Below are 55,886 nucleotides of genomic sequence, written 5' to 3'. Positions count from 1 at the left end.
CGACCACGCCATCGCGGCGAAGCCCCTCGGCCCCTACGCCGACCGCTGGACACGCCACCTGGACGAAGGCGGCCCGGTGGCGGTCATCGGCGGCGGCGTCGCGGGCGTCGAACTTGCGCTCGCCATGCATCATGCGCTTTCGGGACGCGGTGCGGTGACGGTGATCGAGGCGGACAGGGCCTTGAGAGATGTCTCCGACCCTGCGCGGGAGCGGCTCCTGTCCGAACTGGCGGCAGCGCGCATCGACCTGATCGAGAACGTCCGCGTGGAGCGCATCGAGGCGGAGAGCGTCACCCTCTCGGATGGCCGAACCGTGGCGGCGGCGCTGACCGTCGGCGCGGCGGGGGCGAGGCCGCATGACTGGCTGTCGACGACTGGTCTCGACCTGACGAAGGGATACGTCACTGTCGACGCGACCCTGCGGTCGGTCACCGATCCCGCCGTCTTTGCCGTGGGCGATTGCGCCCACCTCTCGCAAAGCCCCCGCCCAAAGGCCGGCGTCTATGCCGTGCGTGCCGCGCCCGTCCTGACGCGAAACATCCGCGCGGCGCTGACCGGCGAGGCGCTGGAGCCCTTCCGGCCGCAGAAGCACTATCTGAAGCTCGTCTCTCTCGGACGGAAGGCAGCGGTCGCCGACAAGTGGAACCGGGCGATCTCGGGCGACTGGGCTTGGACATTGAAAGACCGCATCGACCGCGCCTTCATGGAAAAGCTCGGTGACCTGACGCCGATGGCTCCGCCTCCCCTGCCGGAGGAAGTTGCCAACGGCGTGGCCGAGGCGCTTGGCCCGAAGCCGCTCTGTGGCGGCTGCGGCGCGAAGGTCGGGCCCGGCGCGCTCGACCGGGCGCTGGCCGCCCTTCCCGACCTCGCGCGCGACGACATCGAGACCGGCGCTGGCGACGACGCTGCAGTCCTTCGGATCGGCGGTGTACGCCAGGTGCTGACGACGGATCACCTGCGCGCGGTCTGGGAGGATCCTTACGTCATGGCGCGCATCGTAGCACTTCATGCGCTCGGCGATGTCTGGGCCATGGGCGCGTCCCCGCAGGCGGCGCTGGCGCAGATCACCCTGCCCCGGATGGCCGAGAGGATGCAGGAAGGCTGGCTGGCCGAGATCATGTCCGCCGCGGGCGAGGTCTTCGCACAGGCAGGCGCGGCCATCGCGGGCGGGCACACGACGCTCGGACCCGAACTGTCCATCGGGTTTACGGTGACGGGCCTGCTCGACCGCTCGGCCCTGACCATTTCCGGCGCGCGCGAGGGCGACGCGCTGATCCTGTCCCGGCCCATAGGCTCGGGGACGATCCTCGCTGCCGAGATGGAACTGAAGGCCCACGGCCGAGACGTGAAGGCGGCACTCGACATCCTCTGCCGGACGCAGGGCGACGCGGCTTCGCGGCTCGCGACGGTCGCGCATGCGATGACGGACGTGACCGGCTTCGGGCTGGCTGGACATCTTTCCCGGATGGCGCGGGCCTCCGGGCTTTCGGCCGAGATCGACCTTGCCGCTGTCCCTTTCCTTCCCGGCGCGACGGCGCTGGCCGAGGCGGGCGTCCGGTCGTCGATCTGGGCCGCGAACCGTGCGGCGGTCGAGGCGACGGTCCCGTCAACGGCGCGCGGCGCGCTTCTCTTCGATCCGCAGACGGCGGGCGGCTTCCTCGCCGCCGTCCCGGAGGCGGCGGCGGAAAGCGCTGTCGCAGACCTGCGCGCCATGGGCCACGACGCGGCACGGATCGGGCGCATGACCGCGAAGGGCCACGTCACCCTCGCCGGGCGCTAGGCCTTCGCGATCCTTGCCACCTCGTCGGCGATGGCGTCGATGCCTGCCTCGTCGAGCGTCTCGGCCCTGATGACTTCGAGGACTTCCCCTTCGATCCGCTCGCGCACCTTGCGGTAGCGCGGGTCGTAGTGCAGGTCGATCAACTCGGCCGCCAGCGCCTCGTGCCCTCCCTCGCGGGCCAGGGTCTTCCAGCCTTCCACCCGCTCGCGACCCTGGAGCCTGACGAGAAGGTCCAGCCTGTCGTCCAGCGCACCTCCGTCCGCGACGAGATCGCCATAGGCGCGCGTCAGGTATTCGGCGCGCGCGGTGACGGGCGCCGAGATCTCGATCCGCGGCGCCGCCTTCATCGCCGCGAAGAGGCGCGGCGGCATGTTCAGGCGACCGACCTTGCTGCTCTCGGCCTCGATCACCACCGGACGCGCGGGGTCCAGCGCCTCGATTGCGGAGGCCAGGCGGCTTTCGAACATCTTCTGCCCCGGCTGCCCGCCCCGCTCGCCAAGGGCAGAGCCCCGATGGTTCGCAAGCCCCTCGAGGTCGATGGACTGGACGCCGCGCGAGGCGAGGCGGGTCAGCACTTCTGTCTTCGCCGTGCCCGTGTTGCCGTCGAGAAGGATCACGGGCGACGGCAGCGGATCGTCGTAGAGCCGCCGCGCGACAAGGCGTCGGTAGGTCTGGTAGCCGCCCTTGACGACGTCCGACCGCCAGCCGATCTGCGCGAGGATCGACGCGAAGGAACCCGACCTCTGCCCGCCGCGCCAGCAGTAGACCAAGGGCTGCCAGCCGCCGTCGAACCCCGAAAGTGGCCCTTCGATATGCGCAGCCGCGTTTCGAGCCACCAGCGCCGCGCCGATCTTGCGCGCCTTGAAGGGACTGTCCTGCACGTAGATTGTCCCGACCCGCGCGCGCTCTTCGTCCGACAGGACCGGCAGGCTGATCGCGCCGGGCAGGTGATCCTCGGCGAACTCGGACGGCGAGCGCACGTCGATGATCGTGTCGAAGGGTGCCGAGGCGAGGTCGGACAGGCGGGTGAGATCGAACATGACCCTTGGGGTAGACCGGATCGGCGGCGGGAGGAAGACACGCCGTGCGACGGGCGGCTGAGCGGAAATGACATGAAATGAAACCACCCGTGCAAGCCGCCTTGACGGACGCGCGGCGGCGCGGACAGAAGGGCGCGACCATCCCGACCGGGATGCCGCTTTTCAGGGAGGATTTCATGAGCGTTCGTTTCGCCATTCTCGGTGCCGGCAGGATCGGACAGGTCCACGCCCGCGCCATCTCCGAGACGCCCGGCGCCGAGCTCGTCGCCATCTACGACCCCGTCAAGAAGGCGGCAAAGTCGGTGCGCGACACCTACGGCTGCGAAATCCGCTCGGTCGAGGACTGCGTCCAGGCGAAGGACATCGACGCCGTGGCGATCTGTACGCCGACCGACCTCCACGCCGACCAGATCGAGATGTTCGCCCGCGCCGGCAAGGCCGTGTTCTGCGAAAAGCCGATCGACCTCTCGGTCGAGCGCGTGCGCTCCTGCCTCAAGGTCGTCGAGGAGACGGGCGCCACCCTGATGATCGGCTTCAACCGCCGCTTCGACCCCGACTTCCGCGCGCTTCACGACACCATCGAGGCGGGCGAGATCGGCAAGGTCGAGATGGTCACCGTCGTCTCGCGCGATCCCGGCGCCCCGCCGATCGACTACATCAAGCGGTCGGGCGGCATCTTCCGCGACATGACGATCCACGATTTCGACATCGCCCGCTGGATGCTGGGCGACGAGGTCGAGAGCGTCATCGCGCAGGCCAGTGTCCTCGTCGACAAGGAGATCGGCAAGGCCGGAGACTACGACAGCGTCAACGTGGTCCTGAAGACGAAGAAGGGCCGCCAGTGCGTCATCACGAACTCGCGCCGCGCGACCTACGGCTATGACCAGCGGATCGAGGTGCTGGGCTCCAAGGGCATGGCCTCGGCCGAGAACATCCACGAGAACCGCGTCCAGGTCGCGAACGGCAAGGGCTTCGCCCGCCGCCCTCTCGTGAACTTCTTCCTCGAGCGCTATATGCCCGCCTACAAGGCCGAGATCGCGGCCTTCGTGACGGCCGTCAACGACAAGACGACGCCGCCGACGACGGGCCACGACGGGCTGATGGCCCTTGTCCTGGCCGAGGCCGCGAACATCTCGGTCGCCGAAGGCCGCGCGGTCAAGGTGTCTGAAATCGCCTGACCCGCGACGACGGGGTGACGGCGGACATGGCCTTCGATAGCATGCCCGCCGAACCTTCGACCGTCCGCGAAAGGACCGCCCGCCGATGGATTTGCGCAACGCTTTCGAGGTCCGCCATCCCTTCTTCCGCCCGCTCTGGCGGAGGATCGTCGTGACGGTCCTGTGCGCTGTCTGGGCCGGGGTCGAATACCAGGGCGGCAACGCCACGTGGGCCGTCCTCTTCGCGGCCTGCGCGATCTACCTGGGCTACCGTTTCTTCGTGAGCTTCGATCCGGCGGACTACGAGCCGCCCGCAGCCGCTCCCCAACCCGAAAGGTCCGACAGTTGAGCCAGAAGCGTCTCGACCGCAAGCTCGCCGCGATCCGCGCCGGCGACTACACCCCCGCCGACTTCATCATTGCCGACGCCAAGGACGGCGACATGGCTTTCGGGATGCAGACCCCCGGCAAGGCGGACGACGGGCGCTGGAAGCCGCTTTCGGCCTATCGCGAGGACATGGTCAAGGTCACTCGCTCGGATCTCGTCGACATCATGCTGATGTCGCTGTCGAGCGCCGAGGCGCTGACCAACGACGGCGTCTTCGCCCGCAGCCAGGTGACGCCCGCGGTGCGCCTGAACGATGCGAGCGACATCTGGTCCGCGCGCGGCGGCCGCTACCAGGCCGAGCCCGCGCTGCCCTTCTCGACCGCGCGTCTCAGCCGGGTGCGCCCGGTGGCCGACCTCGGCCTTTACGCCATCACCTTCTACAACGACCTCGCCCGCGACGCGGCGACGCTCGAAGCCTACAACCGCTTCGTGATCGAAGCCGAGGGCGCGGGCGTCCGCCACTTCCTCGAGGTCTTCAACCCGCAGACGGACGTGAAGACGAAGGACTTCTGGGCCTTCAACAACGACGCCATCGCGCGCGCGCTGGCCGGCATGTCGCACCAGGATCGGCCGATCTTCCTCAAGGCCGCCTACAACGGTCCGCGTGCGACCGAGGAGATCGCCTCCTACGACCCCGAGAACCTGATCTTTGGCATCCTCGGCGGCGGCGCAGGCACAACCCGCGACTGCCTCGAACTGATCCGGCAGGCCGAGACCTATGGCGCGCGCGTCGCGCTCTTCGGGCGCAAGATCTATTACGCTGACGATTCCGTCCTGATGGTCCAGGCCATGCGCCGGACGCTGGAAGAGCGGCTGTCCTCCGAGGAAGGCACGAAGGCCTATCACGACGATCTCGCGAAGGCCGGGATCACGCCCAAGCGCGACCTGAAGGACGACCTCGAGGTCACCGAGACGCTTCTCAAGGACAACATGTAGGCGAGGCCGGGACCATGCGGCGACGGGGTGTCCTGACCGCGGGAACGTGGTGCCTCGACCGGAACCTGACCGTCGACCGCTGGCCGCGCGAGGATTCGGTGGCGACTGTCACGGGCCTCGAACTCTCGGGCGGCGGCAATGGCTGCAACTTCGCCTGCGACCTGCGGCGGCTCGATCCTTCCGTCCCGGTCTGGACGCGCGGCGTGGTCGGCGACGACCGCGAGGGCGACTACCTGCGTCAGGTCGCGGCGGAGCATGGGATCGGCGACGGCCTCGTCACCCTGCCAGGCATTCAGACCCAGGTGACGGACGCCTACCAGTCCCAGGCCTCGGGCCAGCGCACCCACATCCTGATCCCGGGAGCCGCCTCGCACCTCTCGCCCGACCACATCGCGGTCGAGGACTGCCCGGCACGGTTCTTCCACCTGGGGCTGCCCGGCATCCATCCCGTGATGGACGCGCCCTGGCAGGATGAGCCGAACGGCTGGGTCGCCACCCTGAAGCGCGCCCGCGCAGTCGGGATGGAGACGAACATGGAACTCGTCACCGTCGCCCCCGAGCGGCTGCGCGAGATCGTCATCCCCTGCCTGCCGCATCTCTCGACGCTCGTTGTGAACGACTTCGAGATCGGGGCGATCACCGGGATCGACACCCTGCGCGACGGCGAGACCGACCGCGCAGCCTGCGAAAAGGCGGCGCACGTCGCCTGCGGCATGGGCGCGATGGACCTCGTCGTCGTCCACTTCACACGCGGGGCGGTGCTGGTGCAGCGGAACGTCGACCGGGCGCTCTTCGTGCCATCGGTGCAGGTGCCGGAGGACGCGATCCGGGGGGCCAACGGGGCGGGCGACGCCTTCGCCGCGGGAGTCTTCCTGGGCCTCCACCGCGACGCGCCCCATGCCGACTGCCTCCGTCTCGGACACGCGGCGGCGGCCACGAGCCTGACGGGGCTCGGGACCTATTCGGCGGTCGAGGAAGCCGAGGCCTGCCTGGCCCGCGCCGATGCCTGGGGCTGGCGCGAGGCGTGAGGCGGCGAGCCGGGGCGCCGCCGTCGCCATTGTCGCTCGGACCAATGGCGCTCCAAAGGCGACCCCCGGAGTATTTTCAGGACAGAAGAAGCCTTAGCCCGCGATCTTGACCAGAGCGTGCCGCTTCTTGCCGGCCGAAAGCTTGACCGGAGATGACAGCGCGGCAGCGTCGAACATCCGCCCCGCGTCGGTCAGCGGCTCGTCGTCCACGCGCGCGCCGTTCTCGGCGATCAGGCGCTTCGCTTCCTTGCCGGAGGCCGCGAGCCCCGAGCGCACGATGAGCTGCGCGGCCGAGATGCCCTCGCCGATCTCGGCGGCGGTCAACTCCAGCGTCGGCAGGTCGTCACCGACGCCGCCCCGCTCGAAGACCTCGCGCGCGGTCGCCTCGGCGGCGGCGGCGGCCTCGGACCCGTGCAGGAGCGCCGTCACCTCGTTGGCGAGCCGGATCTTCGCCTCGTTGATCTCGGAGCCTTCGAGCGCACCCAGACGGTCGCATTCCTCGACCGGAAGCTCGGTGTAGAGCTTCAGGAACCGCCCCACATCGGCGTCGGTCGTGTTGCGCCAGAACTGCCAGAACTCGTAGGGGCTGAGCATCTCCGCCGACAGCCACACCGCGCCGCCCTGGCTCTTGCCCATCTTGCGGCCGTCCGAGGTCGTCAGAAGCGGGGTCGTAAGCCCGAAGATCTCGTGGTCGAGCACCCGGCGCGTCAGGTCGACGCCGTTCAGGATGTTGCCCCACTGGTCCGACCCGCCCATCTGCAGAAGGCAGCCGTAGCGGCGGTTCAGCTCCAGGAAGTCGTAGGCCTGGAGGATCATGTAGTTGAATTCGAGGAACGACAGCGACTGCTCGCGGTCGAGCCGGGACTTCACGCTTTCGAACGACAGCATCCGGTTCACGCTGAAGTGCCGCCCGATGTCGCGCAGGAAATCGAGGTAGTTGAGCCCGTCGAGCCACTCGGCGTTGTTCAGCATCAGCGCGCCGTTCGCCGCCTCGCCATAGTCAAGGTAGCGCGCGAAGACGGTCTGCATCGCCGCGATGTTCTCGTCGATGGCTTGCGGGGTCAGAAGCGGACGCTCCTCGGACCGGAAGGACGGATCGCCCACCTTGGTCGTGCCGCCGCCCATGAGCGTGATCGGCTTGTGCCCGGCCTTCTGGAACCACCGCAGAAGCATGATGTTCAGCAGGTGGCCGACGTGCAGCGACTTCGCCGTCGCATCATAGCCGATATAGGCCGGCACGACCCCCGCGATCAGAGCCTCGTCGAGCGACTGGATGTCCGAGCAATCGGCCAGGAAGCCGCGCTCGACGATCGTCGCCAGGAAGTCGGATTTGGGGTGATAGGTCATGTCGTTCCGTCTATATTCGGCCACGGGGGCGCGCCATCTATACTGGCGCTTCGGTGGAAGGGAAAGCCATGTGCGGGGACGGCCCGATCTGGGCATTGGGCGCCATGTCGGGGACCTCGCTCGATGGGGTCGACTGTGCGCTGGTTCGAACCGACGGGCACAAGGTCGCGGAGTTCGGCGAGAGCGGCTATCGGCCCTATACCGAGGCCGAGCGTGCCGTGCTGCGCCGGGCGCTCGGGCAGGCTGACGGCCCCGACGTCGAGGCGGCGGCGGAAGTGGTCGAACTGGCCCATGCCGAGCTTTTGACAGGTTTTCCGCAGGCCGAGCTTATCGGCTTCCACGGCCAGACCACCCTGCACCAGCCCGATCGGGCGCTGACGGTCCAGATCGGCAACGGCGCGCTTCTGGCCGAGACGCTGGAGCGGCCCGTCGTCTGGGACTTCCGCAGCGCCGACGTGCATCTGGGCGGCCAGGGCGCGCCGCTCGCGCCGTTCTACCACTTCGCGCTGGCGAAGCGGGCTGGTTTCCGGCGTCCTGTCGCCTTCCTCAACATCGGCGGTGTGGCCAACATCACCTGGGTCGATCCGCGCCGCGACCGGCCCGAGGCGGACGGCGCGCTTCTCGCCTTCGATACGGGGCCGGGCAACGCGCTGATCGACGACCTGTGCATGACACGGCTTGGCCGACCGATGGATGCGGACGGTGTGCTGACGCGGGCAGGACAGGTCGACGAGGATGTGCTGGCCGAACTGCTTTCGGGCGAGGCATTCTTCTCAAGAATGCCGCCCAAGTCGCTGGACCGAAACGACTTCAAGGGTTGGGACACGGCTGTGTCCGGCCTGTCGGACGCCGACGCCGTGGCCACGCTCGCTGCCGGAACGGCGGGCGCGGTGGCCTTGGCGCTCCAGCATTGCCCCGAACCGCCCGAGCGTCTGCTCGTCACGGGCGGAGGTCGCCGCAATCCGGGCCTGATGGAACTGATCCGCGGCCTCGCCGCCTGCACGGTGGTCCCGGTCGAGGCCCACGGCTTCGACGGCGACATGCTCGAGGCGCAGGCCTTCGCCTTCCTCGCCGTGCGGGTGAAGCGCGGGCTGCCGACCTCCTGCGCCGGCACGACGGGCGTGGCGGCCCCTGTGGGAGGCGGCCGGGTGAGCAAGCCGGGGCGTCTTCTCCGCCGCGCGGAAGGCTGAGTCCGGAACGCAACTGGGGACGAGCCCGCGCGTGTTCTGCACGAATGCACACTTTCCTTGCGCCTCTCAGACATGGGAATCTGTGCGCACCAGTCAAATGGCCCGAGCAGAGGAGAAAGAGCCATCATGGACGCTTCGACACGACACCGCCCGACGCCGCGCTTCCGCGCGCGGACGAACACGCCGCCCAGCATATCGGCAAGGCGGCACCGCCCGAGTTTCCCGGCGTTCCGGACGGCATCCCGACCGTTCCGGCCGAGGGCTTCGCCGGCCGTCTTCCCGAGGACATGCAGGACGAGGCAGCCGATCACCTGCCAGACTTTTTGAGCCTTCTCTGACGGTCTGAGCGAGACACGAAAAAAGGCGCCCGAGGGGCGCCTTTTCCTTGTCGCTTGTGCCGGTCAGTGCGCCGTGGCGCCAGGACTCTGGCTGGCTTGCGAGGCCAGCCGGGCCGCCGCTGCCGCCTCTTCCGCCGCCTCGTCCCACTCGATGGGTTCGGGCTGGCGCACGAGGGCAAGCTTCAGCACTTCCGAGACGTGCGTGACGGGGATGATCTTGAGCCCCTGCTTCACGTTGTCCGGGATTTCGGCCAGGTCCTTCTCGTTCTCCTCGGGGATCAGCACCGTCTTGATGCCGCCCCTCAGGGCCGCGAGAAGTTTCTCCTTCAGACCACCAATCGGCATGGCGTTGCCGCGCAGCGAGACCTCGCCCGTCATGGCGATGTCCTTGCGGACCGGGATCTGCGTCAGCACCGAGACGATGGACGTCACCATCGCCAGACCGGCCGAGGGCCCGTCCTTCGGCGTCGCCCCGTCGGGCACGTGGACGTGGATATCCATCGTGTCGAACCTGGGCGGCTTGACCCCGATCTTGGGCGCGATCGACCGGACATAGGACGCGGCCGCGTCGATCGACTCCTTCATCACGTCGCCAAGCTTGCCGGTCGTCTTCATCCGGCCCTTGCCGGGAAGACGCAGCGCTTCAATCTGGAGAAGGTCGCCGCCGACGCTGGTCCAGGCAAGGCCCGTCACGACGCCGATCTGGTCCTCTTTCTCGGCCAGACCGTAGCGGTACTTCTTCACGCCGAGGAATTCCTCGAGCCTGTCGGGCGTGACCGTGACCTTGTCGACTTCCTTCCGGACGATCTGCGTCACCGCCTTCCGCGCGATCTTGGCGATCTCGCGTTCCAGGTTCCGCACACCCGCCTCGCGGGTATAGGTCCGGATCATCTCGGCCAGCGCCTCGTCCGTCAGCTCGAATTCCTTCTCGCGCAGGCCGTGGTTCTTGCGCTGCTTGGCCAGAAGGTGCTGCTTCGCGATCTCGCGCTTCTCGTCCTCGGTGTAGCCGGCAAGCGGGATGATCTCCATCCGGTCCAGAAGCGGCGACGGCATGTTGTAGGAGTTCGCCGTCGTCAGGAACATGACGTCCGAAAGGTCATATTCGACCTCGAGATAGTGGTCGATGAAGGTCGCGTTCTGCTCGGGGTCGAGAACCTCGAGCATCGCCGACGCCGGGTCGCCCCGGAAGTCCTGGCCCATCTTGTCGATCTCGTCGAGCAGGATGAGCGGGTTCGTCGTCTTGGCCTTCTTCAACGCCTGGATGATCTTGCCGGGCATCGAGCCGATGTAGGTCCGCCGGTGACCCCGGATCTCGGATTCGTCGCGCACGCCGCCGAGCGAGATGCGGATGAACTCGCGTCCCGTGGCCTTGGCGACCGACTTCCCAAGGGAGGTCTTGCCGACGCCCGGAGGTCCGACGAGGCAAAGGATCGGCCCCTTCAGCTTCTTCGAGCGTTGCTGGACCGCGAGGTATTCGACGATCCGTTCCTTGACCTTCTCGAGACCGTAATGGTCATCGTCCAGCACCTTCTGGGCGCGGGTCAGGTCCTTCTTGACGCGGCTCTTCGTGCCCCACGGCAACGCCAGGAGCCAGTCGAGGTAGTTGCGAACGACCGTGGCCTCGGCGGACATCGGCGACATGGTCTTGAGCTTCTTCAGCTCGGCGTCGGCCTTCTCGCGCGCTTCCTTCGAGAACTTCGTCTTCTCGATCCGCTCTTCCAGCTCGGCGATCTCGTTCGAGCCGTCCTCGCCGTCACCCAGCTCCTTCTGGATCGCCTTCATCTGTTCGTTGAGGTAGTACTCGCGCTGCGTCCGCTCCATCTGGGACTTCACGCGGGTCTTGATCTTCTTCTCGACCTGTAGGACCGACATCTCGCCCTGCATCATGCCATAGACGGCCTCGAGCCGCTCGGCGACCGAGAGCGTCTCGAGAAGGCCCTGCTTCTTGTCCACGTCGATGCCGAGGTGGCCCGACACCAGGTCGGCCAGCTTGGACGCTTCGTGGGTTTCCGAAACCTGGGTCAGCGCTTCTTCGGGGACGTTCTTCTTGACCTTGGCATAACGCTCGAACTCCTCGACCACCGAGCGCAGAAGCGCCTCGACGGTGGATTCGTCGCCGGTTTCCTCGGTCAGGGGCTCGGCATTCGCCTCGAAAAAGGACTCGTTCTCGACGAAGTCGGTGATCCGCACGCGGCCGCGGCCCTCGACCAGCACCTTCACGGTGCCGTCGGGCAGCTTGAGAAGCTGCAGCACGTTGGCGAGGACACCCACCGAATAGATGCCGTCGGCGCTCGGCTCGTCGACGGACGGGTCCTTCTGGCTCGACAACAGAATCTGCTTGTCGTCCTTCATCACCTCTTCCAACGCGCGCACCGATTTCTCGCGCCCCACGAAGAGCGGCACGATCATGTGCGGGAAGACGACGATGTCCCTCAGGGGAAGGACGGGGAACGACGATGTGAAAGGTTCGTTCATACGATTTCCTTGCTTTGCAAGAGGGTCCGGTCCCAAGTTCGGCGACCTCCGCCCTCTCCTGCTTTCGGCCTCTATATGTGGTGACGGCTTCCCCGCCTTCAACCACCTGCTCATTGGCCCGCAGAATGCCCCCCGCAGGCCCGAGGAGCAAGCGCGCTCTCCCCTGAGCGTCCACAGAGCGGACGGTTTGTCGCTCTACGGGAACGAATGCCGTCTGCGGCCCGTTTTGTTCAGGTGAAGGAAAAATTAACGAATACGCCCCAATTTGGTCAGGTTTCGCCTCTAGCAGTGAACCCCGGTTGGAAACCCGCCTTGCGGAGAGACGCATGACACGACGCCTGCTGCACCGCGTCCATAGCGAAAGACGGCGTCTCGCCTTCGTCGTGGCTCTGGCGTTCCTCGCAGGCTTCCTGTTCTACGCCCGTGCCAACATCTACATCCACGGCATCCACGTCTCGCTCATCATCGGCGCCGTCTACGCAATCGTGATCGGAACCGCGGCGCTCGCCGTTTGCCTGGTGATGCCGTCGATGCGCTTCATGGTCGAAGCCGCGGCGGTCTCGCGGCTCTCGCTCGCCGTCTTCGTGCTGGCGGTGCCCGACCTGGGCTATCCCATCCTCGCCAACCCGATGATGACGGCTCTAGTCGTTGTCACCGGCGCCGTGTTCGTCAGCCGCCTGATGCACGGCCGCATCCTGCGGGATCGGTCGGGCTGGCGCGGCTTCGTCCTGCCGCGTGTCGCCCGCGTCCCCGTGCGGGTCGCGGCGACGCCGCTCCAGACGCGGTGGGTCAGCTGGGTCGACGACGGACGCCCGCGCGTCGTCTGAGCCGGTTTCACAGGGGCGGTATGTCGCCCTCGGCCCTGTCGGCGTGGAACGTCGTCTCGAACTCCGCAAAGGTCCCGGCCGCAATGGCCGCACGCATCGCCGCCATCAGATCCTGATAGTAGCGCAGGTTGTGCCAGGTCAGCAGCATCCCCGAGATCATCTCGCCCGCCCGGAAAACGTGGTGCAGGTAGGCCCGCGAATAGCCCTGGCAGGCGGGGCAGCCGCAGGCCTCGTCGAGCGGCCGGGGATCGTCGGCGTGGCGCGCGTTCTTGATGTTGACCACCCCGCGACGCGTGAAGGCCTGTCCCGTGCGGCCCGAGCGCGACGGCAGCACGCAGTCCATCATGTCGATGCCGCGCTTGACCGCGCCCACGATGTCGTCCGGCTTCCCCACGCCCATCAGATAGCGCGGACGGTCCTCGGGCAGCATGTCGGGCGCATAGTCGAGGACGCCGAACATCGCCTCCTGTCCCTCGCCCACGGCAAGGCCGCCGACCGCGTAGCCGTCGAAGCCGATGGCCTTCAGCGCCTCGGCGCTTTCCGCGCGCAACTCGCGCGTGACGCCGCCCTGCTGGATCCCTAAGAGCGCGTGGCCCGGCCGGTCCCCGAAGGCGATCTTCGAGCGCTCGGCCCATCTCATCGACAACTGCATCGAGGCCTCGACGGCGGCGGCGTCCGCCGGCAGGGCCGGGCATTCGTCGAAGCACATCACGATATCCGACCCCAGAAGCCGCTGGATCTCCATCGACCGCTCGGGCGTCAGCTCGTGCTTCGAGCCGTCGATGTGGCTGGTGAAGGTCACGCCTTCTTCGGTCAGCTTCCGGAGGCCCGCAAGGCTCATCACCTGGAAGCCGCCCGAGTCGGTCAGGATTGGCCGGTCCCAGTTCATGAAGCGATGCAGCCCCCCCAGCCGCGCGACCCGCTCGGCGCCCGGCCGCAGCATCAGGTGGTATGTGTTGCCGAGGAGGATGTCCGCCCCTGTCGCCGCCACGCTTTCGGGCAGCATCGCCTTGACCGTCGCCGCCGTCCCCACGGGCATGAAGGCGGGCGTGCGGATCTCGCCTCGCGGCGTGCGGATCGTACCCGTGCGGGCCTTGCCGTCTGTTGCAGCGAGGGAGAAGGAGAAACGCTCAGTCATCGTCCTTTCGACTAAGCCCGACGCGCCCGAAAGGCCAGAGGCTCAGGCGACGCGGCTGTCGTCGAAATCGGCGAACTGCGCCTGAAGGGCGCGGTCGAACGCCGGACGCGCGAGGCAGCGCGCCAGATAGGCCGAGACACCCGCGTGACGCCGCAGGACCGCCGTCTCGCCGATCTCGCGCAAGACGGTCGCCATGGCGATGTCGGCGACGCTGAAGCGCTCCACCAGCCACTCCCTGTCGCCCAGCGCCGCCTCCAGCGCCTCGAGCCGCCGCGACACCGCCTCGACCGCGCCCGGAAGGCCGTCGGTCAGCCGCGAGGTGTGCGTCTCGAAGGTGTTCAGCGCGGCGAAGACCCAGGAAGCTATGGTCGCCTCTTCGGCGTCGTCCCATCCCCGCAGGCGGTCGGACAGGGCGCCGATGCGCAAGAGGATCGCGCCCGATTCGAACAGGCGCACCCGACCGTCATCGTAGGCGGGCACCATCCCGAACGGCTGCCAGGCGCGGTAGCCGTCCGAACCGCCCTCACCCGGTCCGAGACGTGTCGTGCGGTAGGCGAAGCCCGCCTCCTCGAAGGCCCACCTGGGCCGGAGGCACTTGACCCACCCGCGCGAGGTCTCGGGGACCCAGGCGAAGGCCGAAACGTGGAAATCGAAGTCAGGCACGTACGTTCACGAGTTCCTCGAACCCGCCCCACATCATCCGCATTCCTTCGAAGGGCATCTCCATCTCGGCCGCCGCACTGTGGTCTTCCATCATCTTCCGGGTCGCGGCGTCGCAGGTGGCGCGGTCAGGCCAGACGATCCACGAGAAGATCACCGTCTCGTCGTCCGTCTTCTTCGTCGCCATCGGGAAGGACGTGACCTTTCCGTCGGGGACGTCGACGCCCCAGGTCTCGACCATCTGGACGGCGCCCAATCCCTTGAACAACTCCCAGGCTTTCGTCGCTTCCTCGCGGTAGCGCTCCTTGTTGGCTTCGGGTACTGCGGCAAGAAAGCCCTGGTAATACGGCATCGCCCTATCCTTTCGCTCAGATTCGGCCGTCACCTTGACAGGCGTTTATGTTGGTATCAACTTATTAATCATGGAGAGCGAAATCCTGCCTTACGCGACCACGATGGAGGTGCGCGACCGTTGCCTCTGCCTGCATCTCCAGCGGGCGGCGCGCGTCATTGCGCGCCATTTCGACGAGGCGCTGCGCCCGTTCGGCCTGACGAATGGCCAGTTCTCGCTGCTGATGGGGCTGAACCGTCCCAAGCCGCCGCGCCTCACGGACCTCGTTCCCCTGCTCGGCATGGACCGCACCACGCTGACGGCGGCGTTGAAGCCGCTGGAGCGCAAGGGCCTTGTCGACGTCGCGGCGGACGAGTCCGACCGCCGCGCGCGCCGGCTTGTGCTGACCCTAGCCGGCAAGGAAGTCCTGGCGGCCGCGACGCCGGTCTGGCGCGAAACGCACGACGCCCTCGACGGGCGGCTGTCCAGCCTGTCGCCACAGGCGTTGTGCGACGGTCTGACCGAGATTCTCTGAGATCCCGCGTCGGCCTTTACCCGGGCTTTGGTAAATCCTATATATTCGGTCAACAAATATCGGGACCCGACATGACCGCCGAACTGACCGACAGGCTGGAAGGGACGCCGCTGATCAAGCCGTCCACGACCGATCACCCGCTGTACGACCAGGTGGTCGACGCCTGCCGTACGGTCTACGACCCCGAGATCCCCGTGAACATCTACGATCTGGGTCTCGTGTACACGATCGAGATCGCGCAGGACGGGGCCGTCAACGTCCTTATGACGCTGACCGCACCGGGGTGTCCCGTGGCCGGCGAGATGCCCGGATGGGTGGCCGAGGCCATCGAGCCCCTGCCAGGCGTCAAGCAGGTCGACGTCGACCTGACCTGGGATCCGCCCTGGGGCATGGAGATGATGTCCGACGAGGCGCGGCTGGAACTCGGCTTCATGTAGGCAAGCCCTTTGGCTTGCATTCTCGATTAGCAAGCAAATTGACTTGCATTTTCGGATTGCAAGCTTTAAAGCTTGCTCATGGAAGCCTTCGCGGTTCTCACAGGTGATATCGTCGCTTCTCGCTCCGCCTCGTCCGACAGCGTCGAGGCCGCGATGGACGTGCTCCGCCGCGCGGCGAAGGATTTCGGTTCGACCTGGTCAGAGGACCTGCGCTTCACCCGTCATCGCGGCGACGGCTGGCAGGTCGTGGTGTCGGACCCCCACCGCGTCCTCCACGCAATGCTCTTCCTTCGCGCTCGCCTCATCGCCGCCGGACTGGGCCTCGATACGCGCATCTCGGCCGGGATCGGCAGCGTCGAAAGCCTCGGAAGCACCGACCTTGCGGATGCGACGGGACGCGCCTTCTTCGTGTCCGGCGACCATCTCGACCAGGCGGGCAAGCGGCTCATGCTGATCGCGGGCGATGGCATCGGGGTCTGGCAGAACGCCGTGCTCAGGCTCGCCGAACAGGTCATGCGCCGATGGTCCCCCGCCCAGGCCGAGGCAGCCGCGCTGAGCCTTCTCGGCGAGACGACGCAGGAAGAGATCGCAAGCCACCTCGGCATCACGCGGCAAGCGGTCCAGCTTCGCCTCGCGGCCTCGGGCGTCGCCTCACTGGACGAGGCGCTTCACGCCTTCGCCACGCATGACTTCACAGAGGCTGCGCCGAGATGATCGAGACCTTCGCCGCGCTCCTCCTCGCTCATGCCGTCGCCGATTTCCTGCTCCAGACCTCGGGCATGGTCGCCACCAAGCGCAGCGCCCGGACGCTTTTCCTTCACTTCGCCATCGTCCTCGTCACCGCGCAGGCCGCCCTCGGCCGCGTCGATGCTTGGGAGCCTCTGGCGCTCGCCGCCGTCCACATCGCGATCGACATCGTCAAGGCCTATACCCTGCCGAACCGCCTCGCCTCGTTCCTCGCCGACCAGGGCGCGCATCTTCTGACCCTCGCTGCCGTCGCCCTTCTGTCGCCCGGTCTTTTCGCGGGTGGCGCCTGGGCCGCAATCCCCTGGCTTCCCGGCCTCATGGCCGCCGCCGCCGGCCTGGTCTTCGCCACCGCCGCCGGCGGACACGTCGTCGCCCTCCTCGTCAGCCCCTGGGACCGCAGCGTCCTGCCGGAAGGCCTGCCGAACGGGGGACGGCTGATCGGGCTTCTCGAGCGCGGGATCATCTTCCTTCTGATCCTCGTCGAGCAGCCGGCGGGCATCGGCTTTCTCATCGCGGCCAAGTCGGTCCTCCGCTTCGAGACCACGTCGAAGGATACGCGCGCGGGTGAATACGTCATCATCGGCACGCTGGCCTCGTTCGGCTGGGCCATGGTCGTGGGCTATGGCACGATGACCCTGATCGAGGCGCTTCTTCCGCCAACCCCTTGAGACGACCGCCCGGACCGACTAGATTCGAAAGAAGCCCAAGGAGACGCCCCATGTTCGCCATTCCCGGAAAGCAGGCGGTCACACTGACCCCGGCCGCGGTCCGCCAGATCGCGCGGCTGATGGAGAAGGACGGCCGCTCGGGACTGCGCATCGGCCTGAAGAAGGGCGGATGCGCCGGGATGGAATACACCATGCAGTTCGCCGACACCGTCGATCCCACGGACGAGGTGGTCGAACAGGACGGCGCGCGGGTGATGATCGCGCCCATGGCGCAGATGTTCCTTTTCGGGACCGAGATCGATTACGAGACCTCGCTCCTCGAATCGGCGTTCCGGTTCCGCAACCCGAACGTGACCGACGCCTGCGGATGCGGCGAGTCGATCAAGTTCAAGGACGTCGATACGCTGGCGGCCGAACGCGAGGCGACGTCGGGCTGAGACGACGGGGGCTCCGCCCCCGCTCGCTGGCGCTCGCACCCCCGGAGTATTTCAGGACAGAAGAAGCCGCGCGGCTTGACCTTCGCGTCTGGCCGCGCATTGTCGCGCCCGCAGCCCGTGAGGAGGACGCCCCATGCAGAAGCTTGCCGCCGGAAACTGGAAGATGAACGGCCTCGCCGCCAGCCTCGCCGAGATCGAGGCGCTGGCGACGGCTCACCCGACGCCCGGCTGCGACATCCTGATCTGTCCGCCCGCCACGCTTCTTTCGCGCGTCTCGGACGCGGCGCTCGGCACGTCCGTCCAGACCGGCGCCCAGGATTGTCACCCGAAGGACTCGGGCGCACATACCGGCGACATCTCGGCGGCGATGGTCCGGGACGCGGGCGGGGCCTTTGTGATCGTGGGACACTCCGAACGCCGGGCCGACCACGGCGAGGACGACGCGCTCGTCCGCGCCAAGGCCGAGGCCGCGCATGACGCCGGTCTCATCGCCATCGTCTGCGTCGGCGAGACGCTCGAGCAACGCGAGGCGGGCCGCACCCTCGAGGTCGTCGGCGGTCAGGTCGCCGGGTCGCTCCCCGACGACGCGACGGCCGAGGATACCGTCATCGCCTACGAACCCGTCTGGGCCATCGGCACCGGCAAGGTTCCCACGACCGACGAGATCGCCCTCGTCCACGCCGACATCCGCGCACGCCTCACCGCGCGCTTCGGTGCCGACGGCGAAGGAATGCGCATCATCTACGGAGGATCGGTGAAGGCGTCGAACGCCGCCGAGATCTTCGCCGTGCCGAATGTCGACGGCGCCCTTGTTGGTGGCGCGTCCCTGAAGGCGGCGGATTTCGGGGGGATCGTGGACGCGCTCGGCGCCGCCTGATCTCAGACGAACAGACGGCCCTTCACGGCCTCGACCAGTTGCTTCGGATGCGTCATCGGAAGCATGTGCCCGGCGCCCTCGATAGTCGCCCAGTCGGCGTCCTTGATGCGGTCGCCGAGCGACTGGATGATTTCGGCCATCACGGGATGGCTTGCGCTGCCATCGACGAAGGTCACCGGTATCTCGAGCTCTTCGAGCCGCCCCTCGCCCAGGATGTCGCGCCGGTCGTCGCGCAGAAGGCTGTTGCCCTGAGGCACGAGCGCGATCCGCTCCATCATGTAGGCGCGCGCCTCGGCGGGCAAATCCTTCCAGGCCGTCCCGTCGCCCCAGAGCGCGTGGAACTCCTTCACCGCCGTCGCATAGGACGCGGCCTTGACGTTCTTGTCGAAGGGCGCGAGGTCGCGCATCGCCTTGTCATGGGCCCACCTGTCCTTCGCGGCGGCGAAGAACACCGGCTCGACGAGGACGAGCGAGCTGACGCGGTAGGGTCTCTCGACCGCGATGCGCAGGGCCAGCACCGCACCATAGGAGTGGCCGACCAGCGGCACGGGGTCGGACGGCAACTCGTCCAGCGCCATCTCGATCGCCTGGTCCGAATAGTCCCGGCTTTCGTCCCATTTGGCGGCCAGCCCGTGGCCCGGAAGCTCGATCAGAAGCGGCGACGGGCTTCCGCCGAGCGCGTTCAGAAACGGCCGCCAGTTCGAGGCGCGGCCGAGCATGCAGTGAATGAGGGCAAGCGGTTTCTTCGCCGCCATGGTCAGAGCCGCCCTCCGAGATGCGCGTCGAGATGGTCGATCCGGTCCTGGCCCCAGAACGGCGCGCCGTCGTCGGTGATGAAGAACGGCAGTCCGAAGACGCCGCGGTTCACCGCCTCCTCGAGGTTCGTCCCATAGGTCTCGGCCCCTGCGAGAAGCCCGCGGTCGGCGAGCGCCGGATCGAAGCCCGCCGCCTCGAGGCAGCCCTTGATGACGCTGTCTTCGGCGACGTCCTTTTCTTCGGCCCAGCAGGCGCGCGACAGGCCCGCGACGAGCGCTGCTAGGTCACCGCCGCCGGCATTCTGCGCGGCGATGATGGCATAGCCCGCCGGGGCCGGATTGGTCGGGAAGTGCGCCGGCTTCACGGTGATCGGCATGCCCAGCATCTTCGCCTGGCGGGGAATTTCGGCGAGCCGGTAGGCCTGGCGCGACGGATGGCGCTGTGCAAGCGGAACACCGCCTGTACGTCCGAAGAGGGCGACGGCATCCACCGGCTTGTAAGTGATCGTGGCCCCATGCTTCGCCGCGACCTCGGCAGGACGTGTGCCGGCGAGGTAGCAGAATGGAGAGACAACAGTGAGATAATAGTCGATGTGAGGCATGTGGCCCCGCCTCCCGGTTTCGATTGTTTGCGTGACCCTAGGCACATGCTAAGCGGTGTCAACATTGCGAATCCGCCGCGCTCCGCGGTCCAGGGAGGTCCGCGCGTCAATGCCCCAGCTCGAAGAACCGAAGATCATCGCCGGCAACGCCAACAAGGGGCTGGCGAAGGCCGTCGCGCGCCGGATGTCGATGCACAGGGGCATGAACGTCGGCCTCGTCGACGCCCGGGTCGAGCGCTTCAACGACGGCGAGATCTTCGTCGAGGTCTTCGAGAACGTCCGCGGCGAGGACATGTTCATCCTGCAGTCGACGTCGAACCCGGCGAACGACAACCTGATGGAGCTCCTCATCATGGCCGATGCGCTGCGCCGGTCGTCGGCTGCGCGGATCACCGCCGTGATCCCCTATTTCGGCTACGCTCGTCAGGATCGCCGCACCAAGGCGCGCACGCCCATCACCGCGAAGCTTGTCGCCAACATGATGGTCTCGGCCGGCATCGAGCGTATCCTGACGATGGATCTCCACGCCGCCCAGATCCAGGGGTTCTTCGACATTCCGGTCGACAACCTCTACGCCGCACCCATCTTCGCGCTCGATATCAAGCACGCTTTCCGCAAGACGATGGACGAGGTCACCGTGGTGTCCCCCGACGTCGGCGGCGTGGCGCGTGCCCGCGAACTGGCGCAGCGCATCAATGCGCCCCTCTCCATCGTCGACAAGCGCCGTGAGAAGCCGGGCGAGATCGCCGAGATGACCGTGATCGGCGACGTGAAGGACCGCGTCTGCATCATCGTCGACGATATCGTCGACACCGCCGGCACCCTCTGCAAGGGCGCCGAGACGCTGATGGAGGCCGGCGCGAAGGAGGTCCACGCCTATATCTCGCACGGCGTGCTGTCCGGTCCCGCCATCGAGCGCGTCACGGCCTCGGCCATGAAAAGCCTCGTCGTCTCCGACACCATCGAGCCGTCCGAGGCCACGAAGGCCGCGACGAACATCCGCATCGTGCCGACGGCGCCGATGCTGGCACAGGCGATCATGAATATCTGGCACGGGACGTCGGTCTCGAGCCTCTTCGACCAGGAGACGCTCGAGCCGATCTACGACGGGATGTACTCGTTAGGCTGACCCGCGGAGGCGCGCGCCTCAGATCATCCGCACGAAGACCGCCGCCATCAGCCCCACCACCGCGGTAAGGGCGAGGATATAGTCTCCGGGCACCGCCTCGGGTGCCCCGAGCAGCAAATCGCGCAGGCGTTTCGGCATGAACTCAGCCCCCCAGCTTGAACATGTCCGACCGACAGTATCGACGCGGCTGCCGCATTCCACCGGTTTTTCGCGAAACATTCCGTTCAGACCCCGCCTCCGACCATAAGAGGGGTTGATTTTCTGCACCTGCGAAGTAATTAAGTTTCACAGCAGAAGCCATTTGGGTTCGTTTGTTGCGGAGAGAATCGTGATGCTCGACAACCAGCCGCGCGGCACCATCGTGATCGAGGATCTCGAGGTGGGCATGGTGCGCTCGCTGAGGAAGGAGATCACGGATGAAGACATCGAGCTCTTCGCCCGCGTCTCGACCGATCGAAACCCGGTCCACCTCGACGACGCCTACGCGCAGGACACCATATTTGAGGGCCGGATCGCCCACGGGATGCTGACGGCGGGCCTCGTCTCGGCCGTGATCGGCGAGCAGCTTCCCGGCCACGGGACGGTCTACCTCGGCCAGACGCTCCGCTTCCTCGCCCCCGTCCGCCCGGGCGACATGGTCCTGGCCGAGGTCGAGGTGCTGGAGATCGACTACGCCAAGCGCCGCGTGAAGCTCGACACGCGCTGCCTCGTCAACGGCAAGAAGGTCCTCGTCGGCGAGGCGACGGTGCTCGCGCCGTCCGCGAAGTTCGACTGACCCCCCCGGCGCCCCGTCACGCGGGCTCGCCGCCCAGCACCTCCCAGAAATCGGCCCTCAGGTTGTGATGCGGAAACGGCTCGTCCGGCACGTCCTTCCCGAGGAAGGCGCAGAGCGGCGCCCACCCCTCGGCCGGATCGAAGATCAGCAGACGGTCGGCAGGCAGCGCCGCGCGAACGTCGTCGGTCCTCTTCCTGAAGGCGGCCAGCCCGACTTCCTTGTCGTCAAGTTTGCCGCCGAACGTCCCTTTCCCCGCCAGATCATTCCACGCTTCAAGGATGTCGTGGATGTGCGGCGGCAAGGGAATATCGCGATAGCGCGCCATCAGCTTGCCGATGGTCTTCTGGAAACTGGCCCACCACTTTTCCTCGGGCCGCACCGTGTGCACCACCTTGGCGTCCGGAAAGGCCTCGGCCAGTTCGCGCCAGACATGTGCCCCCGGCCAGTCCACCTGCGAGTTGTATCCGGCGAAGACCTCGTGCCAGTCGACGTCCCCTCCCGCTGCCAGCTTCTGCCAATGCGCCACCTGCTCCGGATTCTCGACGATCTCGTGCATGTGATGACAAGGGCCATACCCCAGCCGTTCCAGCGCCGCCTTCAGCGATTTCGTTCCCGTCCGTCCGAATCCCGATCCGATCACCTGAAGTGTCATGTTTCACCCCCCCGAGTGTGGCGAGACTATCTGCCTCGGCAAGCATTCTGTCCAATGTCATGTTGAAAGCGGCTCGCAGCGCGTTCCGGCCGTCCATATCCCCCTTGTCCGCCCCTCTGGCCCACGTTACCCCCGCCCCATGCGCATCCACCGCGACCCCATCTACCTGACCGACGCCGACAAGGGCGCGACGGTGGCGATCGGCAACTTCGATGGCGTTCACCTGGGCCACCAGGCGGTGCTGAGGATCGCGCAGGAGGCCGCCGCCGCGCCCTTGGGCGTCGTCACCTTCGAGCCGCATCCGCGCGAGTACTTCGCCCCCGACGCGCCCCCCTTCCGCCTGATGAATGCCGAAGCCCGCGTCCACCGGCTGGAAGCGCTTGGCGTGGCGCATCTCTATGAGTTGCCCTTCACCGCGCGCCTCGCCGGCCTGACCGCCGAGGAATTCGCCCGGGATGTCCTCGCCGGGCAACTGGGCCTCGCCCATGTGACCGTCGGCGCCGACTTCTGCTTCGGCAAGGGCCGCCAGGGCACGACCGACATGCTGACGGATTTCGGCCGCGGCTTCGGCTTCGGCGTCACCGTCACGCCTCTCGTCGGCGACGGCTCGGCCGTGTCCTCGACCCGCATCCGCGAGGCGCTGACCGAGGGCCGGCCCGAGGAGGCCGCGCGGATGCTCGGCCACCTTCACCGCATCGAGGGCGCAGTCCTACGCGGCGACCAGCGCGGCCGCGAGCTGGGCTACCCGACCGCGAACCTGTCCATCGAGGGCCTTCATCCGCCGAAATTCGGCGTCTACGCGGTCCGCGTCCGCGTGCTCTCGGGAGACCACGCCGGCGAATACGACGGCGTCGCCTCGATCGGCGTGCGGCCCATGTTCGGCGAGAACCGCCCGAACTGCGAAGCCCACCTCTTCGACTTCCGCGGCGACCTCTACGGCACCCACCTCTCGGTCGCCCTCGTTACCTACCTCCGCCCCGAGGAGCGCTTCGACAGCCTCGACGCGCTGGTGGCGCAGATGGACGCCGACAGCGCGCAGGCGAGGGAGATACTTTCCCCATGACTCCTTCATCTTGCGCCAAATACGCATGACACGCTCTGGGCCAGAACCGCGACCGGGCAGCGACCCCATCAACCGCGAAGGTCTCCGAGACCGCTACTGGGAGCGCGTGCCGCTGCGCAACCTCACTGCGCGCGAGTGGGAGGCGCTTTGCGACGGCTGCGGCAAGTGCTGTCTCAACAAGCTCGAGGATGCCGACACGGGCGAGGTCGCCTTCACCCGCGTCGCCTGCCGCCTCCTCGACGGCGAGAGCTGCCGCTGCGCGCAGTACCCGATCCGCAGGCAGTTTGTCCCCGACTGCGTCGTGCTGACCCCCTCCACCCTGCCCAAGGTCGCCTACTGGCTGCCGACCACCTGCGCCTACCGGCTCCTCCACGAGGGCAAGCGCCTCTACGACTGGCACCCGCTCATCTCGGGCGATTCCGAGACGGTCCACGCCGAGGGGCAGTCGGTGCGGGGCTGGACGGTGCCCGAGTTCGAGGTGCCGGAAGAAGAGTGGGAAGACCACATCGTCGAGGATCTCTGACATGCGTTTTGCGTCCGACAACTCCGGTCCTGTCCACCCCAAGGTGATGGAGGCGCTGGCCATCGCCAACGAAGGCTGGGCCCTGCCCTACGGCAACGACGACCTGACCCGCCGCGCCGCCGACCGCGTGCGCGACGTCTTCGAAGCCCCGGAGGCCGCCGTCCTCTTCGTCGCCACGGGGACCGGCGCCAACGCGCTGCTCCTCGCCACCCTGACGCGACCCTACGAGACGGTATTCTGCACGCCCGAGGCGCATATCCACCAGGACGAGTGCAGCGCGCCCGAGTTCTTCACCGGCGGCGCGAAGCTGACCCTCGTCGAGAGCCGCGACGCGATGATGGAGCCCGACGCGCTGGCCCGCGACATCGAGGTGCTGAAGTCTGGCGGCGTCCATTCGCCCCAGCCGGGCAGCGTCTCGATCACCAGCGTCAGCGAGCGCGGCACGGTCTATCCGCTCGAGCGCATCCGGGCCATCGCGCAGGTCGCCCGCACGCATGGCCTGCCCCTCCACCTCGACGGCGCGCGCTTCGCCAATGCCTGCGCCGCCCTCGGCTGCACACCGGCCGAGATGACCTGGAAGGCCGGCGTCGACGCCGTCAGCTTCGGCGGCACCAAGAACGGGCTCATGGGCGTCGAGGCCTGCGTGATCTTCGACACCGCGAAGGCACGGGAGTTCGAGCTCAGGCGCAAGCGGGGCGGACACCTCTTCTCGAAGAACCGCTTCCTTGCCGCGCAGATGGACGCCTACCTGACCGACGACCTGTGGCTGACGACCGCGCGTGCCGCGAACGATGTCGGCCAGCGGCTGGCCCGCGCGCTGAAGCAGACGCCCGGCGTATCCTTCCTGCACGAACCGCAGGCCAACATGCTCTTCCCGCGCTTTTCCCGCGCTGCGCACCGCCGCCTGCACGAGGCCGGGGCGAAATACTACCTCTGGGAGGGCACGCTCGACGGCGACGACGACGCGATTCTGCCCGCCCGCCTCGTCTGCGACTGGTCCTGTCCCGCAGAGAACATCAGGCACTTCGTGGAACTCGTCCGAGGCTGACGGCGCTGTCATGGCATAACATGCGCATTCGTCGCAGGATCGCCGACATGAGACCGCTCCGATTCCTTCTCCCCGCTGTACTGCTTCTGCCGCTCCTGTCGGCCTGTGCCTCCCTCTCCGAGGACCAGTGCCGCGCCGGCGACTGGGAGACGGTCGGCCTGCGAGACGGCGCCGAAGGGCGGACGCCCGACTACCTCCGCATCCATGCGCGCGCCTGCAACGAGTACGGCATAGCCCCTGTCAGGTCGGAGTGGGAAAAGGGTCGCCAGGTCGGTCTCAAGACCTACTGCACGCCGCGCCGCGCGTGGGAGGAAGGCGCCGACGGCCACCGCCTGTCGCCCGTATGCCCGGCCGAGATCGAGCCGGAACTGAGGCGCGCCAATGCGCGGGGGCTCGACCTCTACGACGTCGAACAGGACATCGACCGGGCCGAAAGCGATGTGTCGGACCTGCGCAGTGCTCTCGCCTCCCTGCCCGCGGACGATCCGCGCCGCGCCTCGATCCAGGCCGAGATCGGCACGCTCCAGCTCCGCGTTCTGCGGCTCAGGGCTGAACGGGCGCGTCTGCGCTTCTACTGAGGCTGGTACGGGCGGCCGGACTCGAACCGGCACGGGCTTTCGCCCCAGAGATTTTAAGTCTCATGCGTCTACCATTCCGCCACGCCCGCGCGGCCTCGACGTGCCTAGACCGCGAGGGACCGCCGGGCAAGGGCTAGAGGTCCTTCCCCCCCGCCTCTTTCAGAAGGTGCCGCTCGGGCAGCCAGGGGTTCAGCTTCAGGGCCTGCCGCAGCACGATCTGCGCCTCGTCCTCGCGCCCGAGGCCGATCAGCGTCAGCGCCTTGCCCGAGAGCGCCGCCACATGGTCGGGCCGCAAGGCGAGCGCCGCTTCCAGATCGGGAAGCGCCGCCTCGAAATCCTCGCGCAGGAAGTTGACGAAGGCGCGCTGGTTGAAGCCCTCGGCATACTCCGGGCAGTACTCCGTCAGCCGGTCGAGGGCGTCGAGAGCCGCGATGAAATCATAGGAATTCCGCGCCTCCATCCCCCGGTCCAGAAGCTCCTGCGCGGGTTCGTCGGGCGCCTGCGTCCAAAGCTCCCACACCCCGTTGAAAAGGGCGCGCGCCTCCATCTCGGTCGTCGCGGCCCGCACCTGGTCGAGGATCGCGGTCTGCGCCTCGGACACATCGGGCGCAGGCGGACAGTCCGCAAAGGCGGGGAGCGGGGCCAGGATCAGGGCGAAAAGCGCGTGTCTCATGCGTCCGGATTTTGAAGCCCGCCCCGTCCTTCCGTCAAGTCACATCGCCGTCACGCGGGCCGAGGATGCTTGACCTTCGACGCGCCTCCCTGTCGGGTGAGACCCATGTTCCCGATCCGCGACCACAACCCCTCCGAGCGCACGCCTTATGTCACCTGGGTGCTCATCGCGATCAACGTCGCGGTCTTCCTGTCCTACTGGAGCCTCTTGTCCAATGACCGGGCGACGCAGGACTTCTTCATGACCTGGGGCCTCGTGCCGGCGTGGTCCGCGCCCGAGACCTTCCTGACCTCGATGTTCCTTCACGGCGGCATCCTGCACCTTGCCGGCAACATGCTGTTCCTGTGGGTCTTCGGCGACAACATGGAGGACCAGATGGGGCACCTGGGCTTCCTCCTGTTCTACCTCGCAGGAGGCCTCGCTGCGGCGGCGGCTCAGGTCATGGCGGACCCCGGGTCCTTCATCCCGATGGTCGGCGCGTCCGGCGCGATAGCAGGCGTGATGGGCGGATACCTTCTGATGTTCCCCAAGGCGCGCGTCGACGTGGTCGTGATCCTCGTCATCATCTTCAAGGTCTTTCCGCTGCCCGCCTGGACCGTCCTCGGCTTCTGGTTCCTCGTCCAGTTCGTGCAAGGGTCGATGACGCCGACGGAGCAGGGCGGCGTCGCCTACTGGGCGCACGCGGGCGGCTTCGCGGCCGGGGTCGTCCTGACCTTTCCGCTCTGGCAGAAGCGCGGCGGCGCCGCCTTCTGGAGGCGCACCCACGGCCACCCGCCGCATCCCGACGCGATATATCGCGAGGGGCGCACGATGGTCCCGAAGGTGCGGCGCGACAAGGACCGCGCACGTTCTCCCTGGGATCGCTGACGCCCTAACGGCTGGCGAACAGAAGGCCCAGGCGGCGGCGAAACTCGCTTGGCTCCAGCCGGCCCTCGGCGACGCGCAAGGGATCGGCGGTGGCGCGCGACAGGATGCCGCCCGCCTGCCAGCCCTCGATCAGCGCCGCGCGCGCCAGACCCGGCAGGGCTCGCCGCAGGGCGGCGCGGGACGGCATCGCGTTCCTCGTCTCGCGGGCCAGCCGCGCCACCGCCTCCGACCGTCCGTCCACCAGAGGGATGCGTCCCCGCGCCTCGAGGTCAGGCACTGCCGTGAGGTAACGGGCCAGAGCCGCAGCCCTTCCGAAACGCCTGACGGTATCCTCGGTCGCCTCCCCTGCGCCCAAAGCGGCGGCGGCGGTCCACATCAGCGTCGCGCCGGTGACGTCGAGATAGGCCAGCAACGCCGCCTCGTCCGCGAAGGGCTCGGCATAAAGATCCCACCTCCGCACCTCGATCAGCGCGTCCAGCCCTTCCGCCAGTTCGGGCGTCAGGACCTCGGCCAGAGGCGTCGCGACCTCGTGCCGCCGCACCGGCACGCCTGAGGCGATCTCGGCCAGGGCGTCGCGCCACCATTGCAGACGCATCTCGCCGATCATCGGCTCGGAGGCCACCCAAGGCGCACGCGCGACTTCGAGATTGAAGGCATAGAGCGGAAAGAGCACCTTCCGTGCCTCGACGGGCGCGGCCATCGCGGCGGCGAAACGATCGGGATCGCCCTTCGCGACGAGATCGGCGCAGGCCTGCAACTCCATCATCGGTCCCCAAATATCCCGGGGGAGACGGCCGAAGGCCGTCGGGGGCAGAGCCCCCAGCCCGCTCCCGGTCTCACTCCGCCGCCTTGGACACCGCCGTGTCCCGCACGAGCTTCCACTCGATCGCGTCCACCAGCGCCTGGAACGAGGCGTCGACGATGTTGGCCGACACGCCGACCGTGGCCCAGGCCCGGCCCTCGTCGTCGGCGAAGTCGATGACCACCTGCGTCACGGCCTCGGTGCCGCCTTGCGTGATCCGCACCTTGAAGTCGGTCAGCCGCATGTCGTCGATCCGCGCCTGCCAGGGTCCCAGGTCCGACTTCAGCGCCTGCCACAGCGCGTTCACCGGGCCGTCGTCCTGCATCTCCTGCGGATGCTCGTTCTTGAAGTAGCTCGTGACCGGACCGTCGCGGGTCGAGATAGTCACGACCGCCTCGGATTCGACCACGATCTCGCCCTTGGCGTTGCGCCGGCGCTCCGAGATGACGCGATAGCGCTCGACGTCGAAGAAGTCCTGCGCGAGGCCGAGCCCCTTTCGCGCCAACAATTCGAAGCTGGCCTGCGCGCTGTCGTAGGCGAAGCCCTGCGCCTCGCGCTCCTTCACCGTGTCGAGGATGCGGCCCAGGGCAGGGTCGCCCTTCTCGGCCTCGATCCCCATTTCGGACAGGCGCCGCAAGAGGTTCGACTGCCCGGCCTGGTTCGACATCGGCACGATGCGCGCATTGCCCACGATTTCCGGCGCCACATGCTCGTAGGTCGTCGGGTCCTTGACGATGGCGCTCGCGTGAAGCCCGGCCTTGTGAGCGAAGGCCGAAGCGCCGACGTAAGGCGCGCTGCGCAGCGGAATGCGGTTCAGGATGTCGTCGAGCATCCGGCTCGTCCGTGTCAGGCGCGCCAGCGCGTCGGGCGTCACCCCGGTCTCGAACCGGCTGGCGTAGGGCTCCTTCAGCAGAAGCGTTGGGATCAGCGTGGTGAGGTTCGCGTTGCCGCAGCGCTCGCCCAGGCCGTTCAGCGTGCCCTGGATCTGCCGCGCGCCGGCGTCGACGGCGGCGAGGCTCGCCGCCACGGCGTTGCCGGTGTCGTCGTGGGTGTGGATGCCCAGGCGCTCGCCGGGGATGTCCGCCGCGATCACCTCGGCCGTGATGCGTCCTACGTCGGCGGGCAGTGTGCCGCCGTTGGTGTCGCACAGGACGATCCACCGCGCGCCCGCGTCCCGTGCCGCGATCAGGCAGTCGAGCGCATAGGCGCGGTTGGCCGACCATCCGTCGAAGAAATGCTCGGCGTCGAACAGCGCCTCTCTCCCTTGGGCGACGAGATGGGCGATGCTCTCGCGGATATTCGCGAGATTCTCCTCCAGCGTGATCCCCAGCGCGGTGTCGACGTGGAAATCGTAGGTCTTGCCGACGAGGCACACGGCGGGGGTGTTGGCGTTCAGGACGGCGGCGAGGACGTCGTCGTTCGCCGCCGACCGGCCCGCACGCTTGGTCATGCCGAAGGCCGTAAAGGTTGCGCGCGTCTGCGGCCTCTGGTCGAAGAAGGCGCTGTCGGTCGGGTTCGCCCCCGGCCAGCCGCCCTCGATGTAGTCGACACCGAGCGCGTCCAGCGCCTGCGCGATCTGGGTCTTCTCGTTGGCCGAGAACTGGACGCCCTGCGTCTGCTGCCCGTCCCGGAGCGTGGTGTCGAAGAGGGAGAGGCGCTCTGGCGTCATTCCACGCCCTCCAGCCGGCCCGCGTCGAACTCCGGCAGGATCTCGGCACTGGCTTCGCCGTCCTTCGCCGACAGCTTCAGCCCGGCGCCCTCCAACTGAGCCTTCAACGCATCCGCCGCCGCGAAATCCCGCGCCTCGCGCAGCGCCTGCCAGCGGCGGAGGAGCGGCACCAGCAGATCGGCATGAGGCCCTTCGCCCGTCGCCGTGCTGACGAATTCGGGCTCGAGAGCGCGGAACCAGTCGACGTCCTCGGCTTCAGGAAATCCAAGGAGTTGCATCGCGGCCTTGAGGTAGGGGGCCGAGAAGGAATTCATCTCGACCATCGCGAGGTGCGTGTTCAGGTCGTCCGCCAGCGCCGTCACGACGCTTGTCGGCACGACCTTCGCCGGCTCGACGCCATCCGTCTTGCGGAACCACGCCGCCAGACGGTTCGTCGCCTCCACCCGCTTCTTTTCGGTCCAGTCCATCGGCTTGCGGTAGTGCGTCGACAGGAACACGAAGCGGATCACCTCGCCCGGGATACCCTGGTCCAGCAGGTCGCGCACCGTGAAGAAGTTGCCGAGCGACTTCGACATCTTCTTGCCCTCGACCTGAAGCATCTCGTTGTGCAGCCAGATCCGCGCGAAGGCGTGACCGCTGCATTTCGACTGCGCGATCTCGTTTTCGTGGTGCGGGAAGATCAGGTCGTTTCCGCCGCCGTGGATATCGAAGCTCTCGCCCAGAAGTCCCTGCGCCATCGCCGAGCACTCGATGTGCCAGCCGGGCCGCCCCCGGCCCCAGGGGCTCTCCCAGCCCGGAAGGTCGTCGGTCGAAGGCTTCCAGAGGACGAAGTCCATCGGGTCTTCCTTGTAAGGCGCCACCTCGACGCGGGCGCCCGCGATCATGTCGTCGACGGATCGGCCGGACAGCTTGCCGTAGTCGTCGTAGGACCGAACGCGAAACAGGACATGCCCCTCGGCCTCGTAGGCGTGGCCGCTCGCGATCAGCCCCTCGATCATCGCGACCATCTGGGCGATCCACTCGGTCGCCCGCGGCATCGCCGTGGGCTCCAGCGCGCCCACAGCCGCCATGTCCTCCAGATACCAGGCCGCGGTCTCGTCCGTGATCTCGCGGATGGTCCGGCCGCTCTCAGTGGCGCGCGCGTTGATCTTGTCGTCCACGTCGGTGACGTTGCGGACGTAGGTCACGTTCTCCGCGCCGTAGACGTGGCGCAGAAGCCGGAACAGCACGTCGAAGACGATGACGGGCCGCGCGTTCCCGATATGCGCGCGGTCATAGACCGTGGGTCCGCAGACATACATCGACGGCTTGCCCTCAACGACGAGAGGCTCCAGCGGGTCCTTCCGGCGGGTCGCGGTGTTGGTCAGTCTGATCTCGGTCATGCTCGATCCTCGGGAGGGCGTCCCGCGCGGGCTTTACCAAGGTCGATGGAGAGTGGAAAGGACCGGCCCGCGCGACTGTTGTCAGCGGATGATAATGCAGCGAATGATGCAGATCGCTCGGGTCATGGGCCTTGTCCCTACCCGATCGATGCACATGTGGGAAGAGAAATCCGCCGGTGGCTCTTTGCCACGGTCGCTTGGGGACGCACCGTCGCGGCGGGGTTTTCCGCTGGCATATCCCTTGTGGCCGGGCTAGGCCCCCGCCCGACACCCGAAAAAGGTCCGACATGGAACTCCGCAATATCGCCATCATCGCGCACGTCGACCACGGCAAGACGACCCTTGTCGACGAGCTGCTCAAGCAGTCCGGCGCCTTCCGCGTCGGAGAGGCGGTGGCCGAGCGCGCGATGGATTCGAACGATCTCGAACGCGAGCGGGGCATCACAATCCTCGCCAAGTGCACCTCGGTTCTCTGGCGCGGCACGCGCATCAACATCGTGGACACGCCAGGCCACGCCGACTTCGGCGGCGAGGTCGAGCGCATCCTGTCGATGGTCGACGGCGTGGTCCTCCTGGTCGACGCGGCCGAAGGCCCGATGCCCCAGACGAAGTTCGTCACCTCAAAGGCGCTCGCCCTCGGCCTGCGCCCGATCGTGGTGCTGAACAAGGTCGACAAGCCCGACGCCGAGCCCGACCGCGCCCTGAACGAGGTCTTCGACCTCTTCGCGGCGCTCGACGCCGACGAGGACCAACTCGACTTCCCGCACCTCTACGCCTCGGGCCGCTCCGGCTGGGCCGACGCCGAGCTTGACGGGCCGAGAAAGGGTCTCTCGGCGCTCTTCGACCTCATCGTCCACCACGTTCCCCGCCCCCGGCAACAGAAGCGCGACGGCGAGGATTTCCGGATGCTGGCGACGACCCTCGGGGCCGACCCCTATCTCGGGCGGATCCTGACGGGACGTGTCGAGTCGGGCCGCCTCAAGGTCGGCGCGACGGTCCAGGCGTTGTCTCGCGTCGGCCAGAAGGTCGAGCAGTTCCGCGTGACGAAGATTCTCGCCTACCGCGGCCTGGCTCAGCAATCGGTCGACGAGGTGCTTGCCGGCGACATCGTTTCGATTGCCGGCATGACCAAGGCGACCGTGGCCGACACGATCTGCGCCCTGGCGGTCGAGGACGCGATTCCCGCGCAACCCATCGACCCGCCGACGATCAGCGTCACCTTCGGCATCAACGACAGCCCGCTTGCCGGCCGCGACGGCAAGAAGGTGCAGAGCCGCGTCATCCGCGAGCGCCTGATGAAGGAGGCCGAGACCAACGTCGCCATCCGCGTCAAGGACACCCCCGGCGGCGAGGCCTTCGAGGTTTCGGGACGAGGCGAGCTTCAGATGGGCGTCCTGATCGAGAACATGCGCCGCGAGGGGTTCGAGCTGTCCATATCGCGCCCACAGGTGATCTTCCGCGAGATCGATGGCGAACGTCACGAGCCGGTCGAGGAAGTGACCATCGACGTCGACGACGACTATACCGGCGCCGTGATCGAAAAGCTGACTGGCCCCCGCAAGGGCGACATGACCGAGATGAAGCCCGCGGGCACGGGCAAGACCCGGATCGTGGCGCTGATCCCGTCGCGCGGGCTTATCGGCTATCACGGCGAGTTCCTGACCGACACGCGCGGCACGGGCGTCCTGAACCGCGTCTTCCACTCCTGGCAGCCGTACAAGGGCCCGATCCAGGGTCGCAGGCAGGGCGTGCTGATCTCGATGGAGGACGGCGTCTCGGTCGCCTACGCACTCTGGGGGCTCGAAGAGCGCGGTCGCCTCTTCATCGGTGCGCAGGAGCAGGTCTACGAGGGCATGGTCATCGGCGAGCACAGCCGGGACAACGATCTCGACGTGAACCCGCTGAAGGGCAAGAAGCTGACCAACGTTCGCGCCTCGGGCACGGACGAGGCGGTGCGGCTGACGACGCCCATCACCATGTCGCTGGAACAGGCCATCGCCTATATCGACGACGACGAACTGGTCGAGGTCACGCCGAATGCGATCCGGCTGCGCAAGCGCTTCCTCGATCCCCACGAACGGAAACGCGCGGCTCGGGCGGGCTGACGCGCCTCCGGCTGCGACCCATGCCGGACGGTGATGGGTGCAGGCTCGAACCTTGATTTGACTCGAGTGCGGGCTTTTGTCCCACTCGGGCCATGAAAGTCTCCGACCGCATCGCCGGTCTGACGGGCGGCGGCCCCGACGGCTGGGACCTCTATCGCAAGGCGCGCCGCATGATCGCGGAGGGCGTCTCCGTGACCGAATTGACCATCGGCGAGCACGACGTCCGCACCGATCCCTCGATCCTCGAAGCCATGCGCGCCTCGGCGGCGGGCGGTCACACGGGCTACGCCGCCCTGCCCGGCACGGATGCCTTGCGCACTGCGGTCGCCGCGCGGATCGAGGCGCGGACGGGCGTTCCAACCTCGCGGCGCAATGTCGTCATCACGCCGGGCGGTCAGGCGGCCCTTTTCGCCGCGCATGTCGTCGCCTGCGATCCGGGCGACCGGGCCCTCTTCATCGACCCCTACTACGCGACGTACCCCGGCACGATCCGGGCCGCAGGCGCAATAGCCGTGACGGTCGCCGCAGAGGCCGAGCGCGACTTCCGGCCCGACCCGGCGGCGATCGAGGCGGCACTTCCGGCGCGGTCCATCCTCGTCAACTCGCCCAACAACCCGACCGGAGTGGTTTACGACCGCGCCACGCTTGACGGCATCGGCGAGGTAGCGCGCGCGCATGACCTCTGGATCGTGTCGGACGAGGTCTACGACACACAGGTCTGGAGTGGCGCGCACCTGTCGCCCCGCGCCCTGCCGGGCCTCGCGGAGCGCACCCTTGTGGTGGGCTCGCTGTCGAAGAGCCACGCGATGACCGGAAGCCGCCTCGGCTGGCTGGCGGGCCCGGAGGAGGCCATCGCGCACGCGATCAACCTGACGACACATACGACCTACGGCGTCCCCGGCTTCGTCCAGGACGCGGGCCTTTTCGCTCTGGCACGGGGCGAGGCGCTTGAAACCGCAATCGCCGCACCCTTCCGGCGGCGTCACGCCCTGGCCATGCGTGTCCTTTCGTCCGCTGGGGTGCGTGTGGTGCCTTCGACGGCCAGCATGTACGTCATGGCGGACATCCGGCCCACGGGCCTGTCGGGCGAGGCGTTCGCCGACCGCCTGCTCGACACCCATGCCATCGCCGTCATGCCGGGCGAAAGCTTTGGCCGTGCAGCGGCGGGACATCTCCGGATCGCGCTGACGGTGGCGGACGACCGTCTCGATGCAGCGCTGACGACATTGGCGAATTTCCACAATACATTGAAAAGGCAGGCCGCATGACGTTCCGAGACCTTCACCGCAAAGGCGACCCCTTCATCTTGGCAAACGCCTGGGACGCGGGCTCGGCCCGGATGCTCGCGGCGCTCGGCGCCCCCGCCATCGCAACCTCGTCGGCTGCCCACGCCTTCACGCTCGGCCGGCCCGACGGCGGGACGGTGTCGCGGGACGAAGCGCTTTCCCATGCCGAGGCGCTGGTCGCCGCCGTCTCCGTCCCTGTGTCGGGCGACTTCGAGAACGGCTTCGGCCACGCACCCGACGATGTGGCCGAGACGGTGCGCCTCGCCGCCGAGGTCGGGCTCGCCGGCATCTCGATCGAGGATGCCGCCCTTCCCGACGACCGGGCCTATCCTCGCGACGAGGCCGTCGAGCGCATACGCGCCGCCGCCTCCGCCGCCCGCGCCCTGCCCCGCGACTTCGTCCTCGTCGCCCGCGCGGACGGGGTGTTGAACGGGCACTACGACATCGACGAGGCGCTGGCCCGCATCCGGGCCTTCGACGCCGCTGGCGCGGATTGCCTCTATGTGCCTCTGCCGAAGACGGTCGACGACCTGAAGCGCGTGATCGCCGCGACCGGGAAGCCCGTCAACGTGCTGGTGGCCGGTCCCTATGCCCGGATGTCCCGCGCCGAGTTCGCCGCCATGGGCGCGGCGCGCCTGTCCCTCGGCTCGGCGCTCGCGCGCGTCACGCACCGAGTGATCCGCGACGCGGGAAAGGCCATGTTCGGAGCGGGCGACTTCACCGCTTTGACGAACGGCATGTCCGGAAGCGAGGTCGACGCCCTGTTGAGCTAGAGCGGAAGAACCGCATCGCCGACACGGATGCGGCCGGGCGAGACGACCTCGGCCGTCATACCGCCATGTCCGCGCATCGCGGAATAGCCGCCTGGACCAAGCGCCTCTTCCATCCGGGAACAGGGCGCGCAGGGGCCGGTCACCCTCACCTCTGCCGTGCCGATGAGAAGGGTGCGCTCTTTGAGAGCCGACAGGTTCAGACCCGAGACGACGAGGTTCCGGCGCAAGAGGGTGGCGTCGATCTCCTGCCGCCCCACGAGAGCCGCGATGACGGGCAGATGCTCGGCCAGGATCAGCGTCAGCGCCCGCTTTCCGGGTCGGGCGTGGTCCTCTTCCAGCCCCGCTTCGGTCAGATCGGCGGCATCGACAGTCACCATGTCCGCCCGCCGCTCCGGCCGCGCGAGAATCGCCTCGATCCGGCCGTCGCGGGCGTGCCGCGCCATCATCTGGCCAAGCGGAGTGTCCGCCCTCACGTCACTCGGTGGTTTCGACGATCAGAAGCTCGCGCTCGGCCGCGCCGCGCGCGTGGCTCAGTGCTTCCTGGTACTCGGGCGAGTTGTAGCATTCCTCGGCCGCCTCGACCGACGGGAACTTCGCCACGACGTTGCGCGGCCGTTCCTTGCCCTCGAGTTGCACGAAGCGGCCGGCCCGCGCGATGAAGTGCCCGCCGTGCTTCTCGATGGCGGGACCGGCCAGCTTGGCATAGCGGCCATAGGCGTCGGCGTCGGTCACGGTGACGTGGGCGATCCAGAGTGCGGGCATGTCAGGTCTCCATCAACTTCTTCACGGCGAATATGGCCGCCTCGGCATTCTCGGTCGACGGACCGCCGCCCTGGGCCATGTCGGGACGGCCGCCGCCGCCCTTGCCGCCCAATTCGGCCACCGCCACGCGCACCATGTCGACGGCGGACAGTCGCCCCGTCAGGTCGTCCGTGACGCCTGCCGCGACCACCGCCTTGCCACCGGCGTCGGCGATCAACAGGACCGCGCCCGAACCCAGCCGCGCCTTGTGCTCGTCGATAAGCGGAGGAAGATCCTTGCCGTTGACGCCCGAAACCACCTGAGCGAGAAGCTTGACGCCGCCCACCTCCTCGGCTTCCGACGCGCCCGCGGCTCCGCCTCCCATGGCGAGCTTGCGGCGCAAATCCGCGACCTCGTCCTGCAACTGCCGCCGCTCGGCCTGAAGCGCCTTCACGCGCTCGACCACCTCGCCCGGCGCCGTCTTCAACGTCCCCGCAACCTCGGCCATACGCCGCGACTGCTCGGCAAGGTGGCGCATCGCCTCCTGCCCCGTCAGCGCCTCGATCCGCCGCACGCCCGCCGAGGACGCGCTTTCGCCGAGGACGACGCAAAGCCCGATGTCGCCCGTGCGGCGGACATGCGTGCCGCCGCAAAGCTCGATCGACCAGGTCTGGCCGTCAGCCCCCTTGCCGGTGACCGCTCGGCCCATGCTGACCACGCGAACCTCATCGCCGTACTTCTCGCCGAAAAGCGCCTGAGCCCCGATGGCGCGGGCGTCGTCGGGCGTCATGATGCGCGTCTCGACGGGTGCGTTCTGGCGGATGAAGTCGTTCACCTCTTCCTCGACGCGCGCCAGTTCCTCGGCCGTCAGCGCCTTCTGGTGGCTGAAGTCGAAGCGCAGCCGGTCCGGCGCGTTCAGCGAGCCGCGCTGCGCGACGTGGGGTCCAAGCGCGCCGCGCAGGGCCTCGTGCAGCAGGTGCGTCGCCGAGTGGTTCGCCCGGATCGCCGAGCGGCGGGTGTGGTCGACCTTGAGCGCGACCGGAGCGCCGACGATCAGCCTTCCCGCCGTGACCGTCGCCTGGTGCCCCCAGACCCGCCCGCCCGCGAAGCGCCGCGTGTCGGCGACCTCGGCCATGTCGTCGGCCTCGCCCACGCCGCGCAGGGTGCCGGTGTCGCCGACCTGGCCGCCCGCCTCTCCGTAGAAGGGCGTCTGGTTCGTCACGACCCAGCCCGTCTCGCCCTCTTCCAGCGCGTTGACGGTCACGCCCTCGCGCAGGATGGCGAGGATCTGCCCTTCCGCCGTCTCGGTGTCGTAGCCCAGAAACTCGGTCGCGCCGTGCATCTCGGCCAGGTCAAACCAGACGGTCGCGTCCTTGGCCTCGCCGGTCCCGGCCCAGGCCGCGCGTGCCTTGGCCTTCTGCTCGGACATCGCCGCGTCGAAGCCCGCCACGTCGACCCCGCGTTTCTTCTCGCGCATCGCGTCCTGCGTCAGGTCGAGCGGGAAGCCGAAGGTGTCATAGAGCCGAAACGCCGCCTCGCCCGGAAGGTCCGAGCCCTCGGGTATGCGCGTCAATTCCTCGTCCAGCAGTCGCAGCCCCCGGTCGAGCGTCTGGAGGAACCGCGATTCCTCCAGCTTCATCGTCTCCTCGATCATCGGCTGCGCGCGTCTCAACTCGGGATAGGCGCGCCCCATCTCGGCCACCAGCGTCGGCACCAGCCTGTGCATCACCGGGTCCTTGGCCCCGGCCATGTGGGCATGGCGCATCGCGCGCCGCATGATCCGGCGCAGGACATAGCCGCGCCCCTCGTTCGACGGCATCACCCCGTCCGCGATCAGGAAGGACGTCGAGCGCAAGTGGTCGGCCACCACGCGGTGGTGGACGTTGTCCGGCCCGTCCGGGTCCGAGGACGTCGCGTGAGCCGACGCCTCGATCAGCGCGCGCATGGTGTCGGTGTCGTAGTTGTCGTGCTTGCCCTGCAGAAGCGCGCCGATCCGCTCCAGTCCCATGCCTGTGTCGATCGACTGCATGTCGAGCGCGCGCATCGAGCCGTCCTCGAACTGCTCGTTCTGCATGAAGACGACGTTCCAGATCTCGATGAAGCGGTCGCCGTCCTCGTCCGGGCTGCCCGGAGGCCCGCCCCAGATGTGGTCGCCGTGGTCGTAGAAGATCTCGGTGCAGGGACCGCAGGGCCCTGTGGGCCCCATCTGCCAGAAGTTGTCGGATGTCGCGATCCGGATGATCCGGTCCTCGGGCACGCCGACCTTCTTCCAGATCGCCGCTGCCTCGTCGTCGGTGTGATAGACCGTCGTCAGAAGCCGCGACTTGTCGATCCCGAAATCCTGCGTCAGCAGGTTCCAGGCGAAGGGGATCGCCTCTTCCTTGAAATAGTCGCCGAACGAGAAATTCCCCAGCATCTCGAAAAAGGTGTGGTGCCGCGCGGTATAGCCCACATTGTCCAGATCGTTGTGCTTGCCGCCCGCCCGCACGCACTTCTGCGCCGTCGTCGCCCGCGTGTAGTCCCGGCGCTCCAGCCCCGTGAAGAGGTTCTTGAACTGGACCATGCCCGAGTTCGTGAACATCAGCGTGGGATCGTTGCGCGGCACGAGCGGAGAGGACGGGACGACCCTGTGGCCGTTGCGTTCGAAGTAGGACAGGAAGGTCGAGCGGATGTCGTTGAGGCTGGTCATGGGTCACGCGTCTTTCGGGGCAGGGCTCGGGATAACCCGTTCCCATCAGACGGTAAAGCGTCATGGGCGGCGCGACCGGGCGGGACGCCTTTCTTCTTGGCGGAAATACTCCGGGGGGGTGAATTTGCCGAAGGCAAAAAGGGGGGCCGCAGCCCCCCTCCGTCACGGCACCGCGAGGGCGCCGGCGATCACTCTCGCCTAGGCTTCGACCACGCCGTCGTCGTCGACGCTCGCCGCTTCGTCGTCCGAGCCGCCGAAATCCAGCCCGTGCGACGCGCGGATCTTGTCCTCGATCGACCAGGCGACGTCGGGATTTTCCTTGAGGAAGGTCTTCGCGTTCTCGCGGCCCTGCCCGATGCGCTCGTCACCGTAGGAGAACCACGAGCCCGACTTCTCGACCACGCCGGCCTTGACGCCGAGGTCGATCAGCTCGCCCGTCTTCGAGATGCCCTCGCCATACATGATGTCGAACTCGACCTGCTTGAACGGCGGCGCCACCTTGTTCTTCACGACCTTGACGCGGGTGGTGTTGCCCACGACCTCGTCCCGGTCCTTGATCGAACCGATCCGGCGGATGTCGAGGCGGACCGAGGAGTAGAACTTCAGCGCGTTGCCGCCCGTCGTCGTCTCGGGCGAGCCGAACATGACGCCGATCTTCATGCGGATCTGGTTGATGAAGACCACGGTGCATTTCGACCGCGCAATGGACGAGGTCAGCTTGCGCATCGCCTGGCTCATCAGGCGGGCGTGGACGCCGACGGAGGAGTCGCCCATGTCGCCTTCAAGCTCGGACTTCGGCGTAAGTGCTGCCACCGAGTCGATGACGACCATGCTGACCGCACCCGAACGCACCAGCGTGTCGACGATCTCGAGCCCCTGCTCGCCCGTGTCGGGCTGCGAGATCAGAAGCTCGTCCAGGTTCACGCCCAGCTTCCTGGCGTACAGCGGATCGAGCGCGTGCTCGGCGTCGACGAAGGCGCAGACGCCGCCCTTCTTCTGCTCTTCGGCCACGCAATGCAGCGTCAGCGTGGTCTTGCCCGAAGACTCGGGCCCGTAGATCTCGACGATGCGGCCCTTGGGCAGGCCGCCGATGCCAAGGGCGATGTCGAGCCCGAGCGAACCGGTCGAGGTCGACTCGATCTCCGGGATCGGGTTGTCGCCGCCCAGCTTCATGATCGACCCCTTGCCGAACTGCCGTTCGATCTGGGCCAGCGCCGAGTCGAGCGCCTTCTGCTTTTCGCTGTCTTTCTTGGGAGTCATGCTTAGGAGTTCAGCCGTGGCCATGGGATCCTGTTCCTTATTTCACGTCCGCCGCAGAGCGGCAACGCTTGCTCGTGTTCGCCTCTTGTTCTTGTGACCGTTATGAGATCAAAAAGAGAACATTGCAACCGGTTTGTCTCGAATTCTATGTGCCGTTGCGGTTAAGGAAGCGTTACGCCTCGCGCCTCAGGACACCTGTTCCTGCACCAGGGCGGTCAGTTGCTGCAGCGAGAACGGCTTCGGCAGGAACACCGAGTTCGGGATGCGCGACTGCTTTTCCGCCCGGCCCTCCTCGGCATAGCCCGACATGAAGACGACGCGAGTGTCGGGACGCTTCTTCAGGGCCTGCCGCACCCAGGTCGGGCCGTCCATGCCGGGCATGATGACGTCGGTGACGAAGACATCGACGCGGAAGCCGTCGTCGTCGAGGATCTTCAGCGCCACCTCGGCGTTCTCGGCCTCGACCACCGTATAGCCCCGCATCCTCAGCGCCCGCGAGGCGAAGGCGCGGACCGGAGCCTCGTCCTCGACAAGAAGGATGACCCCGTCGCCCCGCCCGGAAGGCGCGCGCGCGGGCAGCGACACGACGGGCGCCACAGGGTCCGCCGGCACCGAATTGGCGGGGAAATACAGGCTGAAGACCGTGCCCCGCCCGGTCTCGCTGTCGACGAAGATGTATCCGCCCGTCTGCTTGACGATGCCATAGGCCGTCGACAGGCCAAGACCCGTTCCCTCTCCCGTCTTCTTGGTGGTGTAGAAGGGCTCGAAGATCTTCGACAGACCGTCCGGCGCGATGCCGATGCCGGTGTCGCGCACCTCGATCACCACGTAATTTCCGGCGGGGACGCGGGCGCGGTCGCGGGTCACGTCGTCCGTCAGGACCTCGCTATGGGTCTCGATGGTCACCGTGCCCCCGTCAGGCATGGCGTCGCGCGCATTTACGACGAGGTTGACGAGCACCTGCTCGAGCTGACGGCGGTCGGCCCTTATGTCCTGCGGCCCCGGCCCGTGCTTGACGTCGAGCCGGATCCGCTCGCCGATCAGGCGGTTCAGCAGATGCCCCAGGTCCGACATCGTGTCCCGCAGGTCGAGCGCCTGTGGCTTGAGGTTCTGCTTGCGCGAAAAGGCGAGAAGCTGTCCGACCAGCGCCGCGGCCCGGTTGGCGTTCTGGCTGATCTGGATCAGGTCGGCATAGTCCGGATCGCCCGGATCGTGGCGCAGGAGAAGCAGGTCGCAGTGGCCCCCGATGGCCGTGAGCAGGTTGTTGAAGTCATGCGCCACCCCGCCCGCAAGCTGTCCGATGGCCTGCATCTTCTGGCTTTGGACGAACTGCGCCTCGAGCGTCTTCAATTCGGTCGCGTCGTTCAGAAGACCGACAAGCGTGACCTCCCCGTCCTCGACCGCTCGGCCAAGTGCTATCTGTAAGAAAAGCTCTTTCCCCGGCACGACGGCGCGCACGATCTCGGGCTTGAGAAGCCCCCTGCCCTCGGCCGCGGCGGCAAGCCAGTCGGCGATCGGGCGTCCCATCCCCTCGACCAGTTCGAAGAGCGGCGGCAGCGGACCGGGATCGAGCTCGAAGAGCGCGCGCGCCTGCGTGTTCGCTTCCAAAAGAGTTCCGTCGACGGCGATCTTCAGCATCGGCACCGGCAACAGATCGACAAGACCGGGCGAGCCGAGCGCCGCGGGACGGTCGGCGGCGGCAACGCGCGCGTCGGGAACGACGACGATGCGTCGCGTCTCCTTGTCGCCCGGCACCTCGAACAGCGTCACGGCAGCCTCTCCCTCCGCGAGGCGCAGCCTGTGGCGGCCGTCCGCGCGCAGCGGAAGATCGGCGACGAGGTCGGACAGCCGCTCGGGGCGGTCGCCGATCAGGGCCGAGGCGCCGGCATTCATGTCGAGGATGCGCCCCTCGGCAGAGACGGTCAGGATCGCGGGCTCCGGCGCTGTCGCGGGCAGCGCCTGCGGGGCCTGGCGGGGGGCCAGCGACCACAGAAGGCTGCCGCCCTCGGCCAAGGTCACGGTCAGTTCGTCTTCCCCCACGCGGCGCGTGGCCGATCCCGACGCCAGCGCACCTGCCGCGAGGGCGCGCAGGACATCCTCGGGTGCCGCGAAGTGGCCGACGAAGACACCGGCAAGCGGGGCGCCGGGGATCAGGTGGGCAAAGCCCTCGGCGGCAGGGTTCCGATCGATATAGGCCAGCCAGCGGTCGGTCAGGAACGCCGGGTGCGGATCTTCCCTCAGCCGCTTGACCACGGCGGGCCGCCGGACAAGCCTCCGCAGCCGAACCGCCGCAGCCTGCGCGCCCTTCATCAGCGACACGGACAGAAACCCTGCGCCCGCACCCATCAGAAGCGGTCGCACCACCGGGTGAGGGGCAAGCGCCGCGCCGAGGACCGCGAGACCGGACAGGATCAGGCAAAGGAAGACCCGCCGCCCCGTTTCGGGCGTGGCGAGATGAAGAAATGCGGCAGCCGGCTGAAGGTGCGTCACGATCTCCGCGCCCGAGGTTCACCCCCGATGTCTGGGACGGAAAGGTTAACGACTCCTTAAAGCCAAGGGGCGGGCCTCACTCCGCGCGGCGAAGTACGGCGATGAAGAAGCCGTCGCCGCCGTCGAGCGGCGTCCATACTTGGCGCGCGACCTCGGTCCAGCCTGTCGTCCTCGTCAGGAACGCCTGGATCCGAGCGCCATTCTCCTCGTCGAGAAGCGAGCATGTCGCGTAGGCGAGATAGCCTCCCGGTCGTACCAGAGGCGAGGCCTCGTCCAGGATGGTGTCCTGTATGCGCGTCAGATCCTCCAGCGCATGCGGGGTCAGCCGCCATTTCGCCTCGGGCTGCCGCCGCCATGCCCCGCTGCCAGAACAGGGCGCATCGCAGAGAACCGCGTCCATGCCACCCTTCGGCCGCGCGACCACGTCGATGCGGCACCCCGCCCGTTCGGCGCGCGCGGGAAGGTCGGACATGCGCCCCGAATTGACGTCGTGCGCAAGGACGCGCCCCGCACCTCCTGCCGCCAATGCCAGCGCCTTGCCGCCGCCGCCCGCGCAATAGTCGAGGACGGTTGCGCCCGTGACGTAGGGCAGCAGGGCCGCGACGGCCGCCTGCGAAGCAGCGTCCTGAAGCTCGACGAGGCCGTCGCGATAGGCAGCCGACGCCTGCACGCGGCGCGCATGTCCCGTGACCTCGAGCGCCGTGCCGCACAGAGGATGCGGCCGGCTCTCGATCCCCTCGCGCGCCAGATCGGATTGCGCCGCTTCCCGGCTCGTCCGTGCCGCGTTGACCCGCAGGAACACGGGGGCGCGGTCGCGCAGGGCGTCCAGCACGGGCGCAGTCGCGTCGCCGAGGCTCGCCTGGAGGCGCGGCAGGACCCAGTCCTGCACGTCGAGCCGCACCGGCTCGGGCGCATCGCCCAGAGGGGGCGGCAGGGCGCGTTCCTCGTCGGTAAGGGGAGCCGGAGCATGACCGATGCCGGTGAAAAGGCCGTCCGGGTCCTCTCCCCTGCTCCGCAGAAGCCCGAGCATCACGCGGCGGCCAGTCCGGCCCTGCCCCGACCATTCGGAGGAACGCAGCCTGCGGAGGGCATCGAATACGTGATCGCGGATCGCGGCGCGGTCTCCCGACCCCGCGAAACGGTGAGCACGGCCCCAATTGGTCAGGGTCTGCTCGGCCACGGCCCCGTCGAGCACGGCGTCAAGAATGTCGATGGCCGCGGCCACCCGCGCTTCGGGGGTCATCGGGCCGGTGCGGTCTCAGTCCGTGGTGCCGGTGTCGCCGTCGGAGGTTCCGCCGTCGCTGCCGCCGCCATTTCCGTTGCTGGTGTCGCTGTTGCCCGGCCCGCCGGTATCCTCGCCACCGCCCGAATCGACATCGGTTCCGCCGCCGCCGACGTCCACGTCGATGCCGCCTCCGCCGATATCGACGTCGATGCCACCGCCGCTATCGACCGGATCGCCTCCGGTGCTTCCGCCCGTGCTGCCTCCGGTGGAGGGAGCCGTCGGCACGCCGACCGATGGCGTGGCGGGCGCGGCGTACACAGGATCGGGACCGTCGTTCCGCGACCCCGTGGTGCGGCCATTGCCCGAGAAGATGCGGCTGAAAAGACCCTGCGGCTTCTTGCGGACGATGATGACCTGCGGCTGCGGCGGAAGCGTCTGGACGACCTTCGGCTGGACCACCGCGCGCGGCTTCTGCGGCTGAGCCACCACCTGCGGCGCGCCGTCACCCGACAGCCAGATCTCGGCCACGCCCGAGGCGGGCTTGGGCTCGAACCAGGTGAAGTCCTTCAGTTCGGCGTCATAGGCCTCGGCGAGCCTAGCCGCCGAATTCCGGTCGGTGTCGTGGAAGTAGCGCAGGTTGCGCGAGGCGATCGACAAGTCGACTTCCTTCACCTGCGTAACGGAGTGGCCGCGCTCCTGAAGGTCCTGCGACAGCGCCTGCGCGATCTTCGCGTCCGTCGTCTGCGGCACCAGGATCGTCACATCCAGAGAACCATCCGAGGTGACTGCGGGCGTTACGTCTTGCGGCGCCGTCTCCTCGGGAGCGGCCTCGGCCGGAATCACCTCGAGCGCCGGCGGCGCCTCCATCCCGGCCGGCGTCGGGTCGGGAACGACCGCCTCGCCCAGATCGGGCGGACGCACGGCCGGCACGTCCTCGGAGAAGAGCTGCGGCGTTCCGGCGGCTCCTTCGCCGTCGGAGGTTCCGGTCTCGGCCGGGGGCGCGGGACGCGAGCGGGGGACGGGCGAATAGATGATCGGCGCTTTCGGCGGCAGTGCGACGTCGGCGTCCGGCTCGAAGAGCTGTCCCGGACCACCCGTCGAGAAGCCCGGCGCCTGCGCAGACACTGGCACGACGATCGCCGTCTCGGACGGCGGCACATAGGCCTCGAGGCCGGCAATGTCGCGGGCAATGGCGGCAGGCGTCGCGATCGTCGCGGCAAGCGGCTTGCCCGGCGGCACAAGGGACGGCGCACGCCATTCCCCCGAGACCGTCTCGCCGGGACGCCAGAGCATCGACGTCGTCAGCCCAAGCGCCGGCACCAGCCCGAACCGCGGCGGAGGCGCGGCGGCCGGACCCTTTTCAAGCGGAGGGGCGACGGTGGTGAAGGGCAAGGCGGCGAGCGCGATCAGGAAAAGCGCCATGCCGCGCGGCCGGTTGCGCACATAGACGCGCGCCGGGTCGGCCGTTCCTGCAACGGCGCCGCTCTCGGGCTGCGGATCGGTCTCGGCCACGACGGCTGCGGCGGCGGCTTGAGCCGCGACCTGGCGTGCGGCGATGTCATGGACGTTCGGCGCACCGTCAGGAACCAGCCCGTCATCGCGGCGCGACGGCTGGACCAGGGGCGGGGTCGGATAGAGCCCGGTCGCGTCGTCTGCGTAAAGACGATCCACCATGGCAGGCGTGATAAGCGACGGCTCTTCCGACGCGGCCTTTTCGGCCTCGCGCGCCTCGCGCAGGGCATCGACACGGTCGGCGAAGTCGAAGTGGTCGTCGGTCTTTTCCTGAACGACGATCAGCGGCTGAGGCCGGAAGGCCTCGTCGTCCTCGACGTCTTCCTCCCACGGCATGGGGCGGCGTTTGGGAAGGGTCTTGCCGGCGGCCTTCTCGCGCAGCGCGACTTCGCGGCGGGCGCGGGCCTCGGCAAGGCGCGCAGCCCAACGCTCGTCGGCGTCGAGATCTACGACGGCGTCGTCCGGTTTCTCGTTAGACCTGTAGGCGCGGTCGGCCATAATTTCCACTCGCAAATAGCTGCTGCTCCCCAGAAGGGAGCCGAAACCAGCCTGCCCGCGTTCTCAACCGCCCATTCTGTAGTTTGGGCTTTCGCGTGTGATCTGTACGTCGTGGACGTGACTTTCCTTGAGCCCCGCCCCGGTGATCTTCACGAATTGACAATTTTGTCGCATGTCTTCGACCGTCGCGCAACCGGTGTATCCCATCGCCGCGCGAAGTCCGCCGACCAACTGATGTATAACTGCCGCAGCAGGGCCCTTGTAAGGCACCTGACCCTCGATTCCCTCTGGCACGAGCTTGTCCGACGCCGCGTCCTTCTGGAAATACCGGTCCGCCGATCCCCGCGCCATGGCGCCGAGCGATCCCATGCCCCGGTACGACTTGAACGTCCGGCCCTGGTAGAGGATGACCTCGCCCGGGCTTTCGTCGGTGCCCGCCATCATCGAGCCCACCATCGCGCAGGATGCACCCGCCGCGATGGCCTTGGCGAAGTCGCCCGAGAACTTGATGCCCCCGTCGGCGATGACGGGCACGTCGCCTGCCTCGCCCGCGCAGTCGAGGATGGCAGTCAACTGGGGAACGCCCACGCCCGCGACCATCCGCGTCGTGCAGATCGAGCCGGGTCCGATGCCGACCTTGACCGCATCCGCGCCCGCGTCGATCAGCGCGCGGGTCGCCGCGGCGGTTGCGACGTTGCCGGCGATGATCTGGACCTCGTTCGACAGGGTCTTGGCGCGCTCGACGGCGCGCGCGACGCCCTCGGAATGGCCGTGCGCGGTGTCGATCACGATGATGTCGACGCCCGCGTCGACCAGCGCCTGGCTGCGCTCGAAGCCCGCATCGCCCACCGTGGTCGCGGCGGCGACCCGCAGGCGGCCAAGACGGTCCTTGCAGGCAATTGGGTTCAGCACGGCCTGCTCGCTGTCCTTCAGCGTCAGAAGGCCCGTGAGCTTGCCCTTGCCGTCGTGAACCAGCAGCTTCTCGATCCGCCGCGCCTTCATCAGGCTTCGCGCCTCGTCGAGATCGGCGGGTTCGGCCAGCATGGCGAGGTTGTCGGACGTCATCATCACCCTCACGGGCGTGTCGTTCGACGTCGCGAACCGCATGTCGCGGTTCGTCACGATCCCCAGCACCCGCCCCATTTCGTCGACGACGGGAAAGCCGGTGACGTTGTAACGCTCCTGAAGCGCCTTGGCGTCTGTCAGCGTCTGGTCGGGGGTCAGCGTGATCGGGTTGTACACGATGCCCGAGACGAACCGCTTCACGCGCCGCACTTCGCGCGCCTGCTCGTCGATGTCGAGGTTGCGGTGGATGACCCCCAGGCCGCCGGCCTGCGCCATCGTGATGGCCATGTGCGATTCCGTCACCGTGTCCATCGCCGAGGACAAGAGCGGGATGTTCATCGCAATGTCGCGGGTCACGCGGGTGCGGGTATCGGCCGTCGACGGCAGGACGCGCGACGCGGCCGGAACAAGCAGGACATCATCAAAGGTAAGCGCCTCGCGAATCTCCATCGGGTCTCTCCTTGGGAGGGTTCGTTTGACGCTTCCCTATTTCACGGGCCGACCGCGACAGAAACCCCCAAATCGCGGGTCCTGTCACCGAATCCGCAAAATCTTGTGGTTTGAAACGAGAACGGGCGACCCGCATGGGGCCGCCCGTTCTTCCCCCGCGGCCGCTTGCGTCGCAGGACGCACAACGACCGTCAGCTTCCCCGTCTCGATCGCAACCCCGTGGGGCGCGAGAGATCGGAGAGCATGGCGCTGGTGGCGAGATCGAAGGCGTCGGACGCGGGCGGCGCGCGCAACGGGCGCGGGCGGAACAGGGGCGTCTCGGAACAGGTCACTCGGCAACAAGGACAACGTGGCGGGAAAGCTGGGCGAATCGACGTCCGGATCTGGTTGATTTCGCGTTGACGCGCCGCAATCTCACCGACGATGACGAACATCGGCTGAGATTGGCGCGCCGCTGCCGACAAAGCCTCAGGCGATGGCCGCGTTCGTCTTCGCGGCGAGGGCCCCCGAGGCCCAAAGCTTCATCACCCTGTAGACCACCGGCAGGACGATGACCGTCGCCGCGATCAGCAGCACCCCGCCTGCAAGCCTGACGCCCGGGCTGCCGTAGGCGCCGCCGATCAGGATCGTGGCGCCCGCGAAGCTGGCCGAGGGGAAGGTGAAGGCGCTCCAGAAGCCGCTGAACCCGGCCTCGGTCAGCCAGCGCGCGCGAAGAACGAGGACCGCGGCAATGACCGACGCGAGCGCCAGCGCAACCACGGCCAGCACGAGTTGGCCGGTCAGCACAGCCGCGCTGGCGGCGAGCGAGGGCGGTGCCAATTGGATAGCGTGCAGGGGGCGCAGCGCCGCCGGCGCCTCGCCCGAGAGAAGCGGCCGGATCGTCGCTGCGAAGATCACGAGGAACGCCAGGATGCAGTACCAGATCAGGGGAACGAGGATCGTCTCCCAGATCCCCAGCCGGACCGCAGCCGCCGGGACGAGGATGAAGCCCACGAAGACGAGGTGCATGGCGGGGGTAATCGGTCCGGCCGTGTCGGTGCCTCGAAGCCTCTTCGGAAGCACCGCAAGGGCAAGGACCAGGAGACCCGCAGTCCCAACCCCGAGCGACACGATCCCTAGCGACGGCGCATAGGGCGCCAGCACGGCGCCTTCGGCCATCAGGCACATGGCGAGCGCGGCAAGGCCCGCGCGTCCCGGCAAGGTCGAGGCATCCTCGGCGGCCACACCCGGCCGCAGCGCGACCTTCCCGGCATAGGCTGCGAGCGCAAAGGCGAAGAGAAGGCTGACGGCCCCCATATAGGATTCGATCAAACCGGCGGGCGCTCCCAGGCCCCCTGCCCCGGTCCGCCAGGCAAGACCCAGCCCGAGGGCGCCCAAAAGGGCCGAGAAGATCGCAGGCGGAACGCGGCGCAGCGGTCCCACGCGGGGCGACAGTTGTGGCGGCGGCGGAAAATGAGGCACGGGACGATCCTCCTGCCACTTCTCATGCCACGCCCCCGGACCCTCCGACAGGCGGCAGGACGGCGCAGGTCAGTGCGCCTTGGTCGCGATCCGCTTGACCGGCGCATCGCGATAGAGAAGCGACTGCGAGTCGTGAAAGATGTGAACCTTCGAGGGATCGGCCGTCAGGCGCACGGTGCGGCCACGCAGATCCTTGTGGATGCCGCCCAGCTTCGCGATCACGGGGTCCGCGCCTTCGACCGGCTCGAAGTAGAGGAGCGTCACCTCGCCAAGCGCCTCGATGATCGAGACTTTCCCCTCGAACACCGCCTCGCCCGTGGTTTCCGAGAAATCCTCGGGCCTGACGCCGATGTTCACCTGCTTGCCCATGTCGTCGGCGCGCGTCGGGATGGCGGACACGGCCATGCCTCCGCCGGCGAGCCGCACCGTGGTGCGCTCGCCCGTCCCGGTGATCTCGCCCGGGAGCAGGTTCATCGACGGCGAGCCGATGAACTGGGCCACGAACTCGTTCTCGGGCCGCTCGTATAGCTCGAGAGGCGTGCCGACCTGCGCAATGCCGCCGCCGGCAAGGACGACGATGCGGGTGGCCAACGTCATCGCCTCGACCTGGTCGTGGGTGACGTAGACCATCGTCCGCTCGGGCATTGCCTCCTTCAGTTGCGCGATCTCGATCCGGGTCGCGACGCGAAGGGCGGCGTCGAGGTTCGAGAGCGGCTCGTCGAAGAGATAGACCTTGGGGTCCCGCACGATGGACCGGCCGATGGCGACCCTCTGGCGCTGGCCGCCCGACAACTCTTTTGGTAGACGGTCGAGGAGGTTGTGAAGCTGAAGCGTCTTCGCCGCCTTCTCGACGCGCTCGTCGATCTCGGCCTGGGTCTTCTTGGCGATCCGCAGCGCGAAGCTCATGTTCTCGCGCACCGTCATGTGCGGGTAAAGCGCGTAGGACTGGAACACCATCGCGATGCCGCGCTCGGAGGGCGGCACGTCGTTGACGACCTGCCCGTCGATGGTCAGCGTGCCCCCGGTGATCCGCTCGAGGCCCGCGATCATCCGCAGAAGCGTCGACTTTCCGCAGCCCGAGGGGCCGACGAAGACGATCAACTCGCCCTGCTGGATATCGAGGTCGATGTCCCGCAGCACCTGCACGTCGCCATAGGCCTTGGCCACGTCCTTCAGAACCAGTCCAGCCATGTTGTCCTCCCTCGTATCCCTTTGCGCCTTGCGGCGCCTCAGTCTCCCACCACCGCGAAAAGAGCCTGCCAAGGCGGCAGGGTCACGGCGTCTCCATCTTCCTCCGCACGGAACGGCGCCGCGCGGTCGATCCGCCAGGCGCCGTCGGGCATGGTCACGCCGCGATCCTCGTCCGACAGATTGAAGGCGCAGAAGACGCGGGCGTTGTCGTGCTCCCGAATGAACGAGATATAACTCTGGTCCGCCTCGACCGGCAGTTGCCTGCCTTTCAGAAGCGCGCGATGCGCCCGGCGGAATTCGATCATCCGGCGATAGAAGACCAGGATCGACTTTGCGTCGGCATCCTGCGTCTCGACCGCCGAATGGATGTGCTCCATCGCGACCGGCAGCCAGGGCTTGCCGTCCGAGAAGCCGCCGTTCGACAGGTCCGAGTTCCAGGGCATCGGTGTGCGGCAGCCGTCGCGGCCCTTGAACCTGGGCCAGAACCGCTTGCCGTAGGGGTCCTGCAGGTCCTCGAAGGCGATGTAGGCCTCGGTCAGGCCCAGTTCCTCGCCCTGGTAAAGGCAGACCGTGCCGCGCAAAGACAGGAGAAGCGCCATGTAGACGCGCTGCGCGGGGTCCGACAGGTTCCATCGCGAGGCGTGGCGCACGACGTCGTGGTTCGAATAGGCCCAGCAGGGCCATGAGTCGGGGCCAAGACCGACCGACTTGGCGATCGCCGCCTGCACCCGCTCGCCCGTGGGAAACTCGTTCGACAGCAGGTCGAAGTCATAGGCCATGTGCAGCTTGTCGCCGCCCGAGGTATAGGCCGCCTGGATCTCGCCGCCACGCTGCGCGTCGCCAACCTCTCCCACCGAGGTCACCGCGTCGTACTCGTTCAAAAGCAGGCGAAATTCCTTTAGGAATTCAAGGTTTTCGGGGCGGTTCTTGTCGTAGTGGTGGTCCTGGAAATTGTAGGGGTTCACCGACGGGGCGATCTTGTCCGACCGTGACGCATCCGGCAGCGGCGGGTTGTCCCGCAACTCGGCGTCGCAGAAGTAGAAATTGACCGTGTCCATGCGGAAGCCGTCGACACCCTTGTCGAGCCAGAAGCGCGTCACGTCGAGAAGGGCCTTCCTGACGTCCGGGTTGTGGAAGTTGAGGTCGGGCTGCTGGGACAGGAAGTTGTGCAGGTAGTACTGCATCCGCTGCCCGTCCCACTCCCACGCCGGGCCGCCGAAGATCGACAGCCAGTTGTTCGGCGGCGATCCGTCGGGCTTGGCGTCGGCCCACACGTACCACCCAGCCCGAGGGTTGTCGCGCGACGAGCGGCTTTCCTTGAACCAGGGGTGCTGGTCGGACGAGTGGCTGATGACGAGATCGACGATCACCCGGATGCCCAGGTCATGCGCCCTTTCGACCAGCGCGTCGAAGTCTCCGATCGAGCCGAACATCGGGTCGACGTCGCGGTAGTTCGACACGTCGTAGCCGAAGTCGAGCATGGGCGAGGTATAGAACGGCGACAGCCAGATGGCATCGACGCCAAGCGATGCGACGTGCGGCAGGCGGTGGATGATGCCCGACAGATCGCCGATGCCGTCGGCGTTCGAATCCTGGAAGGACCGCGGATAGATCTGATAGATCACCGCGCCACGCCACCAGTCGGGGTCGGAGATGATGGCGGAGTCCGAGGCGACGGTAGGATCCAGGAAACTCATTCAGACGTGGCTCACTTTACGGACCCGGCCAGAAGGCCGCGGACGAGGTAGCGTTGCATCGCGAAGAAGACGACCAGCGGAACGGCGATCGACACGAAGGCGGCGGTGGCGAGGATCTCCCAGTTGCCGCCCCGGGTGCCCAGAAGCTCGACGATCTGGTTCGTCATCACGGTCGTCTCGCCGGTGGCGTCGATCAGGAAGACCTTGGCGACGAGCAGGTCGTTCCAGGTCCAGAGGAACTGGAAGATGGCGAAGGAGGCTAGCGCAGGAAACGACAGCGGCAGGATGATCCGGGTGAAGATCTGGAAGTCCGTGGCGCCGTCGACCTTGGCATTCTCGATGATGTCTCGCGGCAGGCCGACCATGTAGTTTCGCAACAGATAGATCGCGAGCGGCAGGCCGAAGCCCGTGTGCGCCAGCCAGACGCCTAGGTAGCCCTTCCCGATCCCGATGCCGAGGTGCAGCTTCAGAAGCGGGATCAGCGCCAGTTGCAGTGGCACCACCAGCAGGCCCACGACGCAGGCGATCAGAACTGCGCGTCCGGGGAAATCCATCCAGGCCAGCGCATAGGCGGCGAAGGCGGCGATGACGATCGGGATGATGGTCGCCGGAACCGTGACCGTCAGCGTGTTGAAGAAGGCCTTCGCCATCGAGTCGGTCGAGTTGCCCGAGAAGAGCACCTGCCGGTAGTTGGCGAGCGTGAAGTCCGGCGGCACCTCGGCGGTGACGAAGACGCGCTGGCCGCGGCCTCCGGGTTCCTCGACCGAGGTATAGCGATAGCTGCCGTCCTCGTTCACCGTCAGGGTCTCTTCCCCGAACTCGGCAGTCTCGCCCGGACCGAAGGCCGAGACGTCGCGGGAAGAGACGCCGAAACTTTCCACGCTGACGTCACCCTTGGGTGCCGCGGGATCGTCGACGAAGAGGTTGCCCTCGACGATCCAGACGCCGCCCTCCTGCCGCGCCACGTCGGCGCCGCCGGTTCGGACCTGCACGGTCTGCTCGGCGGGGAAGAGCGAGGCCCACCAGCCCGACGCCGATATCTGGTCGGCCGTCCGGAAGGACGACACCAGAAGCCCCACGGTTGGGAAGAGCCACAGCATGACGAGTAGCGCCACCGAGATGTGGACGGCCCAGGTCAGGCCCGATTTCCTGCCGACGACGTTATCCATGTCCCTGCCCTCTCCCTCAGCGCATTTCCTTGCGCGCGTTCCACACGTTCCAGACCAGGATCGGCGAGACGAGCAGCATGATGATGATGGCCGACGCCGACCCCACACCCCAGTCGTTGGCGCGGAAAAGCTTGTCGAACATGTAGTTCGCCAGCACCTGCGTCTCCCACTGGCCGTTCGTCATGGCGTAGACGATGTCGAAGACCTTCAGCACGACGAGCGTGATGGTGGTCCAGACGACGACGATGGTCGGCATGATCTGCGGCACCTTGATCTTGAAGAAGACCTGCAAGGGGCTCGCGCCGTCGACGATGGCGGCCTCGACCGTCTCCTCGGGGATGCCGCGAAGCGCCGCCGAGAGGATGACCATGGCAAAGCCGGTCTGGATCCACACGAGGACGACCATCAGGAAGAAGTTGTTGTAGAAGGGGATCGTCAGCCAGGTCTGCGGTTGTCCGTAAGGCAGGTCCGCCCCGATGATGTTCACGATGGCGCCGAGCGACAGGATGACGAGCCAGGCCGCGAAGGCCGCGCCGATCCCGCGAAGGATCCACATCGGCACCGTGGGTCGCCGCAACGGGCGAAGCATCAGCCATGCGAGCCAGCCTGCGAGTGCTGCGAAGGCGAGAAGCGCCAGCGCCGGCAGAAGCTTGAGCGCGAGGAACGAGCCCACGCCACCCTCGAACTGAAGCCAGACCGCATTCAGGATGCCGATCTGCTCCTGCCCCTCCGCGCGGGTGTCGTAGATCAGCTTGAAGATGACGGCCGCGCCGACGAAGGAGATCGCCATCGGCATGAAGATCAGGGACTTCGCGATGCTGCCCCAGCCGATCCGGTCGGTGAGCTGCGCCGAGAGAAGTCCGAAGGCGGTCGACGCGGCGGGCACCACGATGAGCCACAGCATGTTGTTGCGCATGGCTTCCCAGAACTTCGGCTCGCCGAACATCTGCTGGTAGTTGGCAAGCCCGATGAAGGCGCCGCCGGCGTCACGGTCGGTGAGCGACAGGCGCAGCGTCTCGACGACCGGGTAGCCCAAATAGAGACCCAGGGCGAAGATCGCAGGGAAGAGGAAGAGCCAGGGCCGGATCTGGTTGGCTCGGTTGATGTTGCGCCCGGCGTTCGGTCCGCTCGCGGGGAACAGCACCTTGTCGAGGAAAAGGTTCGAGAAATAGAAGTAGGCGAGGCATCCGCCCACACCGACCACGACGGTCACAAGCCCCAGAAGTGCGGCGTCCATCGGCGTCCCTCCCTGTCCGTCCTTGCGAAGTTTCGCATGCGAAACCAGTTAATTAGCTGGCGCGCTTGATTCAGAAATCGTTAAGGGCACTGGGCGGTGCGGAGCCGCGCCGGATAAGCGCGGCTCCGAAGGTCTTCGATTATTTCAGCGAGTCCCAGCTATCCTGGATCGCCCCGGCCACCTCGGCCGCGTCCTTGCCGCCGGCATAGTCGACCATGCCGGTCCAGAACGAACCCGCACCCACACCGCCCGGCATCAGGTCAGACCCGTCGAAGCGGAAGGTCGTCGCGCCCAGAAGGATGTCGTTCATCTTCCGCAGCGTCGGATCGCCGAAGGTCTCGAGGTTGACGCCCTTGTGCGGAGTCAGGAAGCCCTTGCGCGCCATCCAGATCTCATGCGCCTCGGGGGTCTGGAGATAGGCGATCAACTCGTGCGCCGCCTCGTTCTCGTTGGTGATGGCCCAGACCGTTCCCGCGCCGAGGACGGGTGTTCCGAGATCCTTGTCGGCGTAGGCCGGCAGGTAGAAGAAGTCGGCATCCTCGCCCACCACGGTGCCTTCGGGGAAGAAGGCCGGGATGAACGACGCCTGGCGGTGCAGGTAGCACTGTGGCGGGCTGTCGAAGAGGCCCTTCGGCGCGTCGCGGAAATCGGTCGAGGCGACCGCGCCGGATCCGCCGGCGACATAGTCGTCATTGCGGGCGAAATAGCCAAATTCCTCGATCGCGCCGACGACGGCCGGATCGTCGAAGGGGATCTCATTCGTCACCCACTGGTCATAGACCTCGGGCGGCTGGGTGCGCAGCATCATATCCTCGACCCAGTCGGTCGCCGGCCAGCCCGTGGCTCCGCCCGATCCCAGACCGATGCACCAGGGCGTCTCGCCGTCGGCGACGATCTGGTCGGTCAGGGCCTTCAGCTCTTCCATCGTTTCGGGGACTTCATAGCCGGCGTCCTCGAAGTTCTCGGGGACGTACCAGACCAGCGATTTCACATCGACCTTGTAGAAGAAGCCGTAGAGGTCTTCTTCGCCGTCCGGTCCGGCATAGGTGCCGAGATCGACCCAGGACTGGCCGGCGGCGTAATTTTCATTGATCCATTCGGCTGTTCCGTCGCGGAGAGGCGTCAGGAAGCCGCGCCGGGCCATGTCGGCGGCCAGACCGGGCTGCGGGAACACGGCGACGTTCGGGGCGGAGCCCGCCTCGGCGTCGACCATGATCTGCTGCTCGAAGCTGTCCGATCCGACGTAGCGCACGTCATGGCCAGACTTCTCGGCGAAATCCGCAAGAACGGCCTCGGCGTTTTCCTGGTCTGGTCCGAGCCAGGGTCCGAAGACCGTGATCTGTTCCGCGCTCGCGGCGCCCGCGCTCAGCGCGGCAAGGGCCACGCCAAGGGTGAGTTTCGTCTTCATGATATCCTCCCAAATACGGGCAGACGCCCGCGTCTTCATACTTCCTTCGCGCTTCGTTGCGTCCAAAGCGCTTTGAATGACGTGAGGCTTTCACCGAATCCCATGTGCTGTCAATCCGGGGACGCGGGACCCGCGCTTTGACAAGAGCCGACCACATCCTATTGTGTGCGCGTCCTAAAACGCGACCGCCGCCATGAACCTCAAGGAACTCTCCGCCATCCTCGGCCTCTCGCCGACGACGGTCAGCCGGGCGCTGAACGGCTATCCCGAGGTCAGCGAGGCCACGCGGAGGCGCGTGCTGGCGGAGGCCAAGCGGCAGAACTACCACCCCGACACGCGCGCGAAGAGGCTGGCGACCGGCCGGGCCATGACCATCGGGCACATCCTGCCTGTCTCGAAGGAGCACGAGATGGTCAACCCGATCTTCGCCGACTTCCTGGCCGGCGCGGGCGAGGTCTATGCCGGAGCGGGGTACGACCTGTCGCTCGCGGTGGTGCGGGACGAGGACGAGGCGGAGGCCTACCGCGACCTCGCCCGGCGCGGCACGGTGGACGGCGTGGTGCTGCACGGGCCGAAGCTGGACGACCCGCGCATCCCGCTGCTGCGCGAGTTGGGGTTGCCCTTCGTGGTCCATGGCCGGTCGACGGACGCCGAGGGCGACTACAACTGGGTCGACGTCGACAACCGGCGCGCCTTCGCGCGGGCGGCGCGGCATCTTCTCGACCTCGGGCACCGCCGGATCGCGCTGATCAACGGGTTGGCCGACATGGACTTCG

Annotated in this window: 52 protein-coding genes and 1 tRNA gene (2 of these 53 cut by a window edge); 25 read left to right on the top strand and 28 right to left on the bottom strand. The window is 67.5% G+C overall.

What is annotated here, in order from left to right; translation table 11 throughout:
* A protein-coding gene (gene selD, locus C8D95_RS06585; RefSeq protein WP_109758361.1) for a selenide, water dikinase SelD crosses the window boundary here: on the top strand, nt 1-1,780 show its 3' portion. 377 nt of this gene lie to the left of the window's left edge; only the last 1,780 of its 2,157 coding nucleotides appear in the window; its start codon lies beyond the left edge, outside the window; the stop codon is at nt 1,778-1,780.
* Here selD and mnmH read toward each other — a convergent pair.
* Complete coding sequence (mnmH, locus tag C8D95_RS06580) at nt 1,777-2,820, bottom strand: tRNA 2-selenouridine(34) synthase MnmH (RefSeq protein ID WP_109758360.1); 1,044 nt, start codon at nt 2,818-2,820, stop codon at nt 1,777-1,779. The genes selD and mnmH overlap by 4 nt on opposite strands.
* A 176-nt stretch (nt 2,821-2,996) precedes the next feature.
* On the opposite strand from mnmH, the gene iolG reads away from it, so the two are divergent.
* The 4 genes from iolG (at nt 2,997) to C8D95_RS06560 (ending at nt 6,328) form a co-directional block, all read left to right on the top strand.
* Nucleotides 2,997-3,998 carry an inositol 2-dehydrogenase gene (gene iolG / locus C8D95_RS06575; protein ID WP_109758543.1) on the top strand — a complete coding sequence of 334 codons (1,002 nt, stop codon included), beginning with the start codon at nt 2,997-2,999 and terminating at the stop codon, nt 3,996-3,998.
* 85 nt (nt 3,999-4,083) lie between these two features.
* Nucleotides 4,084-4,326 carry a hypothetical protein gene (locus C8D95_RS06570; protein ID WP_109758359.1) on the top strand — a complete coding sequence of 81 codons (243 nt, stop codon included), beginning with the start codon at nt 4,084-4,086 and terminating at the stop codon, nt 4,324-4,326.
* A complete protein-coding gene (locus C8D95_RS06565) occupies nt 4,323-5,300 on the top strand; it encodes a beta/alpha barrel domain-containing protein (RefSeq protein WP_109758358.1) in 978 nt (325 codons plus the stop codon). The genes C8D95_RS06570 and C8D95_RS06565 overlap by 4 nt, the downstream gene beginning before the upstream one ends.
* Before the next feature lie 14 nt (nt 5,301-5,314).
* Nucleotides 5,315-6,328, top strand: a complete 1,014-nt coding sequence (locus C8D95_RS06560; RefSeq protein ID WP_109758357.1) for a carbohydrate kinase family protein — start codon at nt 5,315-5,317, stop codon at nt 6,326-6,328.
* A 93-nt stretch (nt 6,329-6,421) separates the two neighbouring features.
* Here C8D95_RS06560 and tyrS read toward each other — a convergent pair whose 3' ends face one another.
* Complete coding sequence (gene tyrS / locus C8D95_RS06555; protein WP_109758356.1) at nt 6,422-7,675, bottom strand: tyrosine--tRNA ligase; 1,254 nt, start codon at nt 7,673-7,675, stop codon at nt 6,422-6,424.
* Nucleotides 7,676-7,743: 68 nt separating this feature from the next.
* On the opposite strand from tyrS, the gene C8D95_RS06550 reads away from it, so the two are divergent.
* Nucleotides 7,744-8,865 carry an anhydro-N-acetylmuramic acid kinase gene (locus tag C8D95_RS06550; RefSeq protein WP_109758355.1) on the top strand — a complete coding sequence of 374 codons (1,122 nt, stop codon included), beginning with the start codon at nt 7,744-7,746 and terminating at the stop codon, nt 8,863-8,865.
* A 44-nt stretch (nt 8,866-8,909) separates the two neighbouring features.
* On the top strand, nt 8,910-9,203 hold the full coding sequence (locus C8D95_RS06545) for a hypothetical protein (RefSeq protein WP_109758354.1): 294 nt from the start codon (nt 8,910-8,912) through the stop codon (nt 9,201-9,203).
* A gap of 63 nt (nt 9,204-9,266) precedes the next feature.
* Here C8D95_RS06545 and lon read toward each other — a convergent pair whose 3' ends face one another.
* Complete coding sequence (lon, locus tag C8D95_RS06540) at nt 9,267-11,678, bottom strand: endopeptidase La (RefSeq protein WP_109758353.1); 2,412 nt, start codon at nt 11,676-11,678, stop codon at nt 9,267-9,269.
* A 326-nt stretch (nt 11,679-12,004) separates the two neighbouring features.
* Here lon and C8D95_RS06535 point away from each other — a divergent pair, with 326 nt between their 5' ends.
* A complete protein-coding gene (locus tag C8D95_RS06535; protein WP_109758352.1) occupies nt 12,005-12,505 on the top strand; it encodes a hypothetical protein in 501 nt (166 codons plus the stop codon).
* A gap of 7 nt (nt 12,506-12,512) precedes the next feature.
* Here C8D95_RS06535 and tgt read toward each other — a convergent pair whose 3' ends face one another.
* The 3 genes from tgt to C8D95_RS06520 are packed head-to-tail and all read right to left on the bottom strand — an operon-like array spanning nt 12,513 to nt 14,655.
* Nucleotides 12,513-13,643, bottom strand: coding sequence for a tRNA guanosine(34) transglycosylase Tgt (gene tgt / locus C8D95_RS06530; protein WP_109758351.1), 1,131 nt, complete (start codon nt 13,641-13,643; stop codon nt 12,513-12,515).
* A gap of 42 nt (nt 13,644-13,685) precedes the next feature.
* Nucleotides 13,686-14,306, bottom strand: a complete 621-nt coding sequence (locus C8D95_RS06525) for a glutathione S-transferase family protein (protein WP_109758350.1) — start codon at nt 14,304-14,306, stop codon at nt 13,686-13,688.
* Nucleotides 14,299-14,655: a DUF1428 domain-containing protein gene (locus tag C8D95_RS06520; protein WP_109758349.1), complete on the bottom strand. Its 357-nt coding sequence runs from the start codon at nt 14,653-14,655 to the stop codon at nt 14,299-14,301. Before C8D95_RS06520 ends, C8D95_RS06525 begins: the two co-directional genes overlap by 8 nt.
* A 70-nt stretch (nt 14,656-14,725) precedes the next feature.
* Between C8D95_RS06520 and C8D95_RS06515 the strand changes: the two genes are divergently transcribed.
* From C8D95_RS06515 to tpiA, 6 genes are all read left to right on the top strand, one after another.
* Nucleotides 14,726-15,169: a MarR family winged helix-turn-helix transcriptional regulator gene (locus C8D95_RS06515; protein ID WP_109758348.1), complete on the top strand. Its 444-nt coding sequence runs from the start codon at nt 14,726-14,728 to the stop codon at nt 15,167-15,169.
* Between the two features lie 71 nt (nt 15,170-15,240).
* Nucleotides 15,241-15,606 (top strand): SUF system Fe-S cluster assembly protein, encoded by a 366-nt coding sequence (locus C8D95_RS06510; protein WP_109758347.1) that lies wholly within the window; start codon nt 15,241-15,243, stop codon nt 15,604-15,606.
* 78 nt (nt 15,607-15,684) lie between these two features.
* Nucleotides 15,685-16,320, top strand: a complete 636-nt coding sequence (locus tag C8D95_RS06505; protein ID WP_109758346.1) for a hypothetical protein — start codon at nt 15,685-15,687, stop codon at nt 16,318-16,320.
* A complete protein-coding gene (locus C8D95_RS06500) occupies nt 16,317-17,021 on the top strand; it encodes a DUF3307 domain-containing protein (RefSeq protein ID WP_109758345.1) in 705 nt (234 codons plus the stop codon). Before C8D95_RS06505 ends, C8D95_RS06500 begins: the two co-directional genes overlap by 4 nt.
* A gap of 50 nt (nt 17,022-17,071) precedes the next feature.
* Nucleotides 17,072-17,458, top strand: coding sequence for a HesB/IscA family protein (locus C8D95_RS06495; RefSeq protein WP_109758344.1), 387 nt, complete (start codon nt 17,072-17,074; stop codon nt 17,456-17,458).
* Between the two features lie 133 nt (nt 17,459-17,591).
* On the top strand, nt 17,592-18,335 hold the full coding sequence (tpiA, locus tag C8D95_RS06490) for a triose-phosphate isomerase (protein ID WP_109758343.1): 744 nt from the start codon (nt 17,592-17,594) through the stop codon (nt 18,333-18,335).
* 2 nt (nt 18,336-18,337) lie between these two features.
* On the opposite strand, the gene C8D95_RS06485 is transcribed toward tpiA, so the two are convergent.
* The gene (locus C8D95_RS06485) at nt 18,338-19,090 is read right to left on the bottom strand and encodes an alpha/beta fold hydrolase (protein ID WP_109758342.1); all 753 of its coding nucleotides are present in this window, start codon (nt 19,088-19,090) and stop codon (nt 18,338-18,340) included.
* 2 nt (nt 19,091-19,092) lie between these two features.
* Nucleotides 19,093-19,692: a 2-hydroxychromene-2-carboxylate isomerase gene (locus tag C8D95_RS06480; RefSeq protein ID WP_109758341.1), complete on the bottom strand. Its 600-nt coding sequence runs from the start codon at nt 19,690-19,692 to the stop codon at nt 19,093-19,095.
* 109 nt (nt 19,693-19,801) lie between these two features.
* On the opposite strand from C8D95_RS06480, the gene C8D95_RS06475 reads away from it, so the two are divergent.
* Nucleotides 19,802-20,821, top strand: coding sequence for a ribose-phosphate pyrophosphokinase (locus C8D95_RS06475; protein ID WP_109758340.1), 1,020 nt, complete (start codon nt 19,802-19,804; stop codon nt 20,819-20,821).
* Nucleotides 20,822-21,152: 331 nt separating this feature from the next.
* Nucleotides 21,153-21,596, top strand: a complete 444-nt coding sequence (locus C8D95_RS06470) for a MaoC family dehydratase (protein WP_109758339.1) — start codon at nt 21,153-21,155, stop codon at nt 21,594-21,596.
* 16 nt (nt 21,597-21,612) lie between these two features.
* Here the strand turns inward: C8D95_RS06470 and C8D95_RS06465 are convergent, their stop codons facing one another.
* Nucleotides 21,613-22,248, bottom strand: coding sequence for a sulfotransferase family protein (locus C8D95_RS06465; RefSeq protein ID WP_109758338.1), 636 nt, complete (start codon nt 22,246-22,248; stop codon nt 21,613-21,615).
* Nucleotides 22,249-22,387: 139 nt separating this feature from the next.
* Between C8D95_RS06465 and C8D95_RS06460 the strand changes: the two genes are divergently transcribed.
* The 4 genes from C8D95_RS06460 to C8D95_RS06445 are packed head-to-tail and all read left to right on the top strand — an operon-like array spanning nt 22,388 to nt 25,460.
* A complete protein-coding gene (locus C8D95_RS06460; RefSeq protein WP_109758337.1) occupies nt 22,388-23,311 on the top strand; it encodes a bifunctional riboflavin kinase/FAD synthetase in 924 nt (307 codons plus the stop codon).
* A gap of 25 nt (nt 23,312-23,336) precedes the next feature.
* Nucleotides 23,337-23,834 carry a YcgN family cysteine cluster protein gene (locus C8D95_RS06455; protein ID WP_109758336.1) on the top strand — a complete coding sequence of 166 codons (498 nt, stop codon included), beginning with the start codon at nt 23,337-23,339 and terminating at the stop codon, nt 23,832-23,834.
* Between the two features lies 1 nt (nt 23,835).
* The gene (locus tag C8D95_RS06450; RefSeq protein ID WP_109758335.1) at nt 23,836-24,882 is read left to right on the top strand and encodes a threonine aldolase family protein; all 1,047 of its coding nucleotides are present in this window, start codon (nt 23,836-23,838) and stop codon (nt 24,880-24,882) included.
* Nucleotides 24,883-24,929: 47 nt separating this feature from the next.
* Nucleotides 24,930-25,460, top strand: coding sequence for a DUF2799 domain-containing protein (locus C8D95_RS06445; protein WP_164721674.1), 531 nt, complete (start codon nt 24,930-24,932; stop codon nt 25,458-25,460).
* A gap of 3 nt (nt 25,461-25,463) precedes the next feature.
* Here the strand turns inward: C8D95_RS06445 and C8D95_RS06440 are convergent.
* Both C8D95_RS06440 and C8D95_RS06435 read right to left on the bottom strand, forming a co-directional pair.
* Nucleotides 25,464-25,549 (bottom strand) — tRNA-Leu (locus C8D95_RS06440).
* A 44-nt stretch (nt 25,550-25,593) separates the two neighbouring features.
* Entirely contained in the window at nt 25,594-26,133 is a 540-nt protein-coding gene (locus tag C8D95_RS06435; RefSeq protein ID WP_109758333.1) for a tetratricopeptide repeat protein, read from the bottom strand.
* A 105-nt stretch (nt 26,134-26,238) separates the two neighbouring features.
* Between C8D95_RS06435 and C8D95_RS06430 the strand changes: the two genes are divergently transcribed.
* Entirely contained in the window at nt 26,239-27,000 is a 762-nt protein-coding gene (locus C8D95_RS06430) for a rhomboid family intramembrane serine protease (RefSeq protein ID WP_109758332.1), read from the top strand.
* Nucleotides 27,001-27,004: 4 nt separating this feature from the next.
* Here C8D95_RS06430 and C8D95_RS06425 read toward each other — a convergent pair whose 3' ends face one another.
* The 3 genes from C8D95_RS06425 to cysS form a co-directional block, all read right to left on the bottom strand.
* Nucleotides 27,005-27,766 carry a squalene/phytoene synthase family protein gene (locus tag C8D95_RS06425; RefSeq protein WP_338143028.1) on the bottom strand — a complete coding sequence of 254 codons (762 nt, stop codon included), beginning with the start codon at nt 27,764-27,766 and terminating at the stop codon, nt 27,005-27,007.
* A gap of 70 nt (nt 27,767-27,836) precedes the next feature.
* Nucleotides 27,837-29,471, bottom strand: a complete 1,635-nt coding sequence (gene cimA / locus C8D95_RS06420; protein WP_109758331.1) for a citramalate synthase — start codon at nt 29,469-29,471, stop codon at nt 27,837-27,839.
* A complete protein-coding gene (gene cysS / locus C8D95_RS06415; RefSeq protein ID WP_109758330.1) occupies nt 29,468-30,853 on the bottom strand; it encodes a cysteine--tRNA ligase in 1,386 nt (461 codons plus the stop codon). The genes cimA and cysS overlap by 4 nt, the downstream gene beginning before the upstream one ends.
* Nucleotides 30,854-31,140: 287 nt before the next feature.
* Between cysS and typA the strand changes: the two genes are divergently transcribed.
* The 3 genes from typA (at nt 31,141) to C8D95_RS06400 (ending at nt 35,017) form a co-directional block, all read left to right on the top strand.
* On the top strand, nt 31,141-32,958 hold the full coding sequence (gene typA, locus C8D95_RS06410; protein WP_109758329.1) for a translational GTPase TypA: 1,818 nt from the start codon (nt 31,141-31,143) through the stop codon (nt 32,956-32,958).
* 92 nt (nt 32,959-33,050) lie between these two features.
* Nucleotides 33,051-34,226, top strand: a complete 1,176-nt coding sequence (locus C8D95_RS06405) for a pyridoxal phosphate-dependent aminotransferase (protein WP_109758328.1) — start codon at nt 33,051-33,053, stop codon at nt 34,224-34,226.
* A complete protein-coding gene (locus C8D95_RS06400; protein WP_109758327.1) occupies nt 34,223-35,017 on the top strand; it encodes an isocitrate lyase/PEP mutase family protein in 795 nt (264 codons plus the stop codon). The genes C8D95_RS06405 and C8D95_RS06400 overlap by 4 nt, the downstream gene beginning before the upstream one ends.
* Here the strand turns inward: C8D95_RS06400 and C8D95_RS06395 are convergent.
* The 14 genes from C8D95_RS06395 to C8D95_RS06330 form a co-directional block, all read right to left on the bottom strand.
* Nucleotides 35,014-35,490 (bottom strand): MOSC domain-containing protein, encoded by a 477-nt coding sequence (locus C8D95_RS06395; protein ID WP_338143029.1) that lies wholly within the window; start codon nt 35,488-35,490, stop codon nt 35,014-35,016. The genes C8D95_RS06400 and C8D95_RS06395 overlap by 4 nt on opposite strands.
* A gap of 1 nt (nt 35,491) precedes the next feature.
* On the bottom strand, nt 35,492-35,779 hold the full coding sequence (locus C8D95_RS06390) for a DUF1330 domain-containing protein (protein ID WP_109758325.1): 288 nt from the start codon (nt 35,777-35,779) through the stop codon (nt 35,492-35,494).
* A 1-nt stretch (nt 35,780) separates the two neighbouring features.
* Nucleotides 35,781-38,447, bottom strand: a complete 2,667-nt coding sequence (gene alaS, locus C8D95_RS06385; RefSeq protein WP_109758324.1) for an alanine--tRNA ligase — start codon at nt 38,445-38,447, stop codon at nt 35,781-35,783.
* Nucleotides 38,448-38,645: 198 nt separating this feature from the next.
* Nucleotides 38,646-39,731, bottom strand: coding sequence for a recombinase RecA (recA, locus tag C8D95_RS06380; RefSeq protein WP_109758323.1), 1,086 nt, complete (start codon nt 39,729-39,731; stop codon nt 38,646-38,648).
* A gap of 162 nt (nt 39,732-39,893) precedes the next feature.
* Nucleotides 39,894-42,197 (bottom strand): hybrid sensor histidine kinase/response regulator, encoded by a 2,304-nt coding sequence (locus C8D95_RS06375; RefSeq protein ID WP_241239658.1) that lies wholly within the window; start codon nt 42,195-42,197, stop codon nt 39,894-39,896.
* 76 nt (nt 42,198-42,273) lie between these two features.
* Nucleotides 42,274-43,440 (bottom strand): RsmB/NOP family class I SAM-dependent RNA methyltransferase, encoded by a 1,167-nt coding sequence (locus C8D95_RS06370; RefSeq protein WP_109758322.1) that lies wholly within the window; start codon nt 43,438-43,440, stop codon nt 42,274-42,276.
* Nucleotides 43,441-43,455: 15 nt separating this feature from the next.
* On the bottom strand, nt 43,456-45,432 hold the full coding sequence (locus tag C8D95_RS06365) for a hypothetical protein (RefSeq protein WP_109758321.1): 1,977 nt from the start codon (nt 45,430-45,432) through the stop codon (nt 43,456-43,458).
* Nucleotides 45,433-45,495: 63 nt separating this feature from the next.
* Complete coding sequence (gene guaB / locus C8D95_RS06360) at nt 45,496-46,947, bottom strand: IMP dehydrogenase (protein WP_109758320.1); 1,452 nt, start codon at nt 46,945-46,947, stop codon at nt 45,496-45,498.
* Nucleotides 46,948-47,415: 468 nt separating this feature from the next.
* Nucleotides 47,416-48,408 carry an SLAC1 family transporter gene (locus C8D95_RS06355; protein ID WP_164721675.1) on the bottom strand — a complete coding sequence of 331 codons (993 nt, stop codon included), beginning with the start codon at nt 48,406-48,408 and terminating at the stop codon, nt 47,416-47,418.
* 69 nt (nt 48,409-48,477) lie between these two features.
* The gene (locus C8D95_RS06350) at nt 48,478-49,599 is read right to left on the bottom strand and encodes an ABC transporter ATP-binding protein (RefSeq protein WP_109758318.1); all 1,122 of its coding nucleotides are present in this window, start codon (nt 49,597-49,599) and stop codon (nt 48,478-48,480) included.
* Nucleotides 49,600-49,637: 38 nt separating this feature from the next.
* Nucleotides 49,638-51,296: an alpha-amylase family glycosyl hydrolase gene (locus tag C8D95_RS06345; RefSeq protein WP_109758317.1), complete on the bottom strand. Its 1,659-nt coding sequence runs from the start codon at nt 51,294-51,296 to the stop codon at nt 49,638-49,640.
* Between the two features lie 11 nt (nt 51,297-51,307).
* Complete coding sequence (locus C8D95_RS06340) at nt 51,308-52,465, bottom strand: carbohydrate ABC transporter permease (RefSeq protein WP_109758316.1); 1,158 nt, start codon at nt 52,463-52,465, stop codon at nt 51,308-51,310.
* Nucleotides 52,466-52,481: 16 nt separating this feature from the next.
* Complete coding sequence (locus C8D95_RS06335) at nt 52,482-53,702, bottom strand: carbohydrate ABC transporter permease (RefSeq protein WP_109758315.1); 1,221 nt, start codon at nt 53,700-53,702, stop codon at nt 52,482-52,484.
* A 139-nt stretch (nt 53,703-53,841) separates the two neighbouring features.
* Nucleotides 53,842-55,110, bottom strand: coding sequence for an ABC transporter substrate-binding protein (locus C8D95_RS06330; protein WP_109758540.1), 1,269 nt, complete (start codon nt 55,108-55,110; stop codon nt 53,842-53,844).
* 193 nt (nt 55,111-55,303) lie between these two features.
* Here C8D95_RS06330 and C8D95_RS06325 point away from each other — a divergent pair, with 193 nt between their 5' ends.
* Nucleotides 55,304-55,886, top strand: the 5' portion of a protein-coding gene (locus C8D95_RS06325) for a LacI family DNA-binding transcriptional regulator (RefSeq protein ID WP_109758314.1). It continues 467 nt past the right edge of the window; only the first 583 of its 1,050 coding nucleotides appear in the window; the start codon lies at nt 55,304-55,306; its stop codon lies beyond the right edge, outside the window.

This window comes from Silicimonas algicola, from assembly GCF_003148765.1.
GTDB classification, from domain to species: domain Bacteria; phylum Pseudomonadota; class Alphaproteobacteria; order Rhodobacterales; family Rhodobacteraceae; genus Silicimonas; species Silicimonas algicola.
The sequence above is the reverse complement of the archived record's forward strand: the minus strand, read 5'-3'. Positions and strand labels throughout refer to the sequence as shown.

What these genes read in the sequence shown, in the direction of transcription:
- C8D95_RS06510 (WP_109758347.1), top strand. Translation starts at nt 15,241, where the DNA reads ATGACCGCCGAACTGACCGACAGGCTGGAAGGGACGCCGCTGATCAAG.
- C8D95_RS06480 (WP_109758341.1), bottom strand. Translation starts at nt 19,692, where the DNA reads ATGCCTCACATCGACTATTATCTCACTGTTGTCTCTCCATTCTGCTAC.
- C8D95_RS06460 (WP_109758337.1), top strand. Translation starts at nt 22,388, where the DNA reads ATGCGCATCCACCGCGACCCCATCTACCTGACCGACGCCGACAAGGGC.
- C8D95_RS06505 (WP_109758346.1), top strand. Translation starts at nt 15,685, where the DNA reads ATGGAAGCCTTCGCGGTTCTCACAGGTGATATCGTCGCTTCTCGCTCC.
- tyrS (WP_109758356.1), bottom strand. Translation starts at nt 7,675, where the DNA reads ATGACCTATCACCCCAAATCCGACTTCCTGGCGACGATCGTCGAGCGC.
- C8D95_RS06430 (WP_109758332.1), top strand. Translation starts at nt 26,239, where the DNA reads ATGTTCCCGATCCGCGACCACAACCCCTCCGAGCGCACGCCTTATGTC.
- recA (WP_109758323.1), bottom strand. Translation starts at nt 39,731, where the DNA reads ATGGCCACGGCTGAACTCCTAAGCATGACTCCCAAGAAAGACAGCGAA.
- C8D95_RS06390 (WP_109758325.1), bottom strand. Translation starts at nt 35,779, where the DNA reads ATGCCCGCACTCTGGATCGCCCACGTCACCGTGACCGACGCCGACGCC.
- C8D95_RS06350 (WP_109758318.1), bottom strand. Translation starts at nt 49,599, where the DNA reads ATGGCTGGACTGGTTCTGAAGGACGTGGCCAAGGCCTATGGCGACGTG.
- C8D95_RS06495 (WP_109758344.1), top strand. Translation starts at nt 17,072, where the DNA reads ATGTTCGCCATTCCCGGAAAGCAGGCGGTCACACTGACCCCGGCCGCG.
- cysS (WP_109758330.1), bottom strand. Translation starts at nt 30,853, where the DNA reads ATGACCGAGATCAGACTGACCAACACCGCGACCCGCCGGAAGGACCCG.
- C8D95_RS06500 (WP_109758345.1), top strand. Translation starts at nt 16,317, where the DNA reads ATGATCGAGACCTTCGCCGCGCTCCTCCTCGCTCATGCCGTCGCCGAT.
- C8D95_RS06330 (WP_109758540.1), bottom strand. Translation starts at nt 55,110, where the DNA reads ATGAAGACGAAACTCACCCTTGGCGTGGCCCTTGCCGCGCTGAGCGCG.
- C8D95_RS06570 (WP_109758359.1), top strand. Translation starts at nt 4,084, where the DNA reads ATGGATTTGCGCAACGCTTTCGAGGTCCGCCATCCCTTCTTCCGCCCG.
- C8D95_RS06370 (WP_109758322.1), bottom strand. Translation starts at nt 43,440, where the DNA reads ATGACCCCCGAAGCGCGGGTGGCCGCGGCCATCGACATTCTTGACGCC.
- C8D95_RS06340 (WP_109758316.1), bottom strand. Translation starts at nt 52,465, where the DNA reads ATGGATAACGTCGTCGGCAGGAAATCGGGCCTGACCTGGGCCGTCCAC.
- C8D95_RS06455 (WP_109758336.1), top strand. Translation starts at nt 23,337, where the DNA reads ATGACACGCTCTGGGCCAGAACCGCGACCGGGCAGCGACCCCATCAAC.
- C8D95_RS06445 (WP_164721674.1), top strand. Translation starts at nt 24,930, where the DNA reads ATGAGACCGCTCCGATTCCTTCTCCCCGCTGTACTGCTTCTGCCGCTC.
- C8D95_RS06485 (WP_109758342.1), bottom strand. Translation starts at nt 19,090, where the DNA reads ATGGCGGCGAAGAAACCGCTTGCCCTCATTCACTGCATGCTCGGCCGC.
- C8D95_RS06535 (WP_109758352.1), top strand. Translation starts at nt 12,005, where the DNA reads ATGACACGACGCCTGCTGCACCGCGTCCATAGCGAAAGACGGCGTCTC.
- C8D95_RS06345 (WP_109758317.1), bottom strand. Translation starts at nt 51,296, where the DNA reads ATGAGTTTCCTGGATCCTACCGTCGCCTCGGACTCCGCCATCATCTCC.
- C8D95_RS06435 (WP_109758333.1), bottom strand. Translation starts at nt 26,133, where the DNA reads ATGAGACACGCGCTTTTCGCCCTGATCCTGGCCCCGCTCCCCGCCTTT.
- C8D95_RS06560 (WP_109758357.1), top strand. Translation starts at nt 5,315, where the DNA reads ATGCGGCGACGGGGTGTCCTGACCGCGGGAACGTGGTGCCTCGACCGG.
- mnmH (WP_109758360.1), bottom strand. Translation starts at nt 2,820, where the DNA reads ATGTTCGATCTCACCCGCCTGTCCGACCTCGCCTCGGCACCCTTCGAC.
- C8D95_RS06550 (WP_109758355.1), top strand. Translation starts at nt 7,744, where the DNA reads ATGTGCGGGGACGGCCCGATCTGGGCATTGGGCGCCATGTCGGGGACC.
- C8D95_RS06515 (WP_109758348.1), top strand. Translation starts at nt 14,726, where the DNA reads ATGGAGAGCGAAATCCTGCCTTACGCGACCACGATGGAGGTGCGCGAC.
- C8D95_RS06545 (WP_109758354.1), top strand. Translation starts at nt 8,910, where the DNA reads ATGCACACTTTCCTTGCGCCTCTCAGACATGGGAATCTGTGCGCACCA.
- C8D95_RS06405 (WP_109758328.1), top strand. Translation starts at nt 33,051, where the DNA reads ATGAAAGTCTCCGACCGCATCGCCGGTCTGACGGGCGGCGGCCCCGAC.
- C8D95_RS06425 (WP_338143028.1), bottom strand. Translation starts at nt 27,766, where the DNA reads ATGATGGAGTTGCAGGCCTGCGCCGATCTCGTCGCGAAGGGCGATCCC.
- C8D95_RS06400 (WP_109758327.1), top strand. Translation starts at nt 34,223, where the DNA reads ATGACGTTCCGAGACCTTCACCGCAAAGGCGACCCCTTCATCTTGGCA.
- cimA (WP_109758331.1), bottom strand. Translation starts at nt 29,471, where the DNA reads ATGACGCCAGAGCGCCTCTCCCTCTTCGACACCACGCTCCGGGACGGG.
- lon (WP_109758353.1), bottom strand. Translation starts at nt 11,678, where the DNA reads ATGAACGAACCTTTCACATCGTCGTTCCCCGTCCTTCCCCTGAGGGAC.
- guaB (WP_109758320.1), bottom strand. Translation starts at nt 46,947, where the DNA reads ATGGAGATTCGCGAGGCGCTTACCTTTGATGATGTCCTGCTTGTTCCG.
- C8D95_RS06335 (WP_109758315.1), bottom strand. Translation starts at nt 53,702, where the DNA reads ATGGACGCCGCACTTCTGGGGCTTGTGACCGTCGTGGTCGGTGTGGGC.
- C8D95_RS06475 (WP_109758340.1), top strand. Translation starts at nt 19,802, where the DNA reads ATGCCCCAGCTCGAAGAACCGAAGATCATCGCCGGCAACGCCAACAAG.
- C8D95_RS06470 (WP_109758339.1), top strand. Translation starts at nt 21,153, where the DNA reads ATGCTCGACAACCAGCCGCGCGGCACCATCGTGATCGAGGATCTCGAG.
- iolG (WP_109758543.1), top strand. Translation starts at nt 2,997, where the DNA reads ATGAGCGTTCGTTTCGCCATTCTCGGTGCCGGCAGGATCGGACAGGTC.
- C8D95_RS06520 (WP_109758349.1), bottom strand. Translation starts at nt 14,655, where the DNA reads ATGCCGTATTACCAGGGCTTTCTTGCCGCAGTACCCGAAGCCAACAAG.
- C8D95_RS06365 (WP_109758321.1), bottom strand. Translation starts at nt 45,432, where the DNA reads ATGGCCGACCGCGCCTACAGGTCTAACGAGAAACCGGACGACGCCGTC.
- C8D95_RS06450 (WP_109758335.1), top strand. Translation starts at nt 23,836, where the DNA reads ATGCGTTTTGCGTCCGACAACTCCGGTCCTGTCCACCCCAAGGTGATG.
- C8D95_RS06465 (WP_109758338.1), bottom strand. Translation starts at nt 22,248, where the DNA reads ATGACACTTCAGGTGATCGGATCGGGATTCGGACGGACGGGAACGAAA.
- tgt (WP_109758351.1), bottom strand. Translation starts at nt 13,643, where the DNA reads ATGACTGAGCGTTTCTCCTTCTCCCTCGCTGCAACAGACGGCAAGGCC.
- typA (WP_109758329.1), top strand. Translation starts at nt 31,141, where the DNA reads ATGGAACTCCGCAATATCGCCATCATCGCGCACGTCGACCACGGCAAG.
- tpiA (WP_109758343.1), top strand. Translation starts at nt 17,592, where the DNA reads ATGCAGAAGCTTGCCGCCGGAAACTGGAAGATGAACGGCCTCGCCGCC.
- alaS (WP_109758324.1), bottom strand. Translation starts at nt 38,447, where the DNA reads ATGACCAGCCTCAACGACATCCGCTCGACCTTCCTGTCCTACTTCGAA.